Source organism: Kitasatospora sp. NPDC004614 (assembly GCF_042873675.1).
Classification (GTDB): Bacteria; Actinomycetota; Actinomycetes; order Streptomycetales; family Streptomycetaceae; genus Kitasatospora.
In genome coordinates, this window is sequence record NZ_JBIALR010000026.1 from 57,672 (window position 1) to 99,091 (window position 41,420).

The window sequence follows — 41,420 nt, forward strand, 5'->3', positions numbered from 1 at the left end:
GGTCGAGCACGGCCAGTGTCCGCGGCACCCAGTCGAGCCGCTGCGCCCGGATCTCGACGTGCCACCAGCGCTCGACAGCCGGGTCCTGGCCGGCCGTGGGCTCATGCTCCTCCAAGCTCGCGACGGCGGCGGGGAGGTGCGCGCGGATCTGCTCGGCCGTCCCGTGGATCCGCAGGGTCACCTCGTGCCGGTACTCGGCCGTGGCGAATCCTGACAGCACGCGCTGTACCGGATCCGGACCAGCCGGTGCTTCGAACGAGCCGGGCAGGGTCCTCGCGGCGGCGATGCGATCGAGTCGGAGGGTCCGGTCCTCGCCGATCCGGGCATCCCGGCCCGTCACGTACCACCGGCCGCCATGGGCGACGATCCCGTACGGGTGCAGTGTGCGTTCGCTGTGCCGTCCCTCGCGGTCGGTGTAGCGGATGGCGACGGGTCGGCAGTAGCGCACCGCGTCGGCGAGGGTGAGCAGGATCCCGGCGTCCGGGTGGTCCGGCTCGCCGGGCTCATCTGTGAAGGCGAGGGCTTCCAGAAGTGCGTCGAGCCGGTGGGCGGTGTGTTTGGGCAGCACCCGCCGGATCTTCGCCGACGCCGTCTCGCTCGCCGTGCGCTCCGCCGTGGTGAGTCCCGCCCGGCGGCCGGCGGCCAGGCCGAGCAGCACGGCCAGCGCCTCGTCGTCGCTGAGCATGAGCGGAGGCAGGCGGTAACCGGGCGCCAGCCGGTATCCGCCGTAGCGGCCTCGCACCGATTCCACGGGCACGTCCAGGTCGATCAGCTGGTCCACGTACCGCCGTACGGTGCGTCCTTCGACGCCGAGACGGTCGGCGAGTTCGGCCACCGTGCGGGTGCCGCCCGACTGCAGTAGTTCCAGGAGTGTCAGCACGCGGCCGGTGGGTCGGGGCATGTCCGCAGCCTAACGCGAATACAGGACCGATTCTGTCCACTATTTCTCCTAGCCTCCGACGTGCACGCCTCAGCACGGCCAAGGAGATTTCCATGAACTTCGTCTCGATCCGCATCATCACCGGCGACGTCGCGCGACTCGTCGGCTTCTACGAGCGGGCCACGGGAGCGCGGGCCGTATGGGCCACCGAGGACTTCGCCGAGCTCACGACCGCGGGCGCGACCCTCGCGATCGCCGGCACCCGCACCGTCCCACTGTTCGCCCCGGGCTCCGCCCGCCCGGCGGACAACCACAGCGTGATCACCGAGTTCCTCGTCGACGACGTGGACCGTGTCCACCGGAACCTGACCGGCTTCGTGACCGACTTCGTCAGCGGGCCCACCACAATGCCCTGGGGCAACCGGTCGCTGCTGTTCCGCGACCCGGACGGCAATCTCGTCAACTTCTTCACCCCTGTCACCCCGGAGGCCATCGAGAAGTTCGCGCGCTGACGCCGCACGCAGCCGCTCAGCCGGAGCTCTCGGCCGGCACCGCCCGAAACGGTGCCGGCCGCCGGCGCCACCCCGTCCGCGCCCACCGCGTCCGCACCGACCTCCCCCGCCTTGACCCCTCGCGTACGACATCGGCGTCACCCCGAGGAGATCCTCGCCTGCCGCCGCATGGTTAAGTCACCCCCATGCCACCCACTTCACCACCACCGCCCATTCGACTCGCCACACCCACCGACCTACCGTCACTGCCCGCCCTCCAACTCGCCGCCGGCGAAGCCTTCCGCAGCATCGGCATGGCGGAGATCGCGGACAACCCGCCGCCCCGCGCGGAGGACTTCGCCCCGCACCAGCAACTCGGGCAGCTCTGGGTCACCGTGGACGACACCGACCGCCCGCAGGGGTTCGTACTGGTCCGGCTGCTGGACGGCTGTGCCCACGTCGAGCAGGTCAGCGTCCATCCGGCGGCCGCCGGCCGGGGGGTGGGCCGCGAGCTGATCGACCACGTCGCGGGGTGGGCGGCCGGGCGCGGGCTCGCCGCTCTGACGCTGTCGACGTTCCGGAGCGTTCCGTGGAACGCGTCGTACTACCGACGCCTCGGCTTCCGCGAACTCCCGAACGAAGACCTCACCCCCGGGCTGTGCCAAGTCCTCACCGAGGAGGCCGCGTTCGGCCTCGACCTCTCCGACCGGGTGTGCATGCGCCGCCCGGTGACCGCGACCGATCAGGAGTCCGTGCGGAGCAGCGAGTAGATCACCTGGTCGTGCCACCGGCCGTCGCGCCACTGCGCGGAACGCAGGACGCCCTCGCGCGAGAAGCCCGCCTTCTCCAGGGCCCGCTGTTCTGCAACGTTGGCGCAGTCCGTCCAGGCCTGGAGCCGCTCAGCACGCGTGTGGGCGAACAGGTAGTCGGCGAGCAGACGTTGGGCCCGGGTGCCAACACCACGCCCCTGCACCGCCGGGACCAGGCCGATGGCGAGCGTCCAGCACGCAGACGTCTCCGGCCGCCCCCAGCTCCCGGCGAACCACTCGACCCGCCCCACCGTCCGCCCGGCCTCGGCAACGGCGAGTACGCCACCGTCCGCACCGAGCAGGCCGTTCTCCGCGAAGCGCCGCCGCAACCCGTCCGCCGAACGGAAGCCGAACCACTGGTAGGCGCCGACACCTTCCGGCCCACCGAACTCACGCTCGAACAGGTCGAGGTCGTCGGCGGTGACGGGGCGCAGCGCGATCTCGTCCGGCATGGGGTCAACTCCTTGATCGTCTCGGCTCGCCCTCACCTTACGACGGCCCATCTCCCGCCCTGGCAACCGGTTCTGGCCACACTCCGGAAGCCCCGAGCCCGGACCCGCAGCAGACTTCAGTCGACCGTGAAGCCTCCATGGGCCGCCGTCTCGCGCAGCCACCCGAGCCACTCGCGCCACAGATCGCCGGTCTCCAACTCGGCTCGCTCGTCGGCCGGTTCCTCCTCGTAGCGGTCCAGTGCCTGCGTGATCTCCTGGGAGCCGACCAGCCACGGGCCGTTGCTCAGCAGCTTGAACTCCGGAATCCCGGTGTGCCCGGCCACGGTCTGGGCCGAGGCGGCCCGCTCGGCCGCGTTGTAGGCGTCCCGGCGGGCCTGGTCGGCCGACCGCCAGTCCTCGATGTCCTTGAACGGCCAGGCAGGAAAAGGCTGTTGCTCGGCCTGGTAGGTCATGCCGGTGCGGCGCATCGCGTCCCGGCAGACCGCCATCCCGGCGAGGTTCAGCTGGAACTGAAACGGCGCCGTGAGCGAGAAGTAGGACTCCGAGCACCTCGGAACGTGATCGCAGGTCAGGCCACGGGCGGTGCAGGACTCCCACCGAGTCCGTGCTTCCGCTGCCGCTTCGGGCAACTCCACCTACTCCAGGTCATAGCTCATGTGTTCCCCATCGAACGGTCCAAGGCGGCCCGCACAGAATGCCAGGCCATGACCTGCCGCGACGACCAAAAATCGGCCCCGGCCGCAGCCCGCCATGCCTGGCCGCTGGTCGTCCAGGCATCCCACTGCGACGGGCAGCTCTCACTGGTCTCCACCACCCGCGCGAGGGCCGTACAGCTCCTCGTCGCAGTCGATCACCCGCCGATGCTCGCACGACCCCACCGCCGGATCACCCGAATTCTCGACCGCCCACCATCGCCGGCCCGATCGGCCCCACTTCTCCCGCCCGGCCCGGCGCACCGACCGCCGTGCAAGTCAACAGCCCGTCGGGCATGCGTGTTTCGAACTTCTTCGAATCACTCGTCCCGACCGCCTGCCGCACGATTCCCTGGAGTCACACCAGAAGTGACCTGATACCGGGGCGACCCGTTCCGAATACTTCGGAACCATCCGGACACCCGCTTCGCTGTGTGCCGTCGACACCCAGGAGGTAGCGTCCCACATGATGTCGTGGCACAACTTCGTTCGGGGGAAAGGAACTTGTCCATGAAGATCACGTCCGGATCGGCAGCCGCCACGGGAATCGCGGCGGCCGCCATGGGGCTCACGTTGGCACTGGCCTGCCCGGCCTCCGCCGTGACCGCCGTCGATTCGACGATCGCCGCGGCCGCCGCCCCGGTGACCGACGTCAATCACGCGCGCTTCGTCGCGCACTTCGACGCGGCTGCCGGCCAGACCGTGGAGAACATCGCTCTGGAGCCGGACGGCTCGGCCGACATCACGTTCTCCGTGAGCCACCAGGTCGCGCACGTCGACCTCGACGGCCGCACCCGCATTCTGGCTACCCTGCCGACCCCGCCCGACGGCGGCGTCCACACCCCGGTCTTCGGTCAGCCGATCGCCACCGGCATCGCCCGCGGCAACGACGGCACCCTGTACGTCCTGTACGCGGCGGGCAGCGCCGACATGACCGGCGTCTGGCGGCTGACGCCCGGCAGCAGCGCACCCGAGCACCTCGTCTCCCTTCCGGCGGACAGCCTGCCCAACGGCATGGCGCTGGACCGGCGCACCGGCACCCTCTACATCGCCGACTCGAACCTGAGCACGATCTGGACCGTCCCGGCGGCCGGCGGCACCGCCACCCGCTGGGCCACCGCCCCGGAATTCGCGCCGACCGTGGACGACATCGGCGCCAACGGTCTGAAGGTGCACGGCGGCGCGGTCTGGGTCACCAACATCTCCTACGGCACGATCATGCGCGTCCCCATCGGCCGTGGCGGCCGGGCCGGCGCGGTCGAGACCCGGGCCACCGGCCTCGGTCCCGTCGACGACTTCGACTTCACCGGCGAGGGCGACCAGATCCTCGCCGCCATCGTCGAAGGGCCCAGCCAGGTCATCCTGGTAAACCCCGACGGCACCCACTCCACCGTCCTCACCGCGGCGGACGGCCTCCAGAACCCGACCTCCGTCGCCGTTCGTGGCCGCACCGCCTACATCGGCAGCGCCGCGTACTCCACCGGCACCGATCCCAACCTGATCCGCGCCCGCCTCGACCTCAGGTAGTCCCGATCCAGATGGCGTGACCAAGGACCGGTCGGCGCTCACGCCGCAGACCGGACCTTGGTCACGTGGCTGAGCGCAGCCTGCGCCTCGCCGGGAAGGCACCGCCAGGAGTGGAGCAGGCGCAGCGCGGTGGTGATGCGTTCCTCGTCTCGGGCGTTCCGAGGCTGCCCGTGTACGGGGGCAGCAGCAGGCCGCGCGCGCAGAGCGCGGTGAGGAGTTCACCGACCGGGTCGTCATGCTGCCGCGGTGCGGAACTTGCGATGGCACGCAGCCCTGCGGCGACGCGGCGGTGGGGGCCGGCCGGGGCGATGCCGCCCGGAGCCGCGTCCGCACACCTCGGCCCGGACGCCGCGCTCGCCCGAACTGCCGCAGGAACGCGGGAGGCCCGCACCGTCCGACGGTGCGGGCCTCCAACCTCCGTCCGCGGGGCCTCAGTTGGCGAGGCCGAAGTCGCCTGTCACGGGGGCAGCGATCTCGTTGACGCCGACGACGGTGACCTTCTCGAGTTCGGTCCCGGGCAGGTCGGCCACCGAACTCTGGCCGCTCCTCGGCGAATTGGCATTGCCGCTACCGAACTGCCCGTCGGCGTTGCCGCCCCGAACCCGCATCCGCAGCTCCTCGGCGGCTCCTCCGTGGACGGGACTACCGGGCGGCCAGTACGTCAACGGCCGGACGCGGCGGCGGCACGCTCGACGGGTTCGCCGTGGACGAGTCGGCCGGGCGGCGGCAGCGCGGGGTAGACCTTGTCAACGGGCCGGAGCGCGACCGGCGAGCTGGCCTCCTGGCTCCCGGGAACGCCGCCCGCGCCGGGCGCCCCGCCGGGCGTAGCAACCTCACCGGCCATCGGGACGCCACCAGGTGTGGCCACGTCTCCCGGCCGTTGGATGCCGCTGGGGGTCTTGACACCGGCGAACTTGAAAGCGTCACCGAACCCGGTCGAGTGACCGGGCTTGATGCCCATGATGTTGTCCAGCGACATGCCCGGATTGAGGTTGTTCTTGGCGGGCAACAGGTTCGGCTTGGAAGCAGTGCCGTTGTTGGGCGCCATGCCCGGCTTGGCGGCCGTCGTGTCGGCCGGCTTCGCACCCGGCTTGACGGCGGTCGTGTCGGCGGGCAACTGGTTCGGCTCGGCGGCCGTGGTGCCGGCAGGAGCCGCGCCCGGCTTCGCCGCCGTCGTGCCGGCAGGCTTCGCGCCCGGCTTGGCGGCAGTCGTACCGGCAGGCTTCGCAGCCGTCCCGTTCGCCGGCTTCGCACCCGGCTTCGCCGCCGCCGTGTCGGCCGGCTTCGCGCCCGGCTTGGCGGCAGTCGTACCGGCAGGCTTCGCAGCCGTCCCGTTCGCCGGCTTCGCACCCGGCTTCGCCGCCGTCGTGCCGGCAGGCTTCGCGCCCGGCTTGGCCGCGGTCGTACCGGCAGGCTTCGCAGCCGTCCCGTTTGCCGGCTTCGCACCCGGCTTCGCCGCCGTCGTGCCGGCAGGCTTCGCAGCCGTCCCGTTCGCCGGCTTCGCACCCGGCTTCGCCGCCGTCGTGCCGGCAGGCTTCGCAGCCGTCCCGTTCGCCGGCTTCGCACCCGGCTTCGCCGCCGTCGTGGTGCCCGCAGGGGCTGCGCCCGGCTTGGCAGCCGTCGTGTTGGCAGGGGCCGCGTTCGGCTTGGCGGCGGTGGTGTCGGCGGCGGTGGAGTCGGAGGGGCTGACCGGGGCGCCGACCGCGGCGGCGGTGGGGGCAACGAGCAGGGTGATTGCGGCGGCCGCGAGCATCGCGGTGCCTCGGAATTGTGGTGCCATGGAAGTTCCTCTTGATCCCGGCCGGGCGGCACACTCGGTGGCGGCGGGCCCGACTGCAGTGGACGGGGTTGAGTGGACTGCCCCGATACCTAACCGCCCGTCAAAAGGTTCCTGCCGACTCGGCCCGCATTCCATACCGACGGACCATCAGTTAGTTCACCCTTCTCCCGCTCGGTCCGCGCCGCCCGCACCGCACCGCACCGCACCGCCCGGCATAGCGCTCGCCGCGAAACCGCGTGCTCCACGTCCGCACACGTCGCTGCGGGGGGGTCACCCGAACGGCCCCGGCCCGATGTCACTGAGGCCGGGGAAGTGCCCGCACGACCAGGGCATTTACCCGACCCCTGCAGACGCCGGGCACTCGCAATTGACGCCGTACACCGCCCCCTTCCCTTCCCGCCCTTCCCTGGCCGAACACGGCGACGGCTGGGTTCCGCACAGCCAGGCCCAGTTGATCACCGCGCTGCCGATCAAGACGATCGCGCCGGTGACCTCCCGCAGCATCTGGCGGCACGTCAGTGAGCACCAACGGGAGGTCACCGCCCGTCGCGCGAACACCAAACGCAGCGCCCCGGACCGTCACCGCTCAACGCCTCGGCGCAGCGTCCTGCTCGCCGGGACCAGCACAGCCCCTGCTCCCAGCGGACCACCACTCGACGACTACCCGCCCACCACGCCGTCACCGACCCCGGGTGCACCACTCGGTGGACCGTCGCCCGGTGAAACGTGAGCAGCGCTCAGCGGTGGGCAAGCAGGCCGAACCTCACTCTCACTCCCCCGCGCGAGCCCCCCGCTCCACCAACTCCACTGCCCAGCCCCGCACTTGCTCGTCATCGTGCAGGTAAGGTTCACCGGGCCCGGAGCGCAGATCGATGCCGAACAGCTTGTTCAGCCCCCACCAGGACGCCTCGTCCCACTCCAGCGCATCGTCCAGCACCCACCGCCCGGCCCACCGGTCCGCCGCGTCCCGGTCGACCCGGCCCTCGGCGACGGCGTTCAGCCAGTCCGCGATCTCCGCAACTCCTGGTTGCACCTGGTTCACGATCGTCCCTCCGCCGCTTCCTGCGCGGCCAGTACCTCGTCGCCGTGCTCGAACGCCCAGGCCCCGAAGGCGTCGATCGGGGCCAGCAAGGTACGGCCCAGTGCGGTCAGTTCGTATGTTACGCCGGGGCGTTGCGGGTGACATTCGACCAGGCCGTGGTACTGCAGGCGGCGCAGTGTCTCGGTGAGCACCTTCGCGCTGATGCCGCCGATCCGTTCCCGCAGTTCGACGGGGCGGCGCGGGCCGTCGCGCAGGGACCAGAGCACCACGGCGTTCCAGGTATTGGAGAGCAGGTCGAAGGCGAGCCGGGCTCGGCAGTCGGCGAGGAAGTCGTTGGTCGTCGTCACGTACCGAATGGTGCCTGGCCGGCTCCGTACTGTCGAAGGAGATCAGTCGAACCCCGCACAGAATGGAAAGTTGATGAATTCCTCGCTGAAGATCGGCGTTCTCGGGACCGGCCGGATGGCCGACGCGCTCGCCACCCAGTGGGCGCGCGCCGGTCACCGGGTCACCATCGGCGGCCGGGACGCGGCCAAGGCCCGCCGACTCGCCGACCGGATCGGCCACGGCGCCCGCCCGGCCGGTCTGCGCGCGGCGGCGGAGGCCGGCGAGGTGGTGCTCGCGGCGCTGCCGTACGAAGCGGGAACCGGCGTCGTCCGCGAGCTGCGCGACGCGCTGGCCGGCCGCACCCTGATCGACTGCGCCAACCCGGTCGGCCCCGGCTTCCAGCTTCTCACCGGCCAAGGACCGTCCGCCGCCCACCAGTTGGCCGAGGCCGCACCCGACGCCCGGGTGGTGAAGGCGTTCAACCTCTGTCACGAGGACGTCTGGCGCCGGCGACCCCCGGTCTTCGACGGCCGCCCCCTCGCCGTCCCCCTCTGCGGCGACCACCCGGACGCCCTCGCCCACACCGCCACCCTGGTCCACGACCTCGGCTGCACCCCCGTCCACGCCGGCCCCCTCTCCCGCGCCCACCTCCTGAAGGCCACCGCGGCCCTCTTCATCGGCCTCTGGCTCGGCGAACACGCCGACGCCCAGGCCATCGCCCCACCCCTCGCCCACGCGGCGGGCTGACCCGATCGCCCACCAACTTGACGACCGCTACCACAACGACCATGCAGCACACTGGAGTTCGGCGGCTCCTCGGGAGAGTGCACGTCGAGCAGGTCGGCGCTGTCAGCCTCTGGCAGCTGTACCGGCGCACAACCGTTTCACGCGAGCACCAGTTGGTCCTCAGCAACAGCGGGCCGGCCTCTCCAGGAATCGTTCGTTCGACGCGCCGCACAGGCCACTGTGCTCACGTCGAGCGCCAGGGCGACGGTCTACCCAGGCCGCAGCCACAGCGAGCACCCACTGTCCCGCACCCCGCCCGCTCCGCTGAGTGTCGGTGCCGTCCGCTATTCATGCCCCACGCACACAGAACACCCTGACCCGGCCGAACTCGCCGCCCTCCGCGACGCTTTCGCCGCCGCCGGAGGCAGTCGCGCTCTCGGCTGGGCGGGTGTGCACGCCTTCGAGGCGGAGCACGGCGTCGTCCTACCGGAGCCCTACCGGACCTTCGTCGCCGAGATCGCCGACGGCTCGCCCGTCGGGCCGCCGTTCTACGGGCTGGTGCCGGTCGCCGAGTTGCCCGCTGGCTGGGGGACCAACCGGCGAAAGCTGGTGCTGGCGCGGGCGTTTCCGCTCGAAGAGCACTGAGTGCGGGAGGACGACGAGGAAGCTCCGGAGGAGGACCTCGACGACGCGATCGAGCCGGTCTTCAAGCACGGCTCGGTCGTGCTCGGCACCAACGGCTGCGACATGTACTGCCACCTGATCGTCACCGGACAGCACCGCGATCACGTCCGGTACGTCGACGGCGAGGGCGCCACCCCGTTCGGCGCACTGTTCGGCGGGACCACGGCCACCCCGGGCTTCGCCGGCCGGGTCGCCCACTGGGCAGCCGACAAGGAGTGGTTCGACGCCGAGGACTGAGCACCGCTACGGATAGGCATCAACTCACGCCCAGATCACCGCAGTTCGACAGTCACGCCGTATTCCCGCAGCAGCTCCACGGTCACGTCGAAGTGGGTGTCACCGGTCCGGTGGTCCAGCACGTACCCGGCGAGCGCACCGCAGGCGATCTCGGCGTTGTGCCAGACCAGGGTGAACGGGGGAACGACGGCGGGGCCGCCGCCGAGGTAGTCCTTCACCGAATCCAGGCAGCGCCCGTAGTTGGCGCCCGGTCCGAGCAGGGCTTCGCCGAGGGCCAGAAGCAGGCTGGTCGGGTCGGTGGCGTGCTGTCCGTCGAGGTGATACGTCCCACCGCTGCGGCCGGGACCGTAGCGGCCGACTCGGGTGAGGGCCAGCCACTCGGACCGGCCTTGAGCATCAAATGCGGTCCACGCCGTCGCCGTCCGGGCCCTCCCGCACCAGGAGGTACCGAGCCGGGAACTCCCGCCCCCACGCCGCCTGTTCCTCGCTCCTCACGCCTCTCCCCTGCTCCCGGGCACTCCGCCAGGCGCAGCCTATGGCCGGCGAAGGGCGGGCGGCATCGCGTTTTCCCGGCGCCCTCACTCAGCGCCCCCGCTCGGCGTGTCCGCCGGTCCGGTGCAGGTGGGGACGGGGCAAATCAATCCACTGGATCCTCCGCCGTGAACGGGGCAAAATCCCGGGGAAACCGCAGCGAGAGGGAGCTTGTTTGGACGTGTTCGCGTGTGCCGGGTGCGGCACCGAGCTGACGGCGCCGATGTCCCGGGTCGCACTGCCCGTTCACACCCACCACGGGGGCTGGGAGGAGCTTCATCCTCCGCTGATGGAGCCGGCGACGTACGCCGTCGAGCCCCGGCCCATCGGGCCGCCCTGGCGGTTGTGGGAGGACGTCGGGGCTGAGGCGGCCGCCCGGCAGGGGGTGTACGCGCCGGTGTACTCGGTGTCCTTCGGCGCGCGGAACCAAATCGTCATCGCGCCCGGCGACTCCCGGTCCATGACGCTGATCCTCGAGAAGTGCGCCGGCTACTGCCGGGGCGTGGACGGCCGGGACGGGCCCAATCTGGCCTGCACGGGGTGCGGACGGGCCGTAGCGACCCGGATCGACGACTGCGGCTCGTGGCAGACGGTGTGGCTGGAGCCCGACGCGGTCGTACGCCGCCCCTCGGGGCTTCCGGCCCAACCACCGCCCGGCTGGGCGGACTTGGAACGTGCCGAGCATCGCGTCCCGCCCGTCGAACCCGACGGGTCGTGGAGCCGCCGCTGGGAGGCCGCGGTTGGCGTCGCGCTGGCCCACCTCGTGGTGGCCACCGGGAACCGGCCGGTGGCCCTCCCCGTCGGCCCCGTCGCCGACTTGCTCGGCCACGCCGTGGCGCGCTACCTCCCGCCCGGGCCCGACACCCGCTCGGTGGGGCTGGCCGGCCCGGGCCTCCCCGAGCCCCAACCCCGCCCGGACGTCCTGCTCGTCCCCCGCCACCCCGGCACGGGCGAGCCGTGGCAACCGTCCGACGGCGGTGCGACGGTGGTGCCGCTGGAAAGCGGAGTCTGGGCGTACCTCGCCGGACCGGGCGAGACCTCGCCGATGCCCGCCACGGGAGTGCTCCCGCCGGGCGTCCTGCGCGACGACTACCCACTGCCGCCGCACCCCTGGTGCCCGCTGCCCGCCCACCACCGGGCCTTCCTGGACACCCTGGTCCGACTGCCCGCGATCCGCTCACCCCGGCTGCGCCGGTTCCGCGACGCGTGCCGATGACGAACGCCCGACGGGCCCGCCTCGCCCGGGGATTTCACCAACTGGGGCTCCCGCTCCCGAATGCGCGCGGCAGCGAGTCTCACCCCACCGGCGGCCGCACCCACGGCGCGTGGCGCTCACCCGGCGCCAACTCCCCACGCCAGTACCGGAATACCGTCCCCCGGACGATGGTCAGCCGACCGGCCGCGATCAACCCGTCAGCCGGATCCGCGCCGCCCGCGTCGGCGGTGAAGGCGACCAACACCGCTGGCAGCGCGCCGAGTTGGCGCTGGACGCGCGCCGTCTCGGCCGGCGTCGGGTCGCGGAAGGCCGGATCCTGGAAGGCTGCGGGGCAGGTCACCAACTCGGGCTCGTCGAAGCGCAGTTCGAGCAGATGGTGGTACGTGAGGTCGTGGCCCGTGCCCAGCACCAGGCGGGACGGGTCCCAAGAGACCACGTCCCAGTCCCACCAGGATCCTTCGGGCAGTTCGACGGCCACCGGACGTCCGCCGCTCAGCCGTCGAGCAGGGCGGCCAGGTAGCGTTCGGCGTCGGCCGCCAACTCGGCGCGGCCGGGCGGGTGCGCGTGGCCGCCGCCCGCCGTCGCGTTGAACAGCACGCCCTCGCACCAGCGCACCAGCCGTCGCGCGTCCGCGAGCGGCTCCGCCGAGCCGCACGCCCGCAGCAACTGCACCGCGACCTCCACGAAGCCGGCGCCCAACCGGTCGTAGACGGACCGGAGTTCGGGCCGCCGGGCGGCCTCCAGCGCCAGCTCGATCCGGGCCACCGTCAGCACTCGCCCGGCCGGGGTGAGCGCCTGGTCCAGCCCGTCCGCCACCACCTGCACCAGCAGTCGCCGGGCCGCCGCGCCGTCCCCGACCGGCCGGGTCGGCACGTCGCCCAGCATGCCGGCCGCCTCCACCTCGGCGATCCGCACCAGCGCCGCCTCGAGCAGCGCCGAGCGCGTCCGGGCGACGTTCGACGTCGAGCCCACCGGGAGGCCTGCGGCCTCGTCCACCGCCCGGTGCGTCAGGCCGCGCAGGCCGTGCTCAGCAATCACGGCGATCGCCGCATCGGCAATCCGGGTCGGTCGCGCCACAGTCATGGTGCCGATCATCCCGCGCCCCGACCGCAACTCCCAAACCCCGCCGCGCCGTCGCACGCACAGTGTCAGCGGGACGCTACCGTCTGCGACATGGACGAGACCCGCCCCCGACCTGCGCCGACCGGCCCCAGCGCGCTGGTGTGGTACGCGGCGTACGGGTCGAACATGAGCACCGACCGCCTCGCGCGCTACCTCACCGGCGGACGCCCGACCGGCGCCGCCCGCACGCACCGGGGTTCTCGCGACCGCACACCGCCCGCGCGGTCGCTGCCGATCCGACTGCCCGGGATCCTGTACTTCGCGCACGAGTCGCCACTGTGGGGCGGCGGCATCGGGTTCTACGACCCGTCCCGCCACGGCGAGATGCCGGCCCGGGCCCACCTCCTCACGGCTGGACAGTTCAGCGACATCGCCGCGCAGGAGATGCGCCGCGAACCCGGCGCCGGCCTGGACCTCACCTGGGCTCTGACCACCGGTCGCGACCAACTCGGCCCCAGTCACTACGAGATGCTGCTCCGCCTCGGCAGCATCGACGGGATCCCCGTCCTCACCTTCACCTCCCCGTGGACGGTCACGGACGCCGACCTCAACCCGCCCTCCGCCGCCTACCTGACCGCCATCGCCACCGGCCTCGCCGAATCCCACGGCTGGACGCCCGCCCAATCCGCCGTCTACCTCGCCACCCGCCCGGGCGCCACCGTCCACTGGACGCCCCGGTCCGCCCTGCGGGCCATCCGCTCGGCCTCCGCCGGCCCCAGCACACTACATCCGTAGTACGCTCTGCCTCAGCACCCGGAACTACAGCTGCAGTCCAGTCGGCCGATCGGAGCTTCGCCATGCCGTCCGCCTCGCACCCCGCCCACAACGCCCGCCCCGCAATCGTTCTCGGTGGTGGCATCGGCGGCCTCGCCGCCGCTCTCGCCCTGCACCAGCGCGGCATCCCCGCCACCGTGCACGAACGCGCCGCGAGCCTCGAACCGGTCGGCGCGGGGCTGGCTCTCGCTCCAAATGCCTTGCGGGCACTGGACGTTCTCGGTGTCGGCGCGCGCCTGCGCGCCCTCGCGGTGCGGCACCCTGCCGTCGGTCTGCGCCGCCCGTCCGGCCGGTGGCTGGCCCGGACCGACACCGAGGCCGTGCAGCGGCACTTCGGCGATCCGGTGCTGGGCGTCGCCCGGGCCGAGCTGATCGCCGCGCTGCTGGACGCCCTCCCGCCCGGCACCGTCCGCACCGACTCGCCGGCCACCGTGCTCGACGCCGGCGACGCGCACACTCCCGCCCTGGTCGAAACCGGCGACGGCCGGCACGAGGCCTCGTTGGTCGTCGCGGCCGACGGCATCCGCTCCGCCACCCGCACCCAGCTCTTCCCCGACCATCCCGGGCCGCGCTACTCGGGATTCACCACCTGGCGCACCGTCATCGACGACCCCGGCCACCCGCCGACCGCCGTCGGCGAGGTGTGGGGACGCGGGGCGCTGGCGGGCATCGTGCCGCTCGCGGGCGGGCGGGTGTACGTGTACGCGGCCGCTCTCGCACCGGCGGGACAGCGCGCCGATGACGGCGACGAGCACGCCGAAATGCTTCGCCGGTACGGCAGTTGGTGCGCCCCACTACCCGAACTGCTCGGCCGCACCGACGCCGGGCGGGTACTGCGGAACGACGTCTGGGCGCTCACCGACCCGCTGCCGGCGTTCCACCGCGGACGGGTCGCGCTGCTCGGCGACGCCGCGCACGCCATGTCGCCGTTCCAGGGTCAGGGCGCCTGCCAGGCCATCGAGGACGCGCTGGTCCTCGCCGCCGCCCTGCCCTCCCCGCACCACGCCTCGGACCCACTCGCCGCCCTCCCCTCCCCGCACCACGCCTCGGACCCACTCGCCGCCCTCCGCGCCTACTCCGAAGCCCGCCTCCCCCGCACCTCCCGCATCGTGGCCGGCTCCCACACCATCGGCCGCCTGGTCGCCACCCACTCCCGCCCGGGCGTCCTCCTCCGCGACGGCATACTCACCCTCGCCGGACGCCTCCCCGCGAGGGTCCTGCTCGACCGCTCCGCCCCCACCTACACCTGGCAGCCACCCGCCCTCGAGAACCTCGCCGAACGCTGACCGGTCCGGTCAACTGCCTTCGCCAACAGCCACGTTCGCGCCGCCGAAGGCCACGCTCGCCGCCCGGACCAGCCCGGCCAGCGGGCGGGACCGGCTGGCCGGGGCCCAGGCCAGTACGGTCGTCACGGTCGGGGCGTCGAGCACGGGGACGACGGCAACTCCCGGGCGCAGCAGGCTGCGAGAGGAATCGGGGAGGACGGCGCGGGTCCGGCCGAGGGCGACCAACTGGGAGAGTTGGGTGTGGTCGCGGATTGCCGGGCCGGGGCCGTCGGGGTAGCTGCCGTCGTGGCGCGGGTAGCGCGGCGCGGGCAGTCCGGGCAGGTCGGCGAGGTCGGCCATCCGGAGCGAGGTTCGGCCGGTCAGGTGGTGGCCGGCCGGGAGCAGGGCGATCTGGCCTTCGGTGTGCAGTTCTTCGGTGTCCAGTCCGGCGGTGGAGTCGAACGGCAGGTGCAGGAGCGCCGCGTCCACCTCGCCCTCGCGCAACAGCCGTCCCTGCTCGCCGAATTGGCACAGCCGGACGTCCACCGGCACGGGGCTCGCTTCCGGGTCGGTCCCGGCGGCGTACGCGTCGAGGAGCGCCGCCAGCAGCTCGGTGGACGCGCCGGCCTTCGCGGCCACCACCAGCCCGGGCGGCTGCCCGGCCCGCCGGGTGCGCGCCTCGGCCGCGGCCACCGCGGCCAGCGCGGTACGGCCCTCGCGCAGCAGCACCCGCCCGGCGGCGGTCAGTGCCACGCCCCGGCTGTCGCGTTCCAGCAGGACGGTGCCGAGCCGCCGCTCCAGTTGCGCGATCGCCCGGGACAGCGGCGGCTGCGCCATTCCGAGCCGCCGCGCCGCCCGTCCGAAGCTCAACTCTTCTGCCACGGCCACGAAGTAGCGCAGTTCCCTGGTCTCCACCGGACCAGCCTACGGCGATACCCGCACGGTATTGCCGGGCAACCGGATCGGTCTTTGCCACCGGACCGGACCGGCCCGGAGCATGGACGGCATGAACGAGAACACGAACGGGCGGACCGTGGCGCTGGTGACCGGCGCGAACAAGGGCATCGGATACGAAATCGCAGCGGGCCTCGGCGCGTTGGGCTGGCAGGTCGGCGTCGGCGCCCGCGACGCACAGCGGCGCGAGGACGCGGTGCGGACCCTGCGTGCCCGTGGCGTGGACGCGTTCGGGGTGCCGCTCGACGTCACCGACGACGACTCCGCGACGGCTGCCGCCGAGCTGCTGACGGAGCGCTTCGGACGGCTCGACGTCCTGGTCAACAACGCTGCGGTGGCAGGCGGTTGGCGCCAGGAGCCGACCACGGCCGACCTGGCGGGAATCCGGCAGGTAATGGAGACCAACGTGCTCGGGGTGATCCGGGTGACCAACGCCGTCCTGCCGCTGCTGCGCCGCTCGGCCGCCCCGCGGATCGTCAACATGTCCAGCGGCGTCGGGTCGTTGACGCTCCAGTCCGACCCCGAGGCGTTCACCGGCCCGACCTCGGCCGCCTACGGCCCGTCCAAGACCTTCCTGAACGCCGTAACCGTGCAGTACGCAAAGGAGTTGAGCGACACCGACATCCTGGTCAACCTGGCCTGCCCCGGCTACTGCGCCACCGACCTCAACGACCACCGCGGCACCCGCACCCCCACCCAGGGCGCCACGATCGCCATCCGCCTGGCCACCCTGCCCGCCGGCGGGCCGAGCGGCCAGTTCTTCAACGAGGACGGCCCACTGCCCTGGTGATCGAGGCCTGGCTCAAAGCTCCCCCGCCCACGGCGGGTTGGCGCCCGCCACCGCCACCGTCCGGGCCGCTACCCGCGCCGCGAATTCGCAGGCCCGCTCCAGGCCGTCGAGCGTCAGCGCGTCCAACCTCCCGCCCAGGAAGCCCTGTTCGGCGAGCGAGTGGAGCAGGCCGGCGGTGAACGAGTCGCCCGCGCCGACGGTGTCCACCACGGTGGTCGGTGGCGCGGGCACCCGGATTCGTCGGCCGTCCAGGGAGGCGAGCGCGCCGTTCTCGGCCAGGGTGATCACCACCAGGCGGGCGCCGGCCTCGTGCCAGTGGTCGCAGGCCTGTTCGGGGGTGGTGCCGGGCAGCAGGTGGGCCAGGTCATCGGCGCTCAGGCGCAGGATGTCGGCGAGCAAGCACCAACGGGCCATTCGGCGCCGGTAGTTCGCCGGGTCGACCAGCAGCGGGCGGACGTTCGGGTCGATCGAGACGGTGGCGCCGGCCCGCACCTCGGCCAGCAGGTCCTCGATCCGCGGGCCGCCGGGCTCGCGTACCAGCGCGAGCGAACCGGTGTGCACGCACACCGCGCCGTCGGCGCGCGCCGCCGCCAACTCCCGTTCCGTCCACTGCCAGTCGGCGGTTCCCTCGGCGTGGAACGAGTAGTCGGCGTGGCCGTCGCCGTCGAGCGCGGCCAGTGCCAGGGTGCTGGGCTCGGTGGCCCGCACCGTGCCCGACAGGTCCACGCCGGAGCCGGCCAGGTGAGCGCGGAACAGTTCGCCGAACGGGTCGGTGGAGATCCGCCCGAGGAACCGCGTCGGCGTGCCCAGCCGCGCCAGCGCCACCGCGGTGTTCGCCGGACCCCCGCCCGGCAGCACCCGCAGTGCCAGCTCCCCCGGCCGCGCCGCGCCGCGCTCCACGAACGCGTCGGCGACGCACTCCCCGACCACGGTGATCGACCGACCCGCCATCGAAACCAGCCTCCCATCAGGGCAGACCCACATCGGACCCGGTCCGGACTCCATCACCGCGACCCGCCCCGCGTCAATGCGGACCGGCCCGGGGGTGTCACCCCCGGGCGATGTACCAGGTCCCCTGTGGGAGCGCCCCCCATCGGTGCGCCACCGGACTCCGCGGCGCTGGCCACCGCGACGCCTTCCTGCACCGCGCGACCTCCTGATCGGATCAACCCGCCTGCGGCATCGGCCTGTTCGCCCGCTCGATGGCGAACGGGCGGGTGCCGCAGCGGCGTTGGCGGTCAGGTCCGTACGGCCTCCAGGAAGCCGTTGGTGACGGTGCCGGTGGCGGGCGGCAGGGTGCGGCCGTGGGTGGCGGCGATGTCCTCGAGGGAAGTGAAGCGGGTGGTCCAGCCGTGGGCGTCGAGCCAGTCGGCCGTCCCGGGTCCGAGGCCGCCGCGCCACAGGGCGGTCATCTCGGTGAGGCCCTCCTCGACGGGCGTGCGGCTGACATCACGGCCCTGTTCGACCAGCAGGCGGCTGCCGGTGGCGGACAACTCGCCGACGGTGGTGAGCAGTTGGGCTGCCTGGTCGGCGTCGAGGTAGACCAGCAGCCCTTCGGCGAGCCAGGCGGTGGGTTGCTCGGGGTCGAAGCCGGCGGCGCGGAGCCGTTCGGGCCAGTCGGGGCCGGTGAGGTCGGCGGGCAGCGCGGTGCGCTCGCACTGCGGTCGGGCGCCGTGGGCGGTGAGGACCTGCTCCTTGAAGGCGAGGACGGGCGGCAGGTCGATCTCGTACAGGCGGGTGCCGTCGGGCCAGGACAGTCGGTGGGCTCGGGTGTCGAGGCCGGCGGCGAGCACGACGATCTGGCGGGTGTCGGCGGCGAGCAGCCGGTCGTCGTAGTGGCGGGTGCGCAGGATTCCGTGCATGAGCAGGCGGCGGGCGAGCGGTCCGAGCGGCTTGCCGTTGCCGGGGCGCGGCGGCTGGCCGGCGGCGGTGACGAAGGCGAGCGCGTAGGGGTCGACGAACAGCGGGTCGGGCTGGGCGCTCTCGTAGGCGCGGCCCCGGGCCACGGCAAGGGCGGTGCGGGACACGGGGCTCAGGTGATCGGCGGCGGGCAGGCCGGGGGTGACCGGCTCTTGGGTCGTCATGCCGGAAAACTACATCGGTACCGATGCATCTGTGAAGATGTATTCTGCCGCGCATGGACGGCGTACGACTGCTGCGGCTCGGCAAGCGACTGACCGAGCTCGGCCGGGAGATGGTCACCGACCACGCCTCGGCGACCCTCTCCCCCGGCGAGATCGCGGTGATCTCCGACGTGTACCGGCACCCGGACACCTCGGTGCAGGACATCCGGGTCCGCACCGGCTTCGCGCAGAGCCACGTCTCCACCTCGGTCGCCCGGCTACGCGAACGCGGCCTGCTGGACGCCACGCCCGACCCGGCGGACGGCCGCCGCACGTTGCTGCGCGCCTCCGAACTCGCCTGCGGCTACATCAGGGCCCGGGTCGCCCGACCGGCCGAACCCGTCATCGCCAGGGCCGTCCCCGACCCGGAGCAGGCCCGCCGGGTCGCCGAGCTGCTCGACGAACTGGCCGGACTGCTGCTCCTGCAGGACACCGAGGCGCGCACGCCCGCGCCGGACACCGACGCGCGAACGGGCGGACCCGACCACCGTCGATGACCATGGACGGGTCGGGAACCCCTCGTCCCGCCATGGTCCGTACCGCCGAGCAGGCCGCACCGCCGAGCAGGCCGTACCCCCGGCGGACCGTCCAGCCATCGGAGGCCGTCAATGATCAAGATCACCGAAATCCGCGAGTGGCGCGGGCACGACGTGGTCGACCAGGAGAGCAAGAAGATCGGCACCCTGGAGAACATCTACGTCGACACCGCCACCGACCTGCCCTCCTTCGCCACCGTCACGGTGGGCCCGATGTTCAGCAAACGCCGCCTGGTGTTCGTGCCGGTCGCGGACGCGGTGGTCGGGCCGGACTACGTGCGGGTCCCGTACGACCGCAACCTCGTGAAGGGCGCGCCGTCCATCGACCCCGACGGCATCCTGGCCGCCGAACAGGAACCCGAGGTGTTCTCGCACTACAACCTCGACTACGCCACCGGCGCGGGCGGCGAACGGCGCCTCGCCCGCCGCTGACACCGCTGCGCGGGCAGCGGAAACGGCTCAGGCGGCCAGGCCCGGCCGGTGCCGGTCGACGTCCGCCTTGAACGCGGCGAGGTCGTCGATGACGTGCCGGTCGGTGAAGCCGAGGCCCTCCACCAGGTGGTCCCAGAGGCCGTGCGGCTCGGTGTCCAGCTGCAGCATCAACCGGGTGCCGTCCTCCATGCCGGCCCCGGCGCGGTGGAACGTGACCACGCCGGAGTGCCCGGCCCGGTCCTCGCCGCCGCTCCAGGCGATCCGCTCCAGCCGCACCACCTCGGTGGCGGCGGCCCCGCGGCCCGCTCCGCCACGCATGCAGGCGGGCGGGCGGGCGGGCAGCGACACGCGATCGGTCCACGCGCGGTAGACCGCCTCGATCGGGGCGTCGATCTCCACGGATTCCTCGATCCGGCCCATGGTGTTCTCCTCTCCTCACCGAATGCGGCCGCCCGGCTGCGGTCCGCGTCCGCGCTGCGCCTGCCCCGTCCGCCGGCCGGCATGCACCGGCAGCCGGGGGGAGTGCAGGCACGGAAACTTCACACGTTTGCCAGGCATGACCCTCAGCCGATCGGGTACCCGGGGACGGACCGGCCGGAGACGAGGAAAGGAAAGGCATGCCTGTGCCCACTGATGAACTTCTCCTGTCCGCACCCGCCGGGGCGACCTCCGAGCCGCTCGGAGCGCCCTCGGCCACCCAGGCCGACGCCCTCGCGGACCCGACCCACCCGGACCGCGTTCTCGCGGACCCCGCCGGCGCCCTCGCGGAACCCACCCACGCCACGCCCGCCGACGCCCGCGAGCTGAGCCGCGTGCTGCTGCGCCGTCTGGCGGGCCTGGAGGAGGGCACCCGTGAGTACTCGTACGTCCGCAGCACGCTGGTGGAGCTGAACCTGACGCTGGTCCGGTTCGCGATCCGCCGCTTCGGCCGCACCAAGGAGCCGTACGAGGATCTGCTGCAGGTCGGCTCGGTCGGCCTGATCAAGGCCATCGACCGCTTCGACCCCGGCCTCGGGGTGGAGTTCACCACGTACGCGGTGCCGACCATCGTCGGCGAGATACGGCGCCACTTCCGCGACACCACCTGGTCCGTCCATGTACCGCGCCGGCTCCAGGAGTTGCGCCTCGACCTGGCCAGGGCGCAGGACGCGCTGGCGCAGACGCTGGACCGCGAGCCGACCGTCGCCGACCTCGCCGCGCACCTGTCGCTGCCCGAGGAGCAGGTGATCGAGGGCCTGGCCGCAGCCAACGCGCACACCGCCGGCTCGCTCGACCTGACCGTCCCCGGCGAGAGCGACAGGCAGCAGCCCGCCGAACGCCTCGGCCGGGTGGACGGCGGGTACGGGCTGGTGGAGCACCTGGTCGCGCTGAAGCCGCTGATCGCCCAACTCCCGGAGCGCGAACGGCTGATCCTCTCGATGCGATTCACCGAGGACCTCACCCAGTCGCAGATCGGCGCCCGCCTCGGCCTGTCCCAGATGCACGTGTCCCGGCTGCTGTCCCGCACCCTGGCCAGGTTGCGCACCGGCCTGACCGCCGACGGCGACGAGATCTGACGTTACGTCAATTCCCCATAGCACAAGGGCTTTTGACTCCGGCCACCCCACCGCACAGCGCACCCGGCCTCGACCGTCGCGCCCGCCGTGCGTATGGTCGAACCAGACCGGTCGAGGGAACAGGACGAGGATGCCAGCCGAGAACATGCCCGTGGCCCCCCTGGCGGTGGAGGTGCGGCACACGCCGTCGAACGCGGCGGTGTGCACGCTGTCGGGCGATCTGGACATCGAGACCCTGGAGCCCGCCCGGGAGGCGCTGGACCAACTGCTGGCCCAGCGCCTCCGGACGCTCGTGATCGACCTCGGGCGGGTCGACTTCTGCGACTCGTCCGGGCTGAACCTGCTGTTGCAGACCCGGATGACCGCGGCCGACACCGAACTGCCGTTCCGGCTCGCGGCGCTCTCCGGGCCGGTCCGGCACCTGCTCGAACTGACCGGCGCGAAAGCCGTGTTCACCATCCACGACACCGTGGACGCGGCCCTCGACGCCGACCGGTGAGACCCTCCGTCCGCGTACCGTCCGCCGCACCAGGCATAATCCGGCCCCGGCCGGGCAACCGACCCGTGAGCCTGCCGTCGAGACCGAAGGGAACCCGCCCGTGACGCCCAGTCGGGGAACCCTGGACGGCGACCGCCCGGACGCCGGCGCGGTCCTGCCCCCCGGCGGCCAGCGCCGCCGGCTGCGGCTGGCGGGCATCCCCCGGCCGGTGGCCCGGGCCCGCGCGTTCACCGCGGAGGCGCTCGCCGACTGGTCGTGGTCCACCCCGTCCGACGCCGACCTCGGCGAGGACGTCGTGCTGCTGGTCGCCGAACTCGTCGGCAACGCCATGCTGCACGCCGGCGGCCCGCTCGAACTCGTCCTGGACGCCACCCCGGCCCGCCTGCGGGTCGAGGTCTCCGACGCCTCGTCCGTCCTGCCCGCCCTGCGCACCCCCCACCGCCCCGGCCTCCCCGGCGGTCACGGCCTGTACATCGTGCAACGCACCGCCGACCGCTGGGGCGCCGACCTGCACGCCCGCGGCAAGTCCATCTGGGCGGAAATCGACGCCTCCCGGCTACGCGCGTAGGCCGCGCGCGCCGGCAACCGCGAAGGCGGCCCCCTGCGATCGGAGGCCGCCTCTCTCTGCGCCGCTCACCGGTCGCGACTGCCACACCGGCCGCGACTGCCACACCGGCCGCGATTGCGTCACCGGCCGCGATTGCGTCACCGGCCGCGATTGCGTCGCCGGCCGCGACTGCCTCACCGGCCGCGATTGCGTCGCCGCCGGCGCAGCATGTGCCGCCGCTCCTCCTCGCTGCGGCCGCCCCACACCCCGTAGCGTTCCCGGGTGGCGAGCGCGTGCCGCAGGCAGCGTTCGCGGACGGGGCAGCGGGCGCAGACCGCCTTCGCGGCCCGGTCGCGGTCGTCGTGGGCCTGGCCGCGCTCGCCGGGCGGGTGGAAGAACAGCCGGGAGTCGGCGGCCCCGCAGGCGCCCTGCAGCTGCCAGTCCCACTCGTCCTCGATGGCGGCGGGCAGACGAGAGATCACGGTCATCGGCTTCCTCCTGGCGATCAGACAGTCGGATCGACGGACGAACTGGTGTGCCCGTCCGTGTAACCGCGATCCGCCGCCCAAACCGCCCTCGGCGCCGGTTCCCGCCAGGCTTGGGGGCCGCTCCCGTCAGTCCTCCTCGGGCTCCGGCGGCGAGGACACCGGAACGGCGAACTCGGGGCCGTCCTCCGCCGTCTTCTCGCTCTCGTCCGGCGGCGGCGAGCCCTCGGCGGTCATCTCGGCCTCCGGAGTCTCGGTGGGCGGCCACTCGTCGGCCGGTGCGTCGTGCGTTCCGTGCGTTCCGTGCGTGTGATGCGACATCTCGCCTCCCGCAGCAGTCGTCGCCCCCTCGTCTCCATGGTGCGTCCCGATCCGCCGCCGCACCCGGCCATCGCGCTCCGCGTTCTTCTCGCAACGGACCGTCCCCGGCGCCCGGTTGGCACCATCGCGACGACAGGCGCACGGTGGACGGGGGGCCCGTTGTCCGCTGTCGCGAGAGGAGAGTGTGGCCATGTCGTCCAAGCGACGCCGCAAGAAGAAGGCCCGCGCCAGGCACAAGGCGAACCACGGCCGTCGGCCCCAGTACTGAGGCCCACCCGCGTTCCCCACAGTGCCCAGCACCGAACGCCGACGATCCCGAAACGGCCGCCAATTCCGGACCCAGCCCCGGACGGCGGCCGCTTCCACGCTCTGCGGGCGCTCAGCTCACCGCGCTTCCCCGCCCGCCCGACGTCGCCCGCCCGCCGTCACCCCGCCGTCCCGACGCGGGCCTCCGCCCGGGCGTGTGCGGCAGCCCTGATCGGGGACAGGCCGCAGGCCCACACCATCACCGCACCGAGCAGCCGGGCCAGTGGGCGGTCCCAGAGGCGGCGTACCGGCCAGGGGCGGCGGATGCCGAGTTCGTTGCGGGCCCAGCCGGGCAGCAGCCCGACGGCCGCGTTGGTGAGCACCCGCACCGCGAGCCGCTCGCGCCGGCTGCGCCCGAAGCCTCGCAGGAGCGCGACGGCATCCAACGCCTCGGGGCCGGCCCGTAGTTCGCCCCGCACCCGGGCCAGGTAGGCGGCGACCTCGGCGCGCGAGCCGGGTACCCCGTCCGCGCCGAGCAGTTCGCCGATCAGCGCCACCTCGGACAGGTACGCATCGCACCCGGCACCGGTCAACTTCCGTTGCCCGGCGAAGACTTGGTGCCCCAGCAGGAAGCAGGACACCTCCGCGGTGTGCACCCAGCAGAGCAGTTCGGGATCGTCGGCCCGGTACGGCCGGCCCGTCGCGTCGAAGCCGCGGACGTGGCGGTGGATGCGGCGCACGCCCGCGATCGCGGCCTCCGCGGCGGCGGAGGAGCCGAGCGTGGTGGTGGAGACGAACCGCGCGGTGCGGTGCAGCCGCCCGGTGGGGTCGGTGCGGTAGTCGGAGTGCTCGGCGACGGCGCGCATCGCCACGGGGTGCAGCGATTGGAGCATCAGCGCGGCGAATCCGCCGACCAGCATCCCGGCGGGGTGTCCGTGCACCCGCCACACCACGCTGGACGGACCGAACAGCCCGGGGTCGCCCAGCGGCCGGTCGTAGCGCTCCATATGAAGGTCGGCGCCGTGCACCGTCGCGTTGATCTCCCGCAGCAGCCTCCGCCGCAGCACCTGAACCGGCCGCCGCCACCCGCCTGTCACCGCCGTGCACCTCCCGGCCCCTGATCTTCCCTGGTTCTCCCTGCCGCCACCCTACGCCGCGCGGCCCCGCCACCGAACGGGGCTGACAGCACGCCCGGTGACCAGCTAAGATCACCGGCGATGACTACTCACGGATTGGAGGTCCCGTCCCTTCGAAGTGAGTGCTGATGCACGACACTTCGCTGATGGACGAGGACACTCGTACCTGCTTCTGGCCGCACGTACGGCAGTTCGCCGTTCCCCCGGCCATGATCGATACCGCCACCGCCCGCCGCGAGGCCGGCGACTGGGGCGGCGCCTGCGCTGCTGCCCGGTTCGACGTGGAACTCGACGTCCGGGCTGTCGCCCGCGCGTACGGTTCCGAGCTTGCCGGTCAACTGCGCTCCGACCTGCGCCACTTGGCTCCGGACCTGCTGCGCTGGCACCTGCCGCGGACGGCCCCTGACGGGCTGCTGCGGCCGGGGCTGCGTGCCACGCTCGCCCGCTACCCGCGGGACGGACCTGCCGCGTTCCACCTGGTGGCGCACACCGCGCCGCGCCACGCGGCATCGGACCAGCGGATCGGACTTTCGCTGTGGCGCGCGGATGCCCCGGCGGGCCGCCCGCAGCCACGTTTCCGCCTCGACCTGCACCGACACCTCTGGGACGCCCGCCGCGCCCCCGAACTCGCCGACCGGACAAGCGATCTGACGGACAGTCAGTTCGCCGACGCCGGATGGGAGTTCGAGGCACGGCTGCTGCGTACGGCGGACGGGCTCCCGCCCGACACGCCGGTCGCGGTGCGGCTGTCCGCCCGCCGGTTCCTGCTGCTCGACCCCACCGACGGGGCCGTCGGCGCGGAACTGCGTGCGGCGCGCGGCCTGCCGGTGCTCCCGTACGCCGCCACCTGGGCCCCGCCCGACGTGTGGCTGCTTCGCTCGGGGGCGCTGGACGCCGACCGGTTGCATCCGCTGGTCGCGGCGGCGCTCGTCCCGGGCCACCGCCCGGCGCGCGCGGCGCCGCCGTCCCCGGCGGATCCGCTGCTGGTGGACTGCCGGGGCGCCCGGCACCGGCTCGCGCTGGTGGACGGCCGGCTCACCGCACTGGACCATCCGCCGGAGCAACTGCGGCGCGAGGAACTGCTGTTGGCGTTCGGCGGCCCACCGCTGCCCTGCCTGCAGACCATCGACCGCGCGCACCGGCAGCCCGACGACCTGGACGCCATCATGCAGCGGCTGCTGCACGGCGACCGGTCCGGCGCGCTCACGGCCGTCCGTCAAGTGATCGGCGGGGAAGCACCGTTGCTCCCCGGACCGCTCGCCGACCGGCTCGCCGAGGACGACAGCCAACGGCAGACGGCCGCGCTGCACCGGGCCGGGCTCGACCCCGGCCGGCTTCGCCGTGCCCGCACAGCCGCACTCGCGCTGTCCGAACCGCTGCCGAACGGCCGCCCGCACCGTCCCCGCCCGCCACGCGGCCACCGGTGGTGCCTCCGCACCCATTGCGCCTTCGCACACCGGCACTGACCTTCGCCCGGCGCAACCCGAAGCGCCGGGATCCGACCCTTCCCTCCCCAGGTGATCACCCATGCCTTCCACTGCCCAACTCGCCGTCGCCGACAACCTGTTGACGCTTCTCGCCGAGTCCACCACCGAACCCCGCCAGGACCTCCAGATCGAGGCCCTGACCCTCGCCGTCGCCGCCGATCTCGCCGTCCTTCTCTGGGGCGAACCGGGCATCGGCAAGACCGCCGCGCTGAACCAGCTCGCCGCCGAACTCGACCTGCCGCTCACCACGGTGATCGCCAGCGTGCACGAGCCGTCCGACTTCTCCGGCCTGCCGGTGATCGGCGCGGACCCGGCCACCGACGGTGTGCCGCTCGCCCCGCCGGACTGGGCGGTGCGCCTGGTCCGGCAGGGCCGCGGGCTGCTGTTCCTCGACGAACTCTCCACCGCCCCACCGGCCGTGCAGGCGGCACTGCTCCGCCTGGTGCTGGAGCGCCGCATCGGGGCGCTGCAACTCCCGCCGGGCGTAAGGATCGTGGCGGCGGCCAACCCGCGCGCCTCGGCCGCCGACGGCTGGGAGCTGAGCGCACCGCTCGCCAACCGGTTCGTCCACCTCGACTGGATGCACGACCCGCAGGTGGTGGTGCGCGGCCTCGGCGGGGTGTGGCCGCGCGCCGAACTGCCCCGGCTGGACGCCGAACGGCTGCCCGCCGCCGTCGAGTTCGCCCGCCGCGCGGTGTGCGACCTGCTGACGGTGCGACCCGAACTGACCCACCGGCTGCCGTCCGCCGAGACCCGGCGCGGCAGGGCCTGGCCCTCGCCGCGCAGTTGGGAGATGACGGTGCGGCTGCTGGCGTTCGGTTCGGCCGCCGGCTCGTCCCGCGAGGTGCTGTCGATGCTGGTGCGCGGCACGGTCGGTGACGGGCCCGGCCTCGAACTGCTGGCCGTCGTCGACCGGATGGACCTGCCCGCCCCCGAGGACCTGCTCGCCGACCCGGACAACGCCGAACTGCCGGCCCGCGGCGACCTGCGGCAGACCGTGCTGGACGCGGTGGTCGCCGCCGTCCGCTCCCGGCCGACCCGGCAACGCTGGGACGCCGCCTGGGCGTTGATGGCGCGGGCGTTGCAGACCGGCACCGCGGACGTGCTGGTGGTACCCGTCACCACGCTCACCTCACTGCGCCAACCCGACTGGGAGGTACCGGCGTTGATCGAACGGTTCGCGGGCGCGCTGGAACTGTCCCGCCGGGCCGACCGGGCCGCCGCCCGGGTGACCGCCGCCGGCGCGGGCCGCCGATGAGCACGCACCGCCCGGCCGCGGGCCCATCGACACCGACCCCACCCGCGTCAACCGCGCCGAAGCCGCGCCCGCCGAAGCCCCGCCCCGCACCCGTCCCGCACCGGCCGTACAACCCGAAACAGTGCGCACCCCACCCGCGCGCACCCCGCCCGGCCGGGCCGCCGCTGGACCTGGAGAAGCTGTACGCGGCCCGCCTGCAGGCGGTCCGGGCCCGCCCGTACCTGGCCACCGCGCTGTTCGCGATGCAGGTGGTCGAATCGGCGCAGGTGCCGACCATGGCGGTGGACCGGTACTGGCGCTGCTACGTCTCCCCCGCGTTCGTGGCCGCCCGGTCGGAGGAGGACCTCGCCTCGATCTGGGTGCACGAGGTCTCCCACCTGCTGCGCGACCACGCCGCCCGCGGCGACCGGGCGATGCGCAAGTACCGGCTGTACGGGCCGGAGGGCCGGCTGCGGATCAACCTGGCGGCGGACTGCGAGATCAACGACGACGTGTTCGGCGACGGCCTGGTCCGCCCGCAGGACGCCGTCTACCCGGAGACCCTCCGCCTGCCGCCGGGCCTGCTGATGGAGGAGTACCTGACGAGGTTCACGCTCGGCCCGCAAACCGACCTCACCGGCTGGGTGGAGTGCGGAAGTTGCGCGGACGGCCTGGACCGCGGGTGGGAGCTCGGCCCGGACGGCAGCCAGGGGCTCCAGCCGCACGAGAGCGACCTGGTCCGGTTCCGGGTCGCCGAGGGCATCCTCGGGCGGCCGGGCGAGACCCCGGCGGGCTGGCGGCGCTGGGCCCGGGAGGCGTTCCATCCGCCGCAGCCGTGGCGGGAGTTGCTCGGCGCGGCGGTCCGCTCGGCGGTGGCCGGCGCGGGCGCGGGCTCCGACTACACGTACGGCCGCCCGGCGCGCCGCGCCACCGCCCTTCCGGGCGTGGTACTGCCCGCGCTGCGCCACCAACTGCCGCGGGTGGCCGTGGTGGTGGACACCTCCGGATCGGTCAGCGACCAGGAGCTGGGCACCGCGCTGCTGGAGATCGCCGCGATCGCCCGCACCCTCGGCGGGCGGCGCGAGCTACTGTCGGTGATCTCCTGCGACGCCGCCGCCGGGCAGGTCCAACGGATCGGCGGCGACAGCATGTTGACGCTGGTCGGCGGTGGCGGCACCGACCTGCGGGAGGGCTTCGCGGCCGCGCTGCGCCTGCGCCCCACCCCGGACGTGGTGGTGGCGCTGACGGACGGCCAGACGGCGTGGCCGTCCCGCCAGCCGGCCTGCCGGACGGTGGTCGGCCTGTTCCGCCGCCCCTCCCACATCAACGAGGACGATCCGAACTATCGGCCGGAGCGACCGCCGGAGTGGGCGCGGGTGGTGCAACTCGGCTGAGCACCACAGAAGTTCAGCTCAGCCGGAAGTGCAGGGTGTCGCCGGGGCGGGCCTGCGCGGCGGCGCCGAGGTCGGCCCGGCAGACCACCGCGATGACGGGGTAGCCGCCGGTGACGGGGTGGTCGGCCAGGAACAGGATCGGCCGCCCGGACGGCGGCACCTGCAGCGCCCCGCCGACCATGCCCTCGGAGGGGAGTTCGCCGGTGCGGGCGCGCTCCAGGGCGGGCCCGTCCAGCCGCATGCCGACCCGGTCGCTGTCGGGGGTGACGGTGTACGGCTCGGTGAGCAGGGTGCGCAGTGCGCCGGCGGTGAACCAGTCCTCGCGCGGGCCGGGCAGTACGTGCAGCACGGTGCGGTCGGCGGGGGCGGGTCGCGGGGCGTGGTCGGCGGTGGGCCAGCCGGTGGCGGCGTCACCGAGGGGCAGCAGTTGGCCGGCCGTCAGCCGGTCGGGGCCGATTCCGGCGAGTGTGTCGGTGGCGCACGAGCCGAGCACCGGGGGGACGTCCAGGCCGCCGCGGACGGCGAGGTAGACCCGCAGGCCGCGGGTGGGGGTGCCGAGGCGCAGCCGGGCGCCGGCGGGGACGCGCAGCGGGGTGCGGGCGGCGGCGGCGCGGCCGTCGATCCAGGCCGGGCAGTCGGCGCCGGTGAGCGCGCAGGTGGTGGCCCGGGGGAAGGCCAACTCGAGTCCGCCCATGGGCGCTTCGAGGCCGGCGGCATCCTCGGGGTTGCCGACCAGCCGGTTGGCCAGCCGCAGCGCGTCGCGGTCGGCGGCCCCGGCCCGGCCGACGCCGAGCGCGGCCAGCCCGGGGCGTCCGAGGTCCTGCACGGTGGCGCCGAACCCGGCGCGGACGACCAGCAGTTCGGCGCGCGTCATGATCCGCTCCCGGCGCTCTCCCGGGCGTCGACGACCTCGACGAAGCGGACGGCGGTGCCTGGGCGCAGTCGGGTGGGCGGGTCAGCGGCGGGGTCCCACAGGGTGAGTGCGGTGCTGCCGAGCAGGTGCCAGCCGCCGGGCGAGGGGCTGGGGTAGATGCCGGTGTACTCGTCAGCGACGGCGACGGATCCGGCGGGCACCCGGGTGCGGGGTTCGCTGCGGCGGGGCAGGCGCAGTTGCGGGTCGAGGCCGGTGAGGTAGGCGAAGCCGGGGGCGAAGCCGCAGAACGCGACGCGGTAGTGCGCGGCGGTGTGCCGTTCGATCACCTGGCGTTCGGTCAGCCCGGCGCGTGCGGCGACCTCCGCGAGGTCGGGTCCGTCGTAGCGGACGGGCACGCGGACGGCGTCGGGCTCGTCGGCGGTGCGGGCGGCGGCGGTGCGCGGCAGGGCGGCGAGGGCGGCACGCAGGCGGTGCGGGTCGGTGACGCGGGGGTCGTAGCGGACCAGCACGGTGCGGGCGGCGGGGACGAGTTCGGTGACGCCGGTGGGTGGTGCGGTGCGTAGTGCACCGTGCAGCTGCTGGACCTGGTCGGCGGTGTCGACCTCGACCAGGACGGCGTCGCTCCCGCATCGCAGTACTCGCACCGGACCGTCCTGTTCTGTTCGCCCGGCCACTGCTGGGCCGTCCTCGGCTCAAGCTACCAAGCGTGCGACGGGTGCGATGCGTACGCCGTACACCGGAGCGCTGTCCGCGCCGTCCGCGCCGTCCGCGCCGAACGGAGGCCACGGCAGGCGGAGGCGGCGGCAGCAGGCGGACGCGGGAATGCCGTCCGCGGCCCCCGACCGCTCGGTGTGCGGGGGCCGCGGACGGTACGCACGGCGCAGGCCACGCTCCCGCGCCGTGGGCCGCCCCGGCCTAGACCGGGGTCGCTTCGTGTTCGGCGAGGCGGCGCGCCTTGCGCTTGCTCAAGGGTTGGTCGGGGAGCCAGCCGAAGGCCAGGGTGCTGCCGACCAGGCCGAGCAGCAGGCCGATGAAGAACCCGCCGATGTTGGAGGTGATCCAGCTGCCGAGGGTGGCGAGGACCGCGACCAGGGAGTAGAAGAGCCGCTGCACGGGGTGGAAGATCAGCAGCAGTCCGCAGAGCACCATGAGGGTCGGGATGACGTAGCCGGCCAGGCCGAGCAGTCCGATGCGGATGACCATGTGCATCGGGGCTTTTTCGGTGAACAGGATCTCGGCGCCGGCCAGGGTGACCAGCAGTCCGCCCCAGAACGGGCGGCGGTCGCGCCAGCCCGCGAAGCCGGTGCGGGCGGGAGCGGCCGGCGGGGCGTCCACGGCGGGGTTTTCGGGACCGGTGGGCCGGGCGGCCGCGGTGTTCTCGGCCGCCCGGTCCGGTGCCGAGTCGAACTCAGCAGCCATCGGTGCTGAAGCTGAGGTGCATGTTGGGCAGCTTGAAGACTCCGGCGGTGGTGGCGTAGTTCCGCTGGCGGAAGTGGTCGACGGTCACCTCGTCGCCCTGCTGGCCGAACATTCCGGGCGGGCCCTGGACCGGGCCCTTGTCGAAGGTGCTGGCGTCACGGCCGACTTCGAGGCCCTTGAACTCGGCCTCGCCGCTCATCAGGTCGGAGTCGGTGGTGAGGTTCTCTGCGTGCACCGGGGTGCCCTTGTCGCCCGCCGTGATCAGCAGGTTGATGCCGCCCAGGTTGACGCTCTGGCAGAGCTTGGTCAGGTCGGCCGACTTGACGGCGGTCTGGATCAGGAACAGCTGGCCGCCGGTGTCGCCGGCGTTCGGGCTGTTCTCGATCATGTTGTCCAGTACGCCGAACTGCGCGACCCCGGTGCCGTGCAAACGGTCGGCGGTGACCTCGAACGCCATGCCGGAGATGGAGAACTGGTTGGCGAGGACGTTCTGCGCGGTCAGGGTCACCAGGACGCCGGCGGTCACGCAGGCGGGTATCGCCATCAGTGCGGCGCGGCGCAGCCGGACCCGGCCACGCCCCGAGGCGGTGGCGGCGGGTTGTTCTGCGGGGTGGGGCATGTGCAGCTCCAGAGGGTTCGAGTGGGGGATGTGCTACTCGCCGGCGGTGAGGTCCTGGCGTGGACGGATGCGTCAACGATCTTTTCCTGCAACGGAATTGACGATCTATCTCATACCCTGCGAGCTGTCTGGAAGTTACCCCGGGGTACATGGCGGGTCAATACTTCGCGCACCGTCCCCACACATCTGAACATCAGTCAACTTCTGTGACAGGTGAGGCCATTGGGTCGAGGGGGCACTCGAACTCCGCTCACCGACCTGCCAACTTCCGCACATCTCCTTGACGTTGCCGTCCGACCCCCCATAGAACTTGGCGATGTACCCGGCGGTAACCCCGCGCTGTGAAGGCGCGGCCCCGGGTGATTTTCCGCCCCGACTGTCGGCGCCCTCGCGACCCCGGGCGCCGCGCCCGGCACCAACGTTCCGCCCCGGTACCACGTTCCGCCCCGGTATCACGTTCCGCCCCGGCACCAGGTTCCGCCCCGGCGGTACCGACCGCCCCGGTACCACGGACCGCCCGCCGGCAGGTGCAGCCGTGCGCCGTCGGGCCGGCCGCTCGTGGCGTCGAGCGACCCGCCCACTCGCCGAACACCCGTATGTCGCATCGCCGTTGAAGCGTCCAGCACGGGCCCGCCACCCCCCGACCCCTTGCCGTGAGGAGTTCCCCCACCATGCGCCGTACCCAGCCGGACCACTCCGCCAGCAGCTCCGACCGCCCCGCCGCCCGCCGCGGCTCCCGGCGGCTGCTCGGCCGCCTCGCCGTCCCGGCCGCGCTGGCCAGTGCCGCGCTGCTGGCCGGCACCGTCCCGGCCTCCGCCGCCGCACCGGGCGGGCCGTACACCGGCATGGGCAACTGCCCGCTGACCGCGCCCGCCATGACGAACCCGGCGAACCTCCAGGTCGGCTGCATGGTGTCGGTCACCAATGGCGGCAAGTTCACCCTGGGCAGCACCGTGGTGCCGTTCAACTCCCCGATCAAGCTCCAGTTCGGCTTCTACTGGGACAAGTCCGGGCCCACGGTGACCTTCCCGGACGGCACCACCGCCAACCAGTACACCGTGGTGCCGCCCACCAACGGCCCGCTGATGAGCGCGCCGATGGTGGAGATCACCATCCCGGGCATCGCGAACTTCCTGCCGGGCATCACCAGCGTCTTCGCCCAGGTCGAACTGGCGGGCCCCGTAACCAAGTTCACCCCGATGGCGACCGGCGAGCCGTACCCCGTCTTCCAGCTGCCGATCAAGCTGCACCTGTTCAACGCGCTGTTCGGCCCGGACTGCTACGTCGGCTCCAACTCCGCGCCGCTGGTGCTGAAGCCCACCACCGGCACCACCGCCCCGCCCGCGCCGACCGCCCCCATGACCGGCGACCCGGGCACCGTCGACCTCAACATGGACCCGAACGGCCACAACGCGCTGGTGATCTCCGAGAACAACGCGAACCTGGTCGACAACACCTTCTCGGTACCCGGCGCCAACGGCTGCGGCCTGCTCGGTTCGCTCAACCAGATCATCAACTGGACCATGAACCTGCCCGCCACGCCCGGCAAGAACTCGGTGAGCTTCCAGCAGACCAACGCCAACTTCGCGCTGGACGAGAGCCTCTCCGACCTGACCGCCGCGATGAACGCCAGCGCCGCCCACTGACCCGTTCATGAAGCGGCCGCCGGCCGCTCCCCCACCGACTCGTGCCCGCCCCCGCGGGCGGGCACGCGCTCCGCACCCCCGGAGCAGCGCCCCGGCCACCCGGCCGCGGCCACCCCTCACCGGACGCCCCACCCACCGGAAGGAACCCTCATGCGCAACCGTCTCGTCGCCGGCGCCGGCGCCCTGATCGCCGCCACCGCCCTGGTCGCCCTCCAGACCGGCACCGCCAACGCCACCGTGGCCGGGCCCCTCCTCTACACCAGCAGCGGCGTCGCCGTGAACGCCGGCGACGCGCTCTCCGCCGACCTGGTCACCGGCACCGCGGCAACCATGTTCAATCCCGGCACCACCACCGGCGTCACCTGCACCGCCTCCCACATCGGCGGCACCGTCGGCACCAACCCCCTCGTCTCCCCGACCACCAGCGGCACCGCGTCCGGCCCGGTCAACACACTGACGTTCAGCGGCTGCACCTCCAACGTGCCCGGCGTCACCGGCGTGATCAGCCTGACCATGAACAACCTGCCGTACACGCTCGCCATCTCCGACACGGCCGGCTACCCGGTGGCTCTCACCCCCTCCGCAGGCGTGATCCAGGCCACCGCCGTCCTCAAGACGCTTGCCGGAACCGCCACTTGCGTCCTGCACGCGAGCGTCCTGAACGGCAACGCCACCAACGTCCCGCCGCAGATCAACCTGGTCAAGCAGCTCCTCACCAAGACCTCCGGCCCGAGCATCTGCTTCCCCAGCATCGAGTTCACGGCCTCCTACGGCCCCGTCACCGACACCGCTCCGGGCAACGGCCAGGTCGTCCTCGTCAACTGACGCTCCGCACCCGGCACTTCGGCGCCGCGCCCTCCCCGGGGCGCGGCGCTCCGCCATAGCGGGACGTCAACTCTCCCTGCCCGTGGTGCGCGCCTGCACCCGCTCCCCCACCGGAAGGAACCCTCGTGCGCAACCGCCTCTTCGCCGGAACCGCCGCCCTGGCCGCCACCACCGCCCTGATCGCCCTCCCGGCCGGAACCGCCGACGCCATGACCCGAACCCCGGCTCTCCACACGATCAACATCGGCGGCCCGCTGTCCACGGACCTCGCCTACGGCACCGTGGCCACGATGTACAACCCGGGCACCACCACCGGCGTCAAGTGCACCGCCTCCCACATCGACGGCACACTCGCCGCCAACCCGAACACACCCACCCTGTCCGGCCCGGTCAACGTGCTGACGTTCAGCGGCTGCACCTCCAACGTGCCCGGCGTCACCTCCGTGACCAGCCTGACCTTGAACAACCTGCCCTACACGCTCAGCATCTCCGACACGGCCGGCTACCCGGTGGCTCTCACCCCCTCCGCAGGCAGCGTGATCCAGGCCACCGCCGTCCTCAAGACGCTTGCCGGAACCGCCACTTGCGTCCTGCACGCGAGCGTCCTGAACGGCAACGTCACCAACGGCCAGACGCAGATCGACCTGGTCAAGCAGCCCCTCACCAAGACCTCCGGCCCGAGCATCTGCTTCCCGAACATCGAGTTCACCGCCTCCTACGGCCCGGTCAGCCTATTCAACTGACGGTCCGCACCCGGCACTTCGGCGCCGCGCCCTCCCCGGGGCGCGGCGCTCCGCCATAGCGGGACGTCAGCTCTCCCTGCCCGTGGTCCGCGCCCGCACCCGCTCCCCCACCGGAAGGAACCCTCGTGCGCAACCGCCTCTTCGCCGGAACCGCCGCCCTGGCCGCCGCCACCGCCCTGATCGCCCTCCCGGCCGGAACCGCCAATGCCGACGCCTACGCCAGCGACGGCGCCGTTCTCTACACCGCCAACAACGTGCCCGTCAGCCCCGGCGACCCGATGTCGATCGACCTGACCAACGGCACCGTGGCGACGATGAACAACCCGGGCACCACCACCGGCGTCAAGTGCACCGCCTCCCACCTCTCCGGCTACGTCACCTCCAACCCCGCCGCCACCGGCTCCGCCACCGCGTCCAGCCAAATCAACGCGCTGACCTTCAGCGGCTGCACCTCCAACGTGGTCGGCGTCACCGGCGTGAACAGCCTGACCATGGACTACCTGCCCTACACGCTGAGCGTCACCGACTCGCCCGGCTACCCCGTCACGCTCGCCCCGGTGTCAGGCACCCAGCCCAAGGTCACCGCGATCCTCAAGACGGTGACCGGCACCGCCACCTGCATCTACCTCTCCACCGGGTCGGCCCTGTACGCCAACGCCACCAACGTCCCGCCGCGGATCAACCTGTTCCTCCAGCGCTACCTCAAGATCGCCGGGCCGAGCATCTGCTCCGCGAACATCGACTTCACCGCCTCCTACGGCCCGGTCACGGACACCGCCCCGGGCAACGGCGGCATCGTCCTCGTCCAGTAACACCCCGCACCAGCCACCCCGGCGCCGCGCCCTCCCCGGGGCGCGGCACCCCGCCACACCCTGGCCGGCACACGCCCCCGCTCCCCCTGCGGAAGGAACCCTCGTGCGCAACCGCCTCTTCGCCGCCGCCCTGGCCGCCACCACCGCCCTGATCGCCCTGATCGCCCTCCCGGCCGGCACCGCCAGCGCCGCGCCCAAGACCCCGGCCCTGCCCGCCGTCGGCAACCCGCTGTCCGCGGACCTCGTCCCCGGCACCGTGGTGACGATGTACTCCCCGGGCACCACCTCGGGCTTCAAGTGCACCGCCTCTCACCTCGGCGGCACGCTCGCCGCCGACCCGAACGCCCCGGGCACCTTGTCCGGCCCGGTCGACACGCTCACCTTCGGCGGCTGCACCACCAACATTCCCGGCTTCGTCTCCGTGACCAGCCTGACCATGGACAACCTGCCGTACACGCTCGCCGTCTCCGACGCGCCCAGCAACCCGCTCGTTCTCCTCCCGACCTCGGCGGGCTACCTCCAGGCCACCCTCGTCACCAGGACGCTGGCCGGAAACCTCACGTGCGTCTTCCGCGCGAACGTCCTGAACGGTAACGCCGCCAACAACCTGACGCAGCTCAACCTGAGCGCCCAGAACCTCACCAAGGCGGCCGGCCCGAGCCTCTGCTTCTCGTCCATCGACTTCTCCGCTTCCTACGGCCCGGTCACGCAAGGCGCCGCCGGTCTCGTCAACTGACGTACCCGACCCGGAAGTTCGGCACAGCGCCCGCACATGCACCTTCTCCCCCAACGGAAGGAACCCTCGTGCGCAACCGCCTCTTCGCCGCCGCCCTCGCCGCCACCACCGCCCTGATCGCCCTCCCGGCCGGCAGCGCCGACGCCGCGCCCAAGACCGCGGCCCGCCACACCAACAGCCCCGCCGTCACCGCCGGCACCCCCCTGTCCGCAGACCTGGTCTCCGGCAGCGTGGCGACGCTGTACTGGCCGGGCACCACCACCGGCTTCCGATGCACCGTCTCCCACCTCAGCAGCACGGTCGCCGCCGACCCGAACGCCCCGGGCGTCCTCTCCGGCCCGGTCAACGTACTGACGTTCAGCGGCTGCACCTCCAACGTGGTCGGCGTCACCGGCGTGAACAGCCTGACCATGGACTACCTGCCGTACACACTCGCCTTCTACAACGCGCCCGGCAACCCGGTCGCTCTCTACCCGAACTCGGCGGGCATCATCCAGACCACCATCGTCTTCAAGACGTTGGCCGGAACCGCCACTTGCGTCCTCCGTGCGAACAGCCTGAACGGCAACCACACCGGCAACCCGTCGCGGATCGACCTGGTCCAACAGCCCTTCACCAAGTACTCCGGCCCGAGCATCTGCTCCAGTAGCCTCGAGCTCACGGCCGCCTACGGCCCGATCGTGTACGGCGTCGCCACCGCGCTCGTCAACTGACGCTCCACACCCGGCACTTCGGCACCTCCAGCAAGCACTCCGCCCTGACGGCCCGTCAACTCTCCTTGCCCGTGGTCCGCGCCCGCACATGCACCCGCTCCCCCTGCGGTCCGAACAGGCTCAGGAACTCCACCGGCGTCGAGCCCGCGTTGGTGAATACGTGCGGCGTGCGGGTGTCGAACTCGGCCGCCTCGCCCGCCTTCAGCACCACGTCGTGCTCGCCGAGCCGCAGCCGCAGCTGACCGGACAGCACGTACAGCCACTCGTGGCCCTCGTGGGTGCGCTGCTCGGCGTCCTCCCGGGTCCCCGGCGGGACGATCGCCTTGTACGCCTGCATCCCGCCGAGGTTGCGGGCCAGCGGCAGGTACGTCCAGCCGTGCCGGACGAACGGACGCAGCCGCACCCGCGGGTCGCCCGTCGGCGGGGCGTCCACCAGCTCGTCCAGCGCCACGCCGTGCGCCCGGGCCAGCGGCAGCAGCAGCTCCAGGGTGGGCCGGCGGCCGCCCGACTCCAGCCGGGAGAGCGTGCTCACCGAGATGCCGGTCTCCTCGCTGAGCTGCGCGAGCGTGGTGCCGCGCTGCTGCCGGATCGCCCGCAGCCGCGGCCCGACCGCGGTCAGCACCGCCTCGAAGTCCTCACTCAACTCGGCACTCCTCCCGTTCGATATCCACTCACCCTCTCCATTTGCCACCTCAGCAACATTGTTTGTCAATCCGGCCACGTCGGCTCACCATCGAGCCATGACCGTCACGCACCGCGATTCGCACCCGCACCCCGCCCGCCACCACGACGTCCTGGTCGTCGGCGGCGGCGCCGCCGGACTGAGCGGCGCCCTCGTCCTGGCCCGGGCCCGCCGCTCCGTCCTGGTCGTCGACGCCGGCCGGCCGCGCAACGCGCCCGCCGAGGGCACTCACGGCCTGCTCGGCCAGGAGGGCGTGCCGCCCACCGAGCTGCTCGCCCGCGGCCGGTCCGAAGTCGCCTCGTACGGCGGCGAGTTCCACGACGCCGAGGTGCGCGGCATCACCCGGCAGCCGGACGGCGCCTTCCGCGCCGAGCTCTCCGACGGCAGCGCCGTGCACGCCCGCCGGGTGCTGCTGGCCACCGGCACCACCGACGTCCTGCCCGAGCTGCCCGGCCTGGCCGAGCGCTGGGGCCGGCAGGTGCTGCACTGCCCGTACTGCCACGGCTGGGAGGTCCGCGACCGCCGGATCGCGGTGCTCGCCACCGACCCCGCCGTCGCCGTCCATCAGGCGCTGCTGTGGCGCCAGTGGAGCTCCGACGTCACGCTGCTCGCCCACAATGCCGGCCCGTTCACCGAGCAGCAGCGGCGCGAACTCGCCGCCCGCGGCATCACCGTGCACACCGGCGAGGCCGTCGCCGTCCTCCCCGAGAACGAGGGCGACGCGCTCACCGGCGTCCGGCTCGCCGACGGCACCGTGATCGACTGCGACGCGCTCGGCGTCGCCACCGGCCTGACCGTGCAGGCGCCGTTCCTCGCCGGTCTCGGGCTCACCCCGACCGCGCTGGTCCGCGACGGCGTCAAGCTGGGCGAACGCCTCGCCACCACCGACCCGTCCGGCGCCACCGAGGCCCCCGGCGTGTGGGCGGCCGGCAACCTCACCGACCCGATGGCCCAGGTCGCCGTCGCCGCCGCCGACGGCCTGCGGGCCGCCATCGCCATCAACGCCGACCTGATCGCCGAGGAGACCCGACTCGCCGTCGAGGCCGTCGAGTTCTGGGAGGCCCGCTACGGCGAGAGCGAGCAGATCTGGAGCGGCCGGCCCAACGCCTCGCTCACCCACGAGGTCACCGGCCTCGCCCCCGGCCACGCCCTCGACCTCGGCTGCGGCGAGGGCGGCGACGCGATCTGGCTGGCCCAGCAGGGCTGGCAGGTCACCGCCGTCGACATCTCCCAGGTCGCCCTGGACCGGGCCGCCGCCCGCGCCGCGGCCGCAGGCGTCGCCGACCGGATCAGCTGGCAGCGCACCGACCTGGCAAACGCTTTCCCGTCCGGTTCCTACGACCTGGTCTCGGCCCAATTCCTGCACTCCCCAGCCGAGTTCCCGCGCGAGCGGGTGCTGCGCCACGCCGCCGACGCGGTCGCCCCCGGCGGCACCCTGCTGATCGTCAGCCACGCCGTCGCCCCCGCCCGGCACCAGAACCACGCCCCCGACGAGGCGCACCCGCAGGACGGCGCGCACACCCACGACCACGCGCACGACCACGACCACGACCACAACGACGACGAGCACAACCACAAGCACGCCGGGATGACCTTCCCCACCCCCGCCGAGGTGCTCGACTCCCTGCACCTGGCCCCGGGCGCCTGGACGGTGGAACGCGCCGAGGAGCACCTCCGGCGCGACCACCCCGAGCACCCCGTCACCGACCCCGACGCCCGCCCGCACCGCGACTCCACGGTCCGCCTGCGCCGCGCGGCCTGACCCGCCCCGCTCTCCCCTCACTACGGCCGCCCGCGCACGCACGCGGGCGGCCCCTTCTCGTCCACCCACCCGTTCTCGTCCACCCACCCGACCCGCCGAGCCACCCACCCGACCAGCCACCCGCCCGACCAACCACTCACCCGACGCCCCCCGACCAGCCACTCACCCGCCGAGCCACCCACCCGACCAGCCACTCACCCGCCGAGCCACCCGCCCGACCGGCCGTCCGCCCTATGATCACGGCGTGCCCGCAATCCGCCCCGCGTCCCGTCCCAGGTTCCGCCCCGGCTTCCGCAAGGCCCTGGCCAACCACGAGGGCGCGGTGCTGCGTTGTCTGTCGATCGCGTTCCGCGTCGCCGCCGTGCTGCTCCTGCCGTGGATCGTCGACCTGGCCCTGAACGTCCGCGGCCACTTCGGTGCTCGCAACCTCTCCAACTCCTGGGTCTGGCTGGACCTGATCGAATCCGCCGCGCTGCTCTCGCTGGCCTCCCTGGTCCACCGCCGCCACCGCGCCACCAGCCCGATCGCTTCGGCCACCGCCGTCCTGCTGGCCATGGACGCGTTCTTCGACCTCTGGTCCGCCCACCGCGGCGACGCCTTCCGCACCGCCGAGATATTCGCCTACGTCGCCGAACTCCCCAGCGCCGCCCTGCTCGCCCTCCTCTCCTGGTACTCCCTGCCCTGGGCCGCCGCGCTCCGCCCTACCCCGATCACCTGACACTCAGTTCCCTCCGCCAGGACACCGAGTCCCCTATCACTCCACTTGACCCCGCCGAAGAGTGGATCTGTGGCACGGAGTGTGGTCTAGTGGGGGTACTGAGTTCCCTCCGCGCCGTGAAAGGACAAGGTGGCCGTGAGCTTGAGGATCGTTGTCTGTGTGAAGTACGTGCCCGACGCGACCGGTGATCGTCGCTTCGCGGACGATGCGACCACCGATCGGGAGGGCGTGGACGGCCTCCTGTCGGAGCTGGACGAGTACGGCGTCGAGCAGGCGCTGCGGATCGCGGAGGCGAACGACGGCGCCGAGGTGACGGTGCTGACGGTGGGCCCGGACGACGCGAAGGACGCGCTGCGCAAGGCGCTGTCGATGGGCGCGGACAAGGCCGTGCACGTCAACGACGACGACATCCACGGCACGGATGTGATGGGCACCTCGGCGATCCTGGCCGCGGCGCTGGAGAAGACCGGGTACGACCTGGTGGTGTGCGGTATGGCGTCGACCGACGGCACGATGGGCGTGCTGCCCGCGCTGCTCGCGGAGCGCCTGGGTGTCGCGCAGGCCACCCTGCTGTCGGAGGTCTCGGTCTCGGGTGGCACGGTGACCGGTCGCCGGGACGGCGACGCGGCGACGGAGACGGTGCAGGCGGCGCTGCCGGCGGTGGTGTCGGTGACCGACCAGTCCGGCGAGGCCCGCTACCCGTCGTTCAAGGGCATCATGGCCGCGAAGAAGAAGCCGGTGACCTCCTTCGACCTGGACGACCTGGGCATCGACGCCGCCGCGGTGGGTCTCGCAGGCGCGTGGACGAAGGTCGCGGACATCACCGCCCGCCCCGCGCGGAGCAAGGGCGTCATCGTGACCGACGAGGGCGACGGCGGCAAGCAGCTCGCCACCTACCTCGCCAAGCAGAAGTTCATCTGACGGGCCGCCAGGAACCATCGAAGGATACGGAGTTAGTCATGAGTGAGATCCTGGTCCTGGTCGACCACGCCGACGGCGCGGTGCGCAAGCCCGCCCTGGAACTGCTGACCCTGGCCCGCCGCCTGGGCACCCCCTCCGCCGTGGTCCTCGGCGCCGGCGACAGCGCCGCGGGCATCGCCGCCAAGGCCGCCGAGTACGGCGCCGCGAAGGTCTACACCGCCGACGCCGACGAGTTCACCACCCTCCTCGTCGTCCCCAAGGTCGACGCCCTCACCCAGATCGCCAAGACCACCAATGCCGCCGCCGTGCTGGTCACCTCCAGCGGCGAGGGCAAGGAGATCGCCGCCCGCACCGCGCTGCGGCTGGGTTCGGGTCTGATCACCGACGCGGTCGACCTGGAGGCCGGCGAGAGCGGTCCGGTGGCGACGCAGTCGGTGTTCGCGGCGTCGTTCCAGGTGAAGTCGGCCGTCACCACCGGCGTGCCGGTGATCACGGTGAAGCCGAACAGCGCCGCTCCGGAGGCCGCGCCGGCCGCCGGCGCCGTCGAGGCCGTCACGGTCGAGTTCGGCGGCAACGCCGCGACCGTCACCTCCCGCACCCCGCGGGTCTCCACCGGCCGCCCCGAGCTGACCGAGGCCGCGATCGTCGTCTC

At 73.0% G+C, this 41,420-nt stretch carries 50 protein-coding genes (1 of these 50 only partly in view); 28 read left to right on the forward strand and 22 right to left on the reverse strand.

Translation table 11 applies throughout. The features are described 5' to 3' along the window. A protein-coding gene (locus ACFYST_RS33550) for a helix-turn-helix transcriptional regulator (protein ID WP_387867902.1) crosses the window boundary here: on the reverse strand, positions 1–901 show its 5' portion. The gene continues 89 nt to the left of window position 1, outside the view; 901 of the gene's 990 nt are visible here — the first part of the coding sequence; its start codon is at positions 899–901; the stop codon falls past the left edge of the window. Positions 902–993: 92 nt separating this feature from the next. Here ACFYST_RS33550 and ACFYST_RS33555 point away from each other — a divergent pair, with 92 nt between their 5' ends. After that, complete coding sequence (locus ACFYST_RS33555; RefSeq protein WP_387640762.1) at positions 994–1,392, forward strand: VOC family protein; 399 nt, start codon at positions 994–996, stop codon at positions 1,390–1,392. Positions 1,393–1,577: 185 nt separating this feature from the next. After that, positions 1,578–2,141: a GNAT family N-acetyltransferase gene (locus ACFYST_RS33560; protein ID WP_387867905.1), complete on the forward strand. Its 564-nt coding sequence runs from the start codon at positions 1,578–1,580 to the stop codon at positions 2,139–2,141. On the opposite strand, the gene ACFYST_RS33565 is transcribed toward ACFYST_RS33560, so the two are convergent. Continuing rightward, entirely contained in the window at positions 2,114–2,632 is a 519-nt protein-coding gene (locus tag ACFYST_RS33565) for a GNAT family N-acetyltransferase (protein WP_387867907.1), read from the reverse strand. The two genes, ACFYST_RS33560 and ACFYST_RS33565, sit on opposite strands and share 28 nt — an antisense overlap. A gap of 116 nt (positions 2,633–2,748) precedes the next feature. Continuing rightward, positions 2,749–3,120: a hypothetical protein gene (locus ACFYST_RS33570; protein WP_387867910.1), complete on the reverse strand. Its 372-nt coding sequence runs from the start codon at positions 3,118–3,120 to the stop codon at positions 2,749–2,751. Between the two features lie 714 nt (positions 3,121–3,834). Between ACFYST_RS33570 and ACFYST_RS33575 the strand changes: the two genes are divergently transcribed. Then, positions 3,835–4,851, forward strand: a complete 1,017-nt coding sequence (locus ACFYST_RS33575; RefSeq protein WP_387867912.1) for a hypothetical protein — start codon at positions 3,835–3,837, stop codon at positions 4,849–4,851. 431 nt (positions 4,852–5,282) lie between these two features. On the opposite strand, the gene ACFYST_RS33580 is transcribed toward ACFYST_RS33575, so the two are convergent. The 4 genes from ACFYST_RS33580 to ACFYST_RS33595 all read right to left on the reverse strand — a co-directional run bounded on the left by ACFYST_RS33580 (position 5,283) and on the right by ACFYST_RS33595 (position 8,020). Continuing rightward, the gene (locus ACFYST_RS33580) at positions 5,283–5,459 is read right to left on the reverse strand and encodes a hypothetical protein (protein ID WP_387867915.1); all 177 of its coding nucleotides are present in this window, start codon (positions 5,457–5,459) and stop codon (positions 5,283–5,285) included. 53 nt (positions 5,460–5,512) lie between these two features. Continuing rightward, the gene (locus tag ACFYST_RS33585) at positions 5,513–6,631 is read right to left on the reverse strand and encodes a hypothetical protein (protein WP_387867918.1); all 1,119 of its coding nucleotides are present in this window, start codon (positions 6,629–6,631) and stop codon (positions 5,513–5,515) included. Between the two features lie 769 nt (positions 6,632–7,400). Next, positions 7,401–7,673 carry a hypothetical protein gene (locus ACFYST_RS33590; RefSeq protein ID WP_387867921.1) on the reverse strand — a complete coding sequence of 91 codons (273 nt, stop codon included), beginning with the start codon at positions 7,671–7,673 and terminating at the stop codon, positions 7,401–7,403. After that, positions 7,670–8,020 (reverse strand): winged helix-turn-helix transcriptional regulator, encoded by a 351-nt coding sequence (locus ACFYST_RS33595; RefSeq protein WP_387867924.1) that lies wholly within the window; start codon positions 8,018–8,020, stop codon positions 7,670–7,672. The genes ACFYST_RS33590 and ACFYST_RS33595 overlap by 4 nt, the downstream gene beginning before the upstream one ends. 85 nt (positions 8,021–8,105) lie before the next feature. Here ACFYST_RS33595 and ACFYST_RS33600 point away from each other — a divergent pair, with 85 nt between their 5' ends. The 3 genes from ACFYST_RS33600 (at position 8,106) to ACFYST_RS33610 (ending at position 9,647) form a co-directional block, all read left to right on the forward strand. Beyond that, on the forward strand, positions 8,106–8,747 hold the full coding sequence (locus tag ACFYST_RS33600) for an NADPH-dependent F420 reductase (protein WP_387867993.1): 642 nt from the start codon (positions 8,106–8,108) through the stop codon (positions 8,745–8,747). Between the two features lie 429 nt (positions 8,748–9,176). Continuing rightward, positions 9,177–9,371 carry a hypothetical protein gene (locus ACFYST_RS33605; RefSeq protein WP_387867926.1) on the forward strand — a complete coding sequence of 65 codons (195 nt, stop codon included), beginning with the start codon at positions 9,177–9,179 and terminating at the stop codon, positions 9,369–9,371. Then, positions 9,372–9,647: a hypothetical protein gene (locus ACFYST_RS33610; protein WP_387867928.1), complete on the forward strand. Its 276-nt coding sequence runs from the start codon at positions 9,372–9,374 to the stop codon at positions 9,645–9,647. A gap of 35 nt (positions 9,648–9,682) precedes the next feature. Here the strand turns inward: ACFYST_RS33610 and ACFYST_RS33615 are convergent, their stop codons facing one another. After that, entirely contained in the window at positions 9,683–9,865 is a 183-nt protein-coding gene (locus ACFYST_RS33615) for a hypothetical protein (protein ID WP_387867930.1), read from the reverse strand. A gap of 488 nt (positions 9,866–10,353) precedes the next feature. On the opposite strand from ACFYST_RS33615, the gene ACFYST_RS33620 reads away from it, so the two are divergent. Continuing rightward, on the forward strand, positions 10,354–11,394 hold the full coding sequence (locus ACFYST_RS33620; protein WP_387867933.1) for a hypothetical protein: 1,041 nt from the start codon (positions 10,354–10,356) through the stop codon (positions 11,392–11,394). A 79-nt stretch (positions 11,395–11,473) separates the two neighbouring features. Here the strand turns inward: ACFYST_RS33620 and ACFYST_RS33625 are convergent, their stop codons facing one another. Continuing rightward, positions 11,474–11,872, reverse strand: coding sequence for a hypothetical protein (locus ACFYST_RS33625; RefSeq protein ID WP_387867935.1), 399 nt, complete (start codon positions 11,870–11,872; stop codon positions 11,474–11,476). A gap of 14 nt (positions 11,873–11,886) precedes the next feature. Continuing rightward, positions 11,887–12,477 (reverse strand): TetR/AcrR family transcriptional regulator, encoded by a 591-nt coding sequence (locus tag ACFYST_RS33630; RefSeq protein WP_387867937.1) that lies wholly within the window; start codon positions 12,475–12,477, stop codon positions 11,887–11,889. A 90-nt stretch (positions 12,478–12,567) separates the two neighbouring features. Between ACFYST_RS33630 and ACFYST_RS33635 the strand changes: the two genes are divergently transcribed. Further along, complete coding sequence (locus ACFYST_RS33635; protein WP_387867940.1) at positions 12,568–13,251, forward strand: histone deacetylase; 684 nt, start codon at positions 12,568–12,570, stop codon at positions 13,249–13,251. A gap of 62 nt (positions 13,252–13,313) precedes the next feature. After that, positions 13,314–14,576, forward strand: coding sequence for an FAD-dependent monooxygenase (locus ACFYST_RS33640; RefSeq protein WP_387867942.1), 1,263 nt, complete (start codon positions 13,314–13,316; stop codon positions 14,574–14,576). 9 nt (positions 14,577–14,585) lie between these two features. On the opposite strand, the gene ACFYST_RS33645 is transcribed toward ACFYST_RS33640, so the two are convergent. Beyond that, positions 14,586–15,470, reverse strand: coding sequence for a LysR family transcriptional regulator (locus ACFYST_RS33645; protein ID WP_387867945.1), 885 nt, complete (start codon positions 15,468–15,470; stop codon positions 14,586–14,588). A gap of 91 nt (positions 15,471–15,561) precedes the next feature. On the opposite strand from ACFYST_RS33645, the gene ACFYST_RS33650 reads away from it, so the two are divergent. Beyond that, positions 15,562–16,299, forward strand: a complete 738-nt coding sequence (locus ACFYST_RS33650) for an SDR family oxidoreductase (protein ID WP_387649852.1) — start codon at positions 15,562–15,564, stop codon at positions 16,297–16,299. Positions 16,300–16,311: 12 nt separating this feature from the next. On the opposite strand, the gene ACFYST_RS33655 is transcribed toward ACFYST_RS33650, so the two are convergent. Both ACFYST_RS33655 and ACFYST_RS33660 read right to left on the reverse strand, forming a co-directional pair. Further along, positions 16,312–17,250 (reverse strand): carbohydrate kinase, encoded by a 939-nt coding sequence (locus tag ACFYST_RS33655; RefSeq protein ID WP_387867948.1) that lies wholly within the window; start codon positions 17,248–17,250, stop codon positions 16,312–16,314. A gap of 287 nt (positions 17,251–17,537) precedes the next feature. Next, positions 17,538–18,383: an SAM-dependent methyltransferase gene (locus tag ACFYST_RS33660; protein ID WP_387649848.1), complete on the reverse strand. Its 846-nt coding sequence runs from the start codon at positions 18,381–18,383 to the stop codon at positions 17,538–17,540. A 53-nt stretch (positions 18,384–18,436) separates the two neighbouring features. Between ACFYST_RS33660 and ACFYST_RS33665 the strand changes: the two genes are divergently transcribed. Continuing rightward, positions 18,437–18,919 (forward strand): MarR family transcriptional regulator, encoded by a 483-nt coding sequence (locus ACFYST_RS33665; RefSeq protein ID WP_387867950.1) that lies wholly within the window; start codon positions 18,437–18,439, stop codon positions 18,917–18,919. Between the two features lie 111 nt (positions 18,920–19,030). After that, on the forward strand, positions 19,031–19,390 hold the full coding sequence (locus ACFYST_RS33670; protein ID WP_387649843.1) for a PRC-barrel domain-containing protein: 360 nt from the start codon (positions 19,031–19,033) through the stop codon (positions 19,388–19,390). 27 nt (positions 19,391–19,417) lie between these two features. On the opposite strand, the gene ACFYST_RS33675 is transcribed toward ACFYST_RS33670, so the two are convergent. After that, the gene (locus tag ACFYST_RS33675) at positions 19,418–19,810 is read right to left on the reverse strand and encodes a hypothetical protein (protein ID WP_387649840.1); all 393 of its coding nucleotides are present in this window, start codon (positions 19,808–19,810) and stop codon (positions 19,418–19,420) included. 197 nt (positions 19,811–20,007) lie between these two features. Here ACFYST_RS33675 and ACFYST_RS33680 point away from each other — a divergent pair, with 197 nt between their 5' ends. From ACFYST_RS33680 to ACFYST_RS33690, 3 genes are all read left to right on the forward strand, one after another. Then, positions 20,008–20,946: a SigB/SigF/SigG family RNA polymerase sigma factor gene (locus ACFYST_RS33680; protein ID WP_387649838.1), complete on the forward strand. Its 939-nt coding sequence runs from the start codon at positions 20,008–20,010 to the stop codon at positions 20,944–20,946. A 145-nt stretch (positions 20,947–21,091) separates the two neighbouring features. Continuing rightward, positions 21,092–21,445 (forward strand): STAS domain-containing protein, encoded by a 354-nt coding sequence (locus ACFYST_RS33685; protein ID WP_387649835.1) that lies wholly within the window; start codon positions 21,092–21,094, stop codon positions 21,443–21,445. A gap of 100 nt (positions 21,446–21,545) precedes the next feature. Next, on the forward strand, positions 21,546–22,013 hold the full coding sequence (locus ACFYST_RS33690) for an ATP-binding protein (RefSeq protein ID WP_387649833.1): 468 nt from the start codon (positions 21,546–21,548) through the stop codon (positions 22,011–22,013). A gap of 173 nt (positions 22,014–22,186) precedes the next feature. Here the strand turns inward: ACFYST_RS33690 and ACFYST_RS33695 are convergent, their stop codons facing one another. From ACFYST_RS33695 to ACFYST_RS33705, 3 genes are all read right to left on the reverse strand, one after another. Then, entirely contained in the window at positions 22,187–22,480 is a 294-nt protein-coding gene (locus ACFYST_RS33695) for a WhiB family transcriptional regulator (protein ID WP_387649830.1), read from the reverse strand. A 126-nt stretch (positions 22,481–22,606) separates the two neighbouring features. Then, positions 22,607–22,798, reverse strand: coding sequence for a hypothetical protein (locus tag ACFYST_RS33700; protein ID WP_387649827.1), 192 nt, complete (start codon positions 22,796–22,798; stop codon positions 22,607–22,609). Between the two features lie 425 nt (positions 22,799–23,223). Further along, entirely contained in the window at positions 23,224–24,141 is a 918-nt protein-coding gene (locus tag ACFYST_RS33705) for an oxygenase MpaB family protein (RefSeq protein WP_387867953.1), read from the reverse strand. A 167-nt stretch (positions 24,142–24,308) separates the two neighbouring features. Here ACFYST_RS33705 and ACFYST_RS33710 point away from each other — a divergent pair, with 167 nt between their 5' ends. The 3 genes from ACFYST_RS33710 (at position 24,309) to ACFYST_RS33720 (ending at position 28,298) form a co-directional block, all read left to right on the forward strand. Then, the gene (locus tag ACFYST_RS33710; RefSeq protein WP_387867955.1) at positions 24,309–25,646 is read left to right on the forward strand and encodes a hypothetical protein; all 1,338 of its coding nucleotides are present in this window, start codon (positions 24,309–24,311) and stop codon (positions 25,644–25,646) included. Positions 25,647–25,707: 61 nt separating this feature from the next. Further along, on the forward strand, positions 25,708–26,925 hold the full coding sequence (locus ACFYST_RS33715; protein ID WP_387867957.1) for an AAA family ATPase: 1,218 nt from the start codon (positions 25,708–25,710) through the stop codon (positions 26,923–26,925). Further along, positions 26,922–28,298 carry a VWA-like domain-containing protein gene (locus tag ACFYST_RS33720; RefSeq protein WP_387867959.1) on the forward strand — a complete coding sequence of 459 codons (1,377 nt, stop codon included), beginning with the start codon at positions 26,922–26,924 and terminating at the stop codon, positions 28,296–28,298. Before ACFYST_RS33715 ends, ACFYST_RS33720 begins: the two co-directional genes overlap by 4 nt. A 13-nt stretch (positions 28,299–28,311) precedes the next feature. Here ACFYST_RS33720 and ACFYST_RS33725 read toward each other — a convergent pair whose 3' ends face one another. The 4 genes from ACFYST_RS33725 to ACFYST_RS33740 form a co-directional block, all read right to left on the reverse strand. Continuing rightward, the gene (locus ACFYST_RS33725; RefSeq protein ID WP_387867961.1) at positions 28,312–29,172 is read right to left on the reverse strand and encodes a biotin-dependent carboxyltransferase family protein; all 861 of its coding nucleotides are present in this window, start codon (positions 29,170–29,172) and stop codon (positions 28,312–28,314) included. Continuing rightward, a complete protein-coding gene (gene pxpB / locus ACFYST_RS33730) occupies positions 29,169–29,816 on the reverse strand; it encodes a 5-oxoprolinase subunit PxpB (RefSeq protein WP_387867964.1) in 648 nt (215 codons plus the stop codon). The genes ACFYST_RS33725 and pxpB overlap by 4 nt, the downstream gene beginning before the upstream one ends. Positions 29,817–30,087: 271 nt before the next feature. Next, positions 30,088–30,591: a DUF6114 domain-containing protein gene (locus ACFYST_RS33735; protein ID WP_387649810.1), complete on the reverse strand. Its 504-nt coding sequence runs from the start codon at positions 30,589–30,591 to the stop codon at positions 30,088–30,090. Then, a complete protein-coding gene (locus ACFYST_RS33740) occupies positions 30,581–31,210 on the reverse strand; it encodes a DUF6230 family protein (RefSeq protein WP_387649807.1) in 630 nt (209 codons plus the stop codon). The genes ACFYST_RS33735 and ACFYST_RS33740 overlap by 11 nt, the downstream gene beginning before the upstream one ends. Before the next feature lie 671 nt (positions 31,211–31,881). On the opposite strand from ACFYST_RS33740, the gene ACFYST_RS33745 reads away from it, so the two are divergent. From ACFYST_RS33745 to ACFYST_RS33770, 6 genes are all read left to right on the forward strand, one after another. Continuing rightward, positions 31,882–32,856: a hypothetical protein gene (locus ACFYST_RS33745; protein WP_387649805.1), complete on the forward strand. Its 975-nt coding sequence runs from the start codon at positions 31,882–31,884 to the stop codon at positions 32,854–32,856. 150 nt (positions 32,857–33,006) lie between these two features. Next, positions 33,007–33,681 carry a Tat pathway signal sequence domain protein gene (locus tag ACFYST_RS33750; RefSeq protein WP_387649802.1) on the forward strand — a complete coding sequence of 225 codons (675 nt, stop codon included), beginning with the start codon at positions 33,007–33,009 and terminating at the stop codon, positions 33,679–33,681. 125 nt (positions 33,682–33,806) lie between these two features. Beyond that, positions 33,807–34,424 carry a Tat pathway signal sequence domain protein gene (locus ACFYST_RS33755; RefSeq protein WP_387867967.1) on the forward strand — a complete coding sequence of 206 codons (618 nt, stop codon included), beginning with the start codon at positions 33,807–33,809 and terminating at the stop codon, positions 34,422–34,424. 125 nt (positions 34,425–34,549) lie between these two features. Beyond that, complete coding sequence (locus ACFYST_RS33760) at positions 34,550–35,236, forward strand: Tat pathway signal sequence domain protein (RefSeq protein WP_387867970.1); 687 nt, start codon at positions 34,550–34,552, stop codon at positions 35,234–35,236. Positions 35,237–35,339: 103 nt separating this feature from the next. Next, positions 35,340–35,972, forward strand: coding sequence for a Tat pathway signal sequence domain protein (locus tag ACFYST_RS33765; protein ID WP_387867973.1), 633 nt, complete (start codon positions 35,340–35,342; stop codon positions 35,970–35,972). Positions 35,973–36,040: 68 nt separating this feature from the next. Continuing rightward, a complete protein-coding gene (locus ACFYST_RS33770) occupies positions 36,041–36,685 on the forward strand; it encodes a Tat pathway signal sequence domain protein (RefSeq protein WP_387867975.1) in 645 nt (214 codons plus the stop codon). Positions 36,686–36,740: 55 nt separating this feature from the next. Here the strand turns inward: ACFYST_RS33770 and ACFYST_RS33775 are convergent, their stop codons facing one another. Continuing rightward, entirely contained in the window at positions 36,741–37,328 is a 588-nt protein-coding gene (locus tag ACFYST_RS33775; RefSeq protein ID WP_387867978.1) for a helix-turn-helix domain-containing protein, read from the reverse strand. A 97-nt stretch (positions 37,329–37,425) separates the two neighbouring features. Here ACFYST_RS33775 and ACFYST_RS33780 point away from each other — a divergent pair, with 97 nt between their 5' ends. The 4 genes from ACFYST_RS33780 to ACFYST_RS33795 all read left to right on the forward strand — a co-directional run. Next, the gene (locus ACFYST_RS33780; RefSeq protein ID WP_387867981.1) at positions 37,426–39,129 is read left to right on the forward strand and encodes an FAD-dependent oxidoreductase; all 1,704 of its coding nucleotides are present in this window, start codon (positions 37,426–37,428) and stop codon (positions 39,127–39,129) included. Positions 39,130–39,373: 244 nt separating this feature from the next. Continuing rightward, a complete protein-coding gene (locus ACFYST_RS33785; protein ID WP_387649786.1) occupies positions 39,374–39,847 on the forward strand; it encodes a hypothetical protein in 474 nt (157 codons plus the stop codon). A gap of 135 nt (positions 39,848–39,982) precedes the next feature. After that, positions 39,983–40,768, forward strand: a complete 786-nt coding sequence (locus ACFYST_RS33790) for an electron transfer flavoprotein subunit beta/FixA family protein (protein ID WP_387867983.1) — start codon at positions 39,983–39,985, stop codon at positions 40,766–40,768. Between the two features lie 38 nt (positions 40,769–40,806). Continuing rightward, positions 40,807–41,420 (forward strand): electron transfer flavoprotein subunit alpha/FixB family protein (locus ACFYST_RS33795; RefSeq protein ID WP_387867986.1); only part of this gene is annotated, 614 nt, incomplete at its 3' end.

Excerpts from the sequence above, each read along its gene's own strand:
- ACFYST_RS33555 (WP_387640762.1), top strand. The coding sequence starts at position 994 with ATGAACTTCGTCTCGATCCGCATCATCACCGGCGACGTCGCGCGACTC.
- ACFYST_RS33560 (WP_387867905.1), top strand. The coding sequence starts at position 1,578 with ATGCCACCCACTTCACCACCACCGCCCATTCGACTCGCCACACCCACC.
- ACFYST_RS33565 (WP_387867907.1), bottom strand. The coding sequence starts at position 2,632 with ATGCCGGACGAGATCGCGCTGCGCCCCGTCACCGCCGACGACCTCGAC.
- ACFYST_RS33570 (WP_387867910.1), bottom strand. The coding sequence starts at position 3,120 with ATGGCGGTCTGCCGGGACGCGATGCGCCGCACCGGCATGACCTACCAG.
- ACFYST_RS33575 (WP_387867912.1), top strand. The coding sequence starts at position 3,835 with ATGAAGATCACGTCCGGATCGGCAGCCGCCACGGGAATCGCGGCGGCC.
- ACFYST_RS33580 (WP_387867915.1), bottom strand. The coding sequence starts at position 5,459 with ATGCGGGTTCGGGGCGGCAACGCCGACGGGCAGTTCGGTAGCGGCAAT.
- ACFYST_RS33585 (WP_387867918.1), bottom strand. The coding sequence starts at position 6,631 with ATGGCACCACAATTCCGAGGCACCGCGATGCTCGCGGCCGCCGCAATC.
- ACFYST_RS33630 (WP_387867937.1), bottom strand. The coding sequence starts at position 12,477 with ATGACTGTGGCGCGACCGACCCGGATTGCCGATGCGGCGATCGCCGTG.
- ACFYST_RS33635 (WP_387867940.1), top strand. The coding sequence starts at position 12,568 with ATGGACGAGACCCGCCCCCGACCTGCGCCGACCGGCCCCAGCGCGCTG.
- ACFYST_RS33640 (WP_387867942.1), top strand. The coding sequence starts at position 13,314 with ATGCCGTCCGCCTCGCACCCCGCCCACAACGCCCGCCCCGCAATCGTT.
- ACFYST_RS33650 (WP_387649852.1), top strand. The coding sequence starts at position 15,562 with ATGAACGAGAACACGAACGGGCGGACCGTGGCGCTGGTGACCGGCGCG.
- ACFYST_RS33655 (WP_387867948.1), bottom strand. The coding sequence starts at position 17,250 with ATGGCGGGTCGGTCGATCACCGTGGTCGGGGAGTGCGTCGCCGACGCG.
- ACFYST_RS33660 (WP_387649848.1), bottom strand. The coding sequence starts at position 18,383 with ATGACGACCCAAGAGCCGGTCACCCCCGGCCTGCCCGCCGCCGATCAC.
- ACFYST_RS33665 (WP_387867950.1), top strand. The coding sequence starts at position 18,437 with ATGGACGGCGTACGACTGCTGCGGCTCGGCAAGCGACTGACCGAGCTC.
- ACFYST_RS33670 (WP_387649843.1), top strand. The coding sequence starts at position 19,031 with ATGATCAAGATCACCGAAATCCGCGAGTGGCGCGGGCACGACGTGGTC.
- ACFYST_RS33675 (WP_387649840.1), bottom strand. The coding sequence starts at position 19,810 with ATGGGCCGGATCGAGGAATCCGTGGAGATCGACGCCCCGATCGAGGCG.
- ACFYST_RS33680 (WP_387649838.1), top strand. The coding sequence starts at position 20,008 with ATGCCTGTGCCCACTGATGAACTTCTCCTGTCCGCACCCGCCGGGGCG.
- ACFYST_RS33685 (WP_387649835.1), top strand. The coding sequence starts at position 21,092 with ATGCCCGTGGCCCCCCTGGCGGTGGAGGTGCGGCACACGCCGTCGAAC.
- ACFYST_RS33695 (WP_387649830.1), bottom strand. The coding sequence starts at position 22,480 with ATGACCGTGATCTCTCGTCTGCCCGCCGCCATCGAGGACGAGTGGGAC.
- ACFYST_RS33700 (WP_387649827.1), bottom strand. The coding sequence starts at position 22,798 with ATGTCGCATCACACGCACGGAACGCACGGAACGCACGACGCACCGGCC.
- ACFYST_RS33710 (WP_387867955.1), top strand. The coding sequence starts at position 24,309 with ATGCACGACACTTCGCTGATGGACGAGGACACTCGTACCTGCTTCTGG.
- ACFYST_RS33715 (WP_387867957.1), top strand. The coding sequence starts at position 25,708 with ATGCCTTCCACTGCCCAACTCGCCGTCGCCGACAACCTGTTGACGCTT.
- ACFYST_RS33720 (WP_387867959.1), top strand. The coding sequence starts at position 26,922 with ATGAGCACGCACCGCCCGGCCGCGGGCCCATCGACACCGACCCCACCC.
- ACFYST_RS33725 (WP_387867961.1), bottom strand. The coding sequence starts at position 29,172 with ATGACGCGCGCCGAACTGCTGGTCGTCCGCGCCGGGTTCGGCGCCACC.
- ACFYST_RS33735 (WP_387649810.1), bottom strand. The coding sequence starts at position 30,591 with ATGGCTGCTGAGTTCGACTCGGCACCGGACCGGGCGGCCGAGAACACC.
- ACFYST_RS33740 (WP_387649807.1), bottom strand. The coding sequence starts at position 31,210 with ATGCCCCACCCCGCAGAACAACCCGCCGCCACCGCCTCGGGGCGTGGC.
- ACFYST_RS33745 (WP_387649805.1), top strand. The coding sequence starts at position 31,882 with ATGCGCCGTACCCAGCCGGACCACTCCGCCAGCAGCTCCGACCGCCCC.
- ACFYST_RS33750 (WP_387649802.1), top strand. The coding sequence starts at position 33,007 with ATGCGCAACCGTCTCGTCGCCGGCGCCGGCGCCCTGATCGCCGCCACC.
- ACFYST_RS33780 (WP_387867981.1), top strand. The coding sequence starts at position 37,426 with ATGACCGTCACGCACCGCGATTCGCACCCGCACCCCGCCCGCCACCAC.